This is a genomic window from Nonomuraea sp. NPDC049607, assembly GCF_040675375.1.
GTDB lineage: Bacteria > Actinomycetota > Actinomycetes > Streptosporangiales > Streptosporangiaceae > Nonomuraea.
The window spans coordinates 725,111-782,781 of the sequence record NZ_JBFAOV010000001.1; the positions used below are offsets into that span (position 1 = coordinate 725,111).

Annotated in this window: 44 protein-coding genes and 1 riboswitch (1 of these 45 cut by a window edge); of the genes, 32 read left to right on the top strand and 12 right to left on the bottom strand. The window is 70.4% G+C overall.

Features of this window, described 5'->3' with window-relative positions:
* Window positions 1–32 precede the first annotated feature (32 nt).
* Window positions 33–1,157, bottom strand: a complete 1,125-nt coding sequence (locus AB0J97_RS03630) for a helix-turn-helix domain-containing protein (protein WP_364084000.1) — start codon at window positions 1,155–1,157, stop codon at window positions 33–35.
* A 1,128-nt stretch (window positions 1,158–2,285) separates the two neighbouring features.
* Here AB0J97_RS03630 and AB0J97_RS03635 point away from each other — a divergent pair.
* Window positions 2,286–2,792 (top strand): hypothetical protein, encoded by a 507-nt coding sequence (locus AB0J97_RS03635; protein WP_364084003.1) that lies wholly within the window; start codon window positions 2,286–2,288, stop codon window positions 2,790–2,792.
* A gap of 227 nt (window positions 2,793–3,019) precedes the next feature.
* Window positions 3,020–3,529, top strand: coding sequence for an RICIN domain-containing protein (locus AB0J97_RS03640; RefSeq protein WP_364084006.1), 510 nt, complete (start codon window positions 3,020–3,022; stop codon window positions 3,527–3,529).
* Between the two features lie 87 nt (window positions 3,530–3,616).
* Here the strand turns inward: AB0J97_RS03640 and AB0J97_RS03645 are convergent, their stop codons facing one another.
* On the bottom strand, window positions 3,617–4,390 hold the full coding sequence (locus AB0J97_RS03645) for an alpha/beta hydrolase (protein WP_364084008.1): 774 nt from the start codon (window positions 4,388–4,390) through the stop codon (window positions 3,617–3,619).
* A 104-nt stretch (window positions 4,391–4,494) separates the two neighbouring features.
* Between AB0J97_RS03645 and AB0J97_RS03650 the strand changes: the two genes are divergently transcribed.
* The 11 genes from AB0J97_RS03650 (at window position 4,495) to AB0J97_RS03700 (ending at window position 29,936) form a co-directional block, all read left to right on the top strand.
* Window positions 4,495–5,343: a helix-turn-helix transcriptional regulator gene (locus tag AB0J97_RS03650; RefSeq protein ID WP_357702167.1), complete on the top strand. Its 849-nt coding sequence runs from the start codon at window positions 4,495–4,497 to the stop codon at window positions 5,341–5,343.
* Between the two features lie 132 nt (window positions 5,344–5,475).
* Complete coding sequence (locus tag AB0J97_RS03655) at window positions 5,476–6,585, top strand: serine hydrolase domain-containing protein (RefSeq protein WP_364084012.1); 1,110 nt, start codon at window positions 5,476–5,478, stop codon at window positions 6,583–6,585.
* 158 nt (window positions 6,586–6,743) lie between these two features.
* A complete protein-coding gene (locus AB0J97_RS03660; RefSeq protein WP_364084015.1) occupies window positions 6,744–19,871 on the top strand; it encodes a hemopexin repeat-containing protein in 13,128 nt (4,375 codons plus the stop codon).
* Window positions 19,872–20,009: 138 nt separating this feature from the next.
* A complete protein-coding gene (locus tag AB0J97_RS03665; protein WP_364084018.1) occupies window positions 20,010–20,561 on the top strand; it encodes a DUF305 domain-containing protein in 552 nt (183 codons plus the stop codon).
* A 60-nt stretch (window positions 20,562–20,621) separates the two neighbouring features.
* Window positions 20,622–21,317 carry a FadR/GntR family transcriptional regulator gene (locus AB0J97_RS03670; protein ID WP_364084021.1) on the top strand — a complete coding sequence of 232 codons (696 nt, stop codon included), beginning with the start codon at window positions 20,622–20,624 and terminating at the stop codon, window positions 21,315–21,317.
* A 34-nt stretch (window positions 21,318–21,351) separates the two neighbouring features.
* Window positions 21,352–22,602, top strand: coding sequence for an ABC transporter substrate-binding protein (locus tag AB0J97_RS03675; RefSeq protein WP_364084024.1), 1,251 nt, complete (start codon window positions 21,352–21,354; stop codon window positions 22,600–22,602).
* A gap of 31 nt (window positions 22,603–22,633) precedes the next feature.
* Window positions 22,634–23,479, top strand: coding sequence for a sugar ABC transporter permease (locus tag AB0J97_RS03680; protein WP_364084027.1), 846 nt, complete (start codon window positions 22,634–22,636; stop codon window positions 23,477–23,479).
* Window positions 23,476–24,285, top strand: a complete 810-nt coding sequence (locus AB0J97_RS03685) for a carbohydrate ABC transporter permease (RefSeq protein ID WP_364084029.1) — start codon at window positions 23,476–23,478, stop codon at window positions 24,283–24,285. The genes AB0J97_RS03680 and AB0J97_RS03685 overlap by 4 nt, the downstream gene beginning before the upstream one ends.
* Window positions 24,286–27,261 carry a glycoside hydrolase family 38 C-terminal domain-containing protein gene (locus tag AB0J97_RS03690; protein WP_364084032.1) on the top strand — a complete coding sequence of 992 codons (2,976 nt, stop codon included), beginning with the start codon at window positions 24,286–24,288 and terminating at the stop codon, window positions 27,259–27,261.
* On the top strand, window positions 27,258–28,490 hold the full coding sequence (locus tag AB0J97_RS03695) for an enolase C-terminal domain-like protein (protein ID WP_357702185.1): 1,233 nt from the start codon (window positions 27,258–27,260) through the stop codon (window positions 28,488–28,490). The genes AB0J97_RS03690 and AB0J97_RS03695 overlap by 4 nt, the downstream gene beginning before the upstream one ends.
* 9 nt (window positions 28,491–28,499) lie before the next feature.
* Window positions 28,500–29,936, top strand: a complete 1,437-nt coding sequence (locus AB0J97_RS03700) for a peptidase S10 (RefSeq protein WP_364084035.1) — start codon at window positions 28,500–28,502, stop codon at window positions 29,934–29,936.
* Here the strand turns inward: AB0J97_RS03700 and AB0J97_RS03705 are convergent.
* The 5 genes from AB0J97_RS03705 to AB0J97_RS03725 form a co-directional block, all read right to left on the bottom strand.
* Window positions 29,895–30,809, bottom strand: a complete 915-nt coding sequence (locus AB0J97_RS03705) for a hypothetical protein (RefSeq protein ID WP_357702189.1) — start codon at window positions 30,807–30,809, stop codon at window positions 29,895–29,897. The genes AB0J97_RS03700 and AB0J97_RS03705 overlap by 42 nt on opposite strands.
* Window positions 30,800–31,222: a peptidase inhibitor family I36 protein gene (locus AB0J97_RS03710; RefSeq protein WP_357702191.1), complete on the bottom strand. Its 423-nt coding sequence runs from the start codon at window positions 31,220–31,222 to the stop codon at window positions 30,800–30,802. The genes AB0J97_RS03705 and AB0J97_RS03710 overlap by 10 nt, the downstream gene beginning before the upstream one ends.
* Window positions 31,223–31,397: 175 nt before the next feature.
* Window positions 31,398–32,168, bottom strand: a complete 771-nt coding sequence (locus AB0J97_RS03715; RefSeq protein WP_364084040.1) for a glucose 1-dehydrogenase — start codon at window positions 32,166–32,168, stop codon at window positions 31,398–31,400.
* A complete protein-coding gene (locus tag AB0J97_RS03720; protein WP_364084043.1) occupies window positions 32,165–33,175 on the bottom strand; it encodes a DUF4432 family protein in 1,011 nt (336 codons plus the stop codon). Before AB0J97_RS03720 ends, AB0J97_RS03715 begins: the two co-directional genes overlap by 4 nt.
* Complete coding sequence (locus AB0J97_RS03725) at window positions 33,172–34,344, bottom strand: DUF4185 domain-containing protein (RefSeq protein WP_364084046.1); 1,173 nt, start codon at window positions 34,342–34,344, stop codon at window positions 33,172–33,174. Before AB0J97_RS03725 ends, AB0J97_RS03720 begins: the two co-directional genes overlap by 4 nt.
* A gap of 127 nt (window positions 34,345–34,471) precedes the next feature.
* Between AB0J97_RS03725 and AB0J97_RS03730 the strand changes: the two genes are divergently transcribed.
* From AB0J97_RS03730 to AB0J97_RS03750, 5 genes are all read left to right on the top strand, one after another.
* The gene (locus tag AB0J97_RS03730) at window positions 34,472–36,082 is read left to right on the top strand and encodes an ATP-binding cassette domain-containing protein (RefSeq protein WP_357702199.1); all 1,611 of its coding nucleotides are present in this window, start codon (window positions 34,472–34,474) and stop codon (window positions 36,080–36,082) included.
* A 64-nt stretch (window positions 36,083–36,146) separates the two neighbouring features.
* Entirely contained in the window at window positions 36,147–36,947 is an 801-nt protein-coding gene (locus AB0J97_RS03735) for a hypothetical protein (protein ID WP_357702201.1), read from the top strand.
* A 103-nt stretch (window positions 36,948–37,050) separates the two neighbouring features.
* Complete coding sequence (locus AB0J97_RS03740) at window positions 37,051–38,520, top strand: sigma-70 family RNA polymerase sigma factor (protein ID WP_364084050.1); 1,470 nt, start codon at window positions 37,051–37,053, stop codon at window positions 38,518–38,520.
* A 7-nt stretch (window positions 38,521–38,527) separates the two neighbouring features.
* On the top strand, window positions 38,528–39,184 hold the full coding sequence (locus AB0J97_RS03745; RefSeq protein ID WP_357702205.1) for a hypothetical protein: 657 nt from the start codon (window positions 38,528–38,530) through the stop codon (window positions 39,182–39,184).
* 143 nt (window positions 39,185–39,327) lie between these two features.
* Window positions 39,328–40,371, top strand: a complete 1,044-nt coding sequence (locus AB0J97_RS03750; protein WP_357702207.1) for an NlpC/P60 family protein — start codon at window positions 39,328–39,330, stop codon at window positions 40,369–40,371.
* A 3-nt stretch (window positions 40,372–40,374) separates the two neighbouring features.
* Here the strand turns inward: AB0J97_RS03750 and AB0J97_RS03755 are convergent, their stop codons facing one another.
* Window positions 40,375–40,869, bottom strand: coding sequence for an inorganic diphosphatase (locus AB0J97_RS03755; protein ID WP_357702209.1), 495 nt, complete (start codon window positions 40,867–40,869; stop codon window positions 40,375–40,377).
* Between the two features lie 86 nt (window positions 40,870–40,955).
* On the opposite strand from AB0J97_RS03755, the gene dacB reads away from it, so the two are divergent.
* The 11 genes from dacB to AB0J97_RS03810 all read left to right on the top strand — a co-directional run bounded on the left by dacB (window position 40,956) and on the right by AB0J97_RS03810 (window position 50,599).
* Window positions 40,956–42,371 carry a D-alanyl-D-alanine carboxypeptidase/D-alanyl-D-alanine-endopeptidase gene (gene dacB / locus AB0J97_RS03760; RefSeq protein ID WP_364084055.1) on the top strand — a complete coding sequence of 472 codons (1,416 nt, stop codon included), beginning with the start codon at window positions 40,956–40,958 and terminating at the stop codon, window positions 42,369–42,371.
* A gap of 47 nt (window positions 42,372–42,418) precedes the next feature.
* Window positions 42,419–43,495, top strand: a complete 1,077-nt coding sequence (locus tag AB0J97_RS03765; protein ID WP_357702213.1) for a zinc-dependent metalloprotease — start codon at window positions 42,419–42,421, stop codon at window positions 43,493–43,495.
* Window positions 43,496–43,550: 55 nt separating this feature from the next.
* A complete protein-coding gene (tilS, locus tag AB0J97_RS03770; protein ID WP_364084057.1) occupies window positions 43,551–44,555 on the top strand; it encodes a tRNA lysidine(34) synthetase TilS in 1,005 nt (334 codons plus the stop codon).
* Window positions 44,556–44,565: 10 nt separating this feature from the next.
* The gene (gene hpt, locus AB0J97_RS03775; RefSeq protein ID WP_357702217.1) at window positions 44,566–45,117 is read left to right on the top strand and encodes a hypoxanthine phosphoribosyltransferase; all 552 of its coding nucleotides are present in this window, start codon (window positions 44,566–44,568) and stop codon (window positions 45,115–45,117) included.
* A gap of 238 nt (window positions 45,118–45,355) precedes the next feature.
* Window positions 45,356–47,350, top strand: a complete 1,995-nt coding sequence (ftsH, locus tag AB0J97_RS03780; RefSeq protein WP_357702219.1) for an ATP-dependent zinc metalloprotease FtsH — start codon at window positions 45,356–45,358, stop codon at window positions 47,348–47,350.
* The gene (folE, locus tag AB0J97_RS03785) at window positions 47,347–47,925 is read left to right on the top strand and encodes a GTP cyclohydrolase I FolE (RefSeq protein ID WP_357702221.1); all 579 of its coding nucleotides are present in this window, start codon (window positions 47,347–47,349) and stop codon (window positions 47,923–47,925) included. Before ftsH ends, folE begins: the two co-directional genes overlap by 4 nt.
* Before the next feature lie 117 nt (window positions 47,926–48,042).
* Window positions 48,043–48,849, top strand: a complete 807-nt coding sequence (folP, locus tag AB0J97_RS03790) for a dihydropteroate synthase (protein ID WP_357702379.1) — start codon at window positions 48,043–48,045, stop codon at window positions 48,847–48,849.
* Window positions 48,846–49,292, top strand: coding sequence for a nuclear transport factor 2 family protein (locus AB0J97_RS03795; protein ID WP_364084062.1), 447 nt, complete (start codon window positions 48,846–48,848; stop codon window positions 49,290–49,292). The genes folP and AB0J97_RS03795 overlap by 4 nt, the downstream gene beginning before the upstream one ends.
* Window positions 49,282–49,647: a dihydroneopterin aldolase gene (folB, locus tag AB0J97_RS03800; RefSeq protein ID WP_357702223.1), complete on the top strand. Its 366-nt coding sequence runs from the start codon at window positions 49,282–49,284 to the stop codon at window positions 49,645–49,647. The genes AB0J97_RS03795 and folB overlap by 11 nt, the downstream gene beginning before the upstream one ends.
* Window positions 49,644–50,147 (top strand): 2-amino-4-hydroxy-6-hydroxymethyldihydropteridine diphosphokinase, encoded by a 504-nt coding sequence (gene folK / locus AB0J97_RS03805; RefSeq protein ID WP_364084065.1) that lies wholly within the window; start codon window positions 49,644–49,646, stop codon window positions 50,145–50,147. Before folB ends, folK begins: the two co-directional genes overlap by 4 nt.
* Complete coding sequence (locus tag AB0J97_RS03810; RefSeq protein WP_357702227.1) at window positions 50,144–50,599, top strand: DUF3180 domain-containing protein; 456 nt, start codon at window positions 50,144–50,146, stop codon at window positions 50,597–50,599. Before folK ends, AB0J97_RS03810 begins: the two co-directional genes overlap by 4 nt.
* Here the strand turns inward: AB0J97_RS03810 and AB0J97_RS03815 are convergent.
* Both AB0J97_RS03815 and AB0J97_RS03820 read right to left on the bottom strand, forming a co-directional pair.
* Window positions 50,596–51,681, bottom strand: coding sequence for an acyltransferase (locus AB0J97_RS03815; RefSeq protein WP_357702229.1), 1,086 nt, complete (start codon window positions 51,679–51,681; stop codon window positions 50,596–50,598). The genes AB0J97_RS03810 and AB0J97_RS03815 overlap by 4 nt on opposite strands.
* A complete protein-coding gene (locus AB0J97_RS03820) occupies window positions 51,678–52,823 on the bottom strand; it encodes an NADH-quinone oxidoreductase subunit D (protein WP_357702231.1) in 1,146 nt (381 codons plus the stop codon). Before AB0J97_RS03820 ends, AB0J97_RS03815 begins: the two co-directional genes overlap by 4 nt.
* Before the next feature lie 123 nt (window positions 52,824–52,946).
* Between AB0J97_RS03820 and AB0J97_RS03825 the strand changes: the two genes are divergently transcribed.
* Window positions 52,947–53,651: a DoxX family protein gene (locus AB0J97_RS03825; protein WP_364084070.1), complete on the top strand. Its 705-nt coding sequence runs from the start codon at window positions 52,947–52,949 to the stop codon at window positions 53,649–53,651.
* 2 nt (window positions 53,652–53,653) lie between these two features.
* On the opposite strand, the gene AB0J97_RS03830 is transcribed toward AB0J97_RS03825, so the two are convergent.
* Window positions 53,654–54,940 carry an aminotransferase class V-fold PLP-dependent enzyme gene (locus AB0J97_RS03830; RefSeq protein WP_364084072.1) on the bottom strand — a complete coding sequence of 429 codons (1,287 nt, stop codon included), beginning with the start codon at window positions 54,938–54,940 and terminating at the stop codon, window positions 53,654–53,656.
* 46 nt (window positions 54,941–54,986) lie between these two features.
* Window positions 54,987–55,102, bottom strand: a riboswitch (SAM riboswitch).
* A 75-nt stretch (window positions 55,103–55,177) separates the two neighbouring features.
* Between AB0J97_RS03830 and AB0J97_RS03835 the strand changes: the two genes are divergently transcribed.
* Window positions 55,178–56,377: a cytochrome P450 gene (locus AB0J97_RS03835; RefSeq protein WP_364084075.1), complete on the top strand. Its 1,200-nt coding sequence runs from the start codon at window positions 55,178–55,180 to the stop codon at window positions 56,375–56,377.
* On the opposite strand, the gene AB0J97_RS03840 is transcribed toward AB0J97_RS03835, so the two are convergent.
* Complete coding sequence (locus AB0J97_RS03840; RefSeq protein ID WP_357702239.1) at window positions 56,361–57,323, bottom strand: SAM-dependent methyltransferase; 963 nt, start codon at window positions 57,321–57,323, stop codon at window positions 56,361–56,363. The genes AB0J97_RS03835 and AB0J97_RS03840 overlap by 17 nt on opposite strands.
* Window positions 57,324–57,516: 193 nt before the next feature.
* On the opposite strand from AB0J97_RS03840, the gene AB0J97_RS03845 reads away from it, so the two are divergent.
* A protein-coding gene (locus tag AB0J97_RS03845) for a chaplin family protein (RefSeq protein WP_364084078.1) crosses the window boundary here: on the top strand, window positions 57,517–57,671 show its 5' portion. 70 nt of this gene lie beyond the right edge of the window; the window shows 155 of its 225 coding nt (coding positions 1–155); its start codon is at window positions 57,517–57,519; the stop codon falls past the right edge of the window.

Here is a 57,671-nt window from a genome sequence, read left to right on the forward strand (position 1 = left end):
GTTTCAGCTCCTTGAGGCACAATCCCCGTTGGTCAGAACGGCGGCTCGTCGGAGAAGTCGCTGCTGCTCTTTTTGGATGCTACAGAGGCCCAGGGATCCTCGGCCGCCGTTACAGACGTGGGCTGCGAAAAAAGTGCACCGCCGTTATCGGCCTTCTTGATGTTGACCTTTATGATATCTCCATTCGTTAGACGCAATGTCATGTCTGGAGACGAAAGAGCCTTAAGGAGATTAGCGGTGTACAGTCGATCTTGGGCGCTAAGTGGTCCTGCCGACTTGCGGATTACCATGGTAACCACGGCGATATTGTCGGTTCTATTGGGCTCTACCACATTGCAGTCGATGACTTGCCCCTCGGCGATCAGCTCAGCCGCCTCTTGCCCCAGATGCTCCAAGTTTTGCTCCGCGCGTGACCCGTTGACCACTGGCTTCCTCCCCTTGGCTTCAGTTGCGGCTTGATCGTGGATCGGTGCGGCAACTCTCTTATACGGCGTATATCTGAGAAGCAGAGTCTTCGGGTGGTCGGCACTCGTGAAGGAAATATCGGCCTTCCTTTTGGCGCCCTCTCCGGTCACAGATAGAACTCGTCCGAGCCCGAAGGTGGTATGAATGATATGATCACCGGGCTGTAGTTGCTCGATTTCCCGAATTGAGTTGGAGACTCGTTGCTGCTCCGCAGTTCTAAACCATGTCGCCAACGTCTGTTGAGCAGCTTCAATCGCATCGTCTTCAGCGACTGGCGCAAGAGCATCGATAATATCGGTCAGCTCGATACGCGCCTCATCGCCTAGAACGCCCTCGGCAGTTGCACCACCGATCACCATCTTGAAGCGCTCGAGCAAGTGGATAGCGTCCCTGTCGGGATAGTCTCCTTCGACTCCATCCGCGAGGACCTCGAGAACAAACGACAGCACGCTCGCCGGCAAGGCCTCACTGGGGGACTCGCCTCGTACGAGTTGAGTCAGACTGCCTGGGGCCCAGCCAAGTACTGGCTCGAGTCTCTCCCAAGTCGACTCGTTCGGGGCGACGTTCGCTGTCTCGATGTTGCGCACGGTTCCTCGGGAGATCCCGGCCAAGTTCGCGAGCGCAGCCTGCGACAGCGAGAGTGCCTTCCGGCGCTCGGCCACTGCTACCGCGATGACCTCTTTCTCTGACATCTGCGGCCCTCCAAGCTTGAACTGTCAAAGAGTACCGCACTCTTGCACACTCAGCACTGATCTACTCCAGCAGCTTGGCCGTTGACCAACAGGATGCCACTAAGCACAACCTAAGCTCCGTAGCAAGAGCAAGACACTGATCAGATTGTGCATCGGGGGGTTGCGGGTAGTAGACCGGTGAGGCATTCTGGTGATGCCGAACGTACCTTCGGTTGATGGCCAAGAGCGTGCGGGAAGTCGTGCAACCCACGACAGACCTGTGCCCTCTTCCGCATGTCCTGCGTCTCGCAGTCCCAACTCTGGCCGGGAGCACTGTCACCAGGACCTACATGACGTGAAGCTTGCCGCTTGCGGTAGACGCGTCACCTAAGTCACGTGCGTTCCGCTCCCTGAGGCCCTGGCTGGCCACACCTGATGGCCAGTCGCGGCTTGTCCCTACGCTGTACCGCTCGTTGTGCTGTACAAGAATCGGGGTAACTTGAGCACTTCCCTAGTGACCGCCTTAGCTGGCAACGCTCTGGCCTTCAGAATCTCCCTGCGAGCGGCCGTCAGTGTCGGTTCTCGGATGAAATGGTGGGAGGTTGCGCAGTGAGCTGTCTGCACCGGTGGCCTCCCGAGCTCGATCTTGCTGCGTGCGAGACGTGTGGCCTGCCGTACGCCGAATACAGTGAGCCGTCCGACGATGATCAATGCCTGGAGGGCGCGGACCTCGAGCGCGATATGGAAATCGTGTCCGAGGAAGAGCCTCCGCAGCATGATCTTGAAGCCAAGTCGGCACGTTCGGTGCAAGACCTTCGTCGACGCATCTGGGTGCCTCTTCGGCCCTCGAGCTGCGTGACCTTCTGAGTGACAATCAGCAGAACCGATCACGATCGTTGACGGACGTCCTCAGACCGTAGTCGCAGATGGCAGACGTGCCGCCTCGACGTGAGACGAGTGTTCGAGTTCGCTCGTAATGAAGGGGTCTGGGGTTCGAATCCCCAAGGCGGCTCCCAGTTCAAAGGCCCTCTGTGATCATCACAGGGGGTCTTTTGCTTGCAGGCATCTTCGGGCCGCAGAAGGCGGGCCTCGCTCATCGGTTGCAACGCTGAAGCTCCAAGCTCGCGGATCGTGTGTTTCCATGACGCCATGGAAGCGGTTGCGGCAAGCATCGTTGCAATACTGGGGACTCTTCTCGGGGCCGCGCTGAACCACCTGTTAGGGGCGCGAACGGCGAACCGGGCAGAAGGTCTCGCGCGGACCGAAAGGCTTCGAGCGGAACGTATAGACGCGTACTGCACCCTCGCGGGCTCTCTCACCAATTATCGCCGCGGGCAGATGGACCTGTGGTTCGCGAGACAAGAGAGTCCAGAGCAATCGAGCTGGATCGAGCTACGTCGTGAAGAGCAACGGCTACGGTCCGCGGCTCTGGAGGCGCTCTATCGCATGGAGCTCTTGACTGACGATGAGCAACTGATCGCCAAGGGGTGGGACGCCCTGGGCGCCGTTGATCGGATGAACGATCTGGAAAGCCGTGACGAGCTGGATCGCCAGCGAGCCGCTTCTCGGGCGCTCATCACCGACTTCATCCGTGCTTCGAAGCCGTTCGTGAGCCCTCGGATCGAAGGTTCGGCCGTCGTGGAGGAACGGGCTTAGACGCCGGCGGCTGAGCGGATTGCGTGGGCGCAGACATGAAGAGTGGTCGCGGGATCGGTGTGGCCGAGGTGAGCCGCCGCCTGCACGACCTGCGCCGGGTTTTGCCTGGTTGAAGGGGGCTTCGGGGGCTGGGGATAGAGGACTGTCAACGGAAGGTGATTGATCCAACACGGTGAGTTGCGGCATGGTGCTCTAGCCCTGTTCAACGCACCCTCGGAGGGACAATCATGCTGCTTGTTCGCCGTCTTCTGTCCGGAGCCGTTCTCGTCACCACCGTCAGTGCGGGTCTCGTCCTGCCTGCCGCGGCCTCCGCTCCGAACCCCTTGTGCATCGACGTCACCAACGATCGTGGCAACGGGGTCCGGATCTACCAGTGGGAATGTCAGTCCGGCAACAACAATCAGAAGTTCGTGATCGACGGGGGCCAGATCAAGATCAAGGACACGCTGGGGACGTCGCGGCCGATGTGTGTGGACGCCACCAACCACCGCGGCAACGGGGTCCGGATCTACCAGTGGGAGTGTCAGGCGAACAACGACAACCAGAGGTTCGTGATCGACGGGGGCCAGATCAAGATCAAGGACACGCTGGGGACGTCGCGGCCGAAGTGCATCGACGTCACCAACGACCGCGGCAACGGGGTCCGGATCTACCAGTGGGAGTGTCAGGCCGGCAACGACAACCAGAGGTTCGTGATCGACGGCGGTCAGATCAAGATCAAGGACACGCTGGCCTGAGCGAACGGGTCGGCGGCGGGGGCTGGGTCTGCGCGTGCGGACCGGCCCCCGCTGTCTTCGCCGGGGGAACCTGGGGTGGAATCGGGGTCAGGTGGTGAAGTCGCGGACGAGCTTGACGAAGTCGTCGAGGCGTTCGGCGCTGGAGACGTGGCCGGTGTCGAGTTCGAGGTAGGAGCTGCCGGGGATGGCGGCGTGGAGCTCGCGGGAGTTCTCCACCGGGATCAGGCCGTCATGGGCGGCGCCGACGACCAGCGTGCGGGCCTGGATGCGGGGGAGCAGGTGGCGCAGGTCCACGCGGCGGCCGAGGTCGATCTGGCGCAGGCGGCCGGGGTGCGGCTGGAAGTACGTCGCCCGGCTCTCCAGGTCCTCGGGGCTGAGGGAGTTGAGGTGGCGGCGGCTGAAGGCGGTCAGCATGGAGAAGCGGGCGAAGGCGTCCGGGGTGCCGGCCAGGCTCAGCCAGATCTGCAGAGCGGTGCGGAGGTAGGCGTCCTCGGTGTGGGCCCAGCCTGAGATCGGGATCAGGCGGCGGACCAGTTCGGGACGGGTGGCGGCGAGGGACAGCGCGACCACCGCGCCCAGGGAGAAGCCGAGCAGGTCCACGGGCGCCTTGCCGGAGTGCTCGATGACGGCTGCGAGCTGCCGGGTCAGGCCCTCGACGGTCAGGGGGGCGCCGTCGTCCTGGGCGAGGTCGCTGCCGCCGAGGTCCGGGAGGATCACGGTGTTGCGGTCGGTGAAGTGGCCGGCGACGCCGTCCCAGGTCACCGACCCCGGGCCGGTGCCGTGCAGGAGCACCAGGGCGGGGCCGTCGCCGAGGGTGCGGTAGGCGACGCGGGTTCCGGAGACGGTCAGGTGGTGGGTCATGGACGTCACCGTGCCAGCCGGCGTGCCGGATGAGGAGCGGACCGGACTCCCTAGGACAAGGAGTCCTAGACTGCGATATTTCGTGATGTTGCAGGATGGGGTGCATGGATCGCGAGGAGCTTGCCGATTTCCTTCGCCGCTCGCGGGAGCGGCTGCTGCCCGGCGAGGTGGGGCTGCCGTCGGGGCCGCGCCGCCGTACCCCTGGGCTGCGGCGGGAGGAGGTGGCTCAGCTCGCGGGCATGTCGGCCGACTACCTGATGCGGTTGGAGCAGGCACGCAGCCCGCAGCCGTCCACCCAGTTGCTGGGCGCGCTGGCGCGGGCGCTGCGGCTGACGGGCGACGAACGCGACCACCTCTACCTGCTGGCCGGGCACCGTCCACCGGCCGGGCCGCGGGCGGGCGAGCACGTCAAGCCGAGCCTGCTCTACCTGCTCGACCGCCTCGTCGGCACCCCGGCGCAGGTGCTGAGCGACCTCGGTGACGTGCTGGCGCAGAACGCCATGGCCGAGTCGTTGTTCGGGTGCAGTTGCACGGTCGAGCAGCCCGACCGCAACATCGTGTGGCGCTGGTTCAGCGATCCGCTCAGGCGCGAGGCGTATCCGGAGGAGGAGCACGCCGAGCGCTCCCGTGTGCACGTGGCCGACCTGCGCGCGGCGGTGGTCCGCCGCGGCAACGACGAGCCGGCCCGGGCGCTGGTCGAGCGTCTGCGCCGGGCCAGCCCGGAGTTCGTCTCGCTGTGGGAGCGTCACGAGGTCGCGGTACGCCGCAGCAGCCGCATGCGGATCCGGCATCCGGCCATCGGCGCGATGGAGTTCGACTACGAGGTGCTGCTGGCCCCGGACGAGGACCAGCGGCTGCTGATCTTCGCGCCGCCGCCGGGGTCGAAGACGTTCGAGGCGTTGGAGCTGCTGCGGGTGGTGGGTCCGGAGACCGCGCACCGGAGCCATCGCTAGCCGCCGCCCGGAAAATGCCATGTCAGCGCGCATGTCAGGGCGATGACGGTCCGGCGTCAGGGCGGTCCGGGATGGTTGGTTCATCACCGGTTCGGGGATTGCGGCCCGACAGCTCTGAAAGGCGTATAAATCATGACGAACGACAGCGTTTCCGTGAACAGCCAGGCCGAGCGCCCGGAGCTGCAGAAGATCATCCAGGAGATCGTGGACTCCGGCTTTGTCGGGATGCAGTTGCGCGTGAACGACGAGCGGGGTGAGTGGGTCGGCAGCGCGGGGGTGCGCGAGCTGGGCGATCTCGCCGAGCCGCCCACGAATGGTCGGTTCCGGGTCGGCAGCGTCACCAAGACCTTCACCGCCGCCCTCGCCCTGAGCCTCGTGGCCGACGGCACGATCGCGCTGGACGACCTCGTCGACGACCACCTGCCCGAGTACGGCCTGGACCGCCGGATCACTGTGCGGATGCTGCTCCAGCACACCAGCGGCGTGTTCAACTTCACCGGCGAGTACTACGAGGACGGGACCGTCGTGCCGGGCATCGTCTGGTCGGGCAAGGAGTGGGTGGACGACCGCTTCAGGACCTACCAGCCGGAGGAACTGGTACGGCTCGCGCTGTCCAAGCCCGCCCGCTTCGAGCCGGGGACGGACTGGAGCTACTCCAACACCAACTACGTGCTGGTCAGGCTGCTGATCGAGAAGGTCACCGGCCGGCCGTTCGCCGAGGAGATGCGGCGGCGCGTCCTGGAGCCGCTCGGGCTGAAGGACACCGTCGTGCCGGGCACCGACACGGAGATCGCCGGGCCGCACGCCCACGCCTACTACCGGTACGAGGAGGACGGCCAGGAGAAGACGGTCGACGTCACCCGCCAGAACCCCTCCTGGATCTCCACCGGCGGCGACATGATCTCGACCACCAAGGACCTGCACGCCTTCATCTCCGGCCTGCTGGGCGGCAGGCTGCTGCCGTCCCACCTGCTGGCCGAGATGCGCGACGTCCACCCCAAGGTCGGCTACGGCCTGGGGCTGTTCGTCCAGGACACGGGGACCGGAGGCGGCACCGTCATCACCCACAACGGCGGCATCGCGGGCTCCGCGGCGCTGATGTACAGCACGCCCGACGGCGGCACGACCCTGACCGCCTCGGTGACCTACGTGGACGATGCCGCGATGTCCCAGGCGGCGGCGTTCCAGACGGCCGTGCAGCGGCTGGTCGAGGAGGTCTTCGGCGGGGGAGCGGCCGACTAGACCCCCGAGGACGCCCCCAGGCCCGGGTGGCAGGTGATCGACTGTCCGGTTCCGGACACGGAGGTGGACCTGCCGCCCGGCAGGCGTATTCCTGGAGGGTCGCCTGCCTCTGAGTCCGAGGACCGGCGGGAACACAGGAGCTCCTCAGAGGAGGACACGTGGCCAGGGGCGAATCCATACCGAACTACGAGCAGCTGTTCGACGTCGAACTCGACCACCGGCAAGAGGACGAGGCCCGTACGGTGTTCTCGCCGGGCGCCTACCTCGTGGACCTGCTGGGGCTCATCGAGAACGTCTTCCGGCAGCCGTCCCTGCTCGACCGGGAGCGCCGGCCGGATCTGCGGAAGATCCTGCTCGACGCCGAGAACACGTTCACGGAGTCGCCCTACCTCGACATCGTCGTGGAGGTGCTGGAGAAGCTCGTCGGGCAGGACCCGTACGAGGTGATGCGCGGGCTGGCCTTCCCGTTCTCGATGCCGTTCTCGCTGCGGGAGGAGCGGTTCAGGAACCACCTGGGCCGGTTGCGGCTGGGCCCGGACGAGCTCTACCGCCTCTTCGCCCCGGACGCCGACCCCGGCACGGTGGCCCGGCTGTATCTCGGCCTGTCCCCGGAGGACGTCACCAACGCGACGACGGCCGCGACGAGCGAGACGCAGGTCAAACGCCTCTACGGGCTGCCGGACCAGGACCGGCTGAACGTGCTGGAGAACGTCGGGCGCTTCCGCGAGGCCACCGGGCTGACCGCGCTGGAGCTGCGGGAACTGCTCGTGCAGGCGGAGGACCCGGACCGGCCGCCGGCGAAGTTCTTCGTCAACCTCGGCGGCGCACCGGTGACGATGTCCGAGGACGGCGCCAAGCTGGGCACCGTCGTGGACGGCAGGCCGGGGCCGGTCCCGCCGTACTGGTTCGACCGGGTGAGCAGGCTCGTCCGGCTGGCCCGCAGGACCGGCCTGAGCACCACCGACCTCGACCGCGTGCTCACCTCCTGCTGCGGCGGCGTCCTGGACACGGCCGCGCTGCGGACCCTCGCGGTGGTCGTCCATCTGGCGCGCGGCCACGACCTCGCCGTCGACGACGTGTGCGGGCTCGTCGTGCCGATCCGCCCGACCGGACTGGAGGACCTGCCGCGCGTCTCGGGCGACATCATGGCCCCGCACAACAAGGAGTACCGGCGCAGACTGGCACGTTCCATCGGCACGACGGAGAGCGACCTGGCCGAGGTCGTACGGCGCTACCGGGAACGTTACGACGCGCTGGAGCCGAGCCCGTTCGACCGGGGCGAGATCGGGCTGCCCGCGATCGTGCTGCTCCAGCGGGCCGGGCGGTTCGTCTCGACGCTCGGGATCTCGGCCGGCGAGCTGTTCGACCTGATGGAGGTCCTGGAGAGCGACCCGTCGGTGCTGCGCCACTCCACGTTCTCCGTGCTGGGCACGGTCGAGCCGGGCACCGGCGACTGCCACCGCATCCTGGAGGGTGCCGATCCGGGCTCCTGCCTGTGGCTGGCGCAGACGTTGCAGGCCCTGGCCCGCTGGACGCAGGCCGCCGGGTTCGGCAGCCGCGAGCTGGTCGAGATCCTGGGCGGCCGGTCGGCGGCGCGCGACGACGCGGACCAGGTCGGCGTCCTGGAGAGCCTCAATCAGCGGTTCGGGACGGTCGCCCGCGCGCCCGCCCTGTTCGCCGGCGACCGGTTCGGGGAGCGGGCGGCGCAGGCCGTACACGACATCCTGGGCAGCCACGGGCACGGGGTCGTCTCGGCCCGGGACGATCGGCTGCTCCGGCTCGACCCGGCCGAGGCCGAGGCGGCCGCGTACGACGCGGTGACCGGGCTGGGGGTGATCGTCGCCGACGACTTCACCGGGCTCGGGCTCGGCGAGCGGACGGCCGGGAAGATCTACGCCCAGCTCGTCTTCTGCGGACGGCTGCGCGCCGACGGACGGCTGGTCACCGAGGACATGCCGGTGAGCGACCACGGGCTGCGGCTGGAGCGGGACTTCGAGTCCTTCAGGGAGCCGCTGTTCAAGCTGATCAACAGCGTGTCGAACGGCACCTCGTCGTTCTACCCGTCGGACCTGGCCACGCTCGGCGGCCTGACGGGGGAGCAGCAGGCCGAGCTGTACGACAACCTGATCCACCACGGCTACATCGACGCCGACGGCGCGGTGTCCTCGCCCGGCTTCTTCGCCGACGAGGAGAACGTCGGCCGCCTCCTGCTGAACGCCGGCCTGACCGACGTCGCCCCGGCCGTGCTCGACGAGCTGCGCGCCCGGATCGAGCAGTTCGGCCGGGAGCCGCTGGCGCTCGACCCCGAGATCTTCGCCGGGCGCCGGCTGAACGCCGTCCGGCTGGCCGAGAGCCTGCGCTTCAACGGCTACCTGGACGCGGACGGGAACTACCTGGACAAAGTGGCGCTGGCCGGGCTCAGGATCGACGACTTCGCGCTCGCGCCGGAGTTCTACCCGCACCGGCGGTTCGTCCTGGACGCGATCAGGCAGCAGATCGCGGCGCTGGAGGAGGAGCTGTACACCTTCACCGCCGACGACTTCGCCGACGTCGCGGACGAGGCCGTCGCGCAGCGGGTGCTGGACGCGCTCGACGGCGCCTACCTCCGCGACGGCCGGGTGGCCGCCGACCTGGACGGCCTGACGCTGGGCGACGGGTTCACGGCGGCGGAGACGGCCGTCGTGGCGGCCCGGATCGAGGAGTGCGTACGGGACGAGAAGCCGTACAGGCTGGACATGGAGGCGCTGGGGGAGCTCGGGTTCGACGAGGAGGAGCAGGGGCGGGTGGCCGCGATGCTGGTCGCGGCCGGGCACCTCGACGGCGCGCACGCGGTGCGCCGCGAGGCCCTGGACCGCTTCCGCAACGTCGGGAACGCGCTGGAGTTCACGCTGCCGGGCCTGGAGGACTTCGCCAAGGACGTCTTCTTCCTGCTGCACCCGGTGGCGGTGCGGACCGCGGAGGCGGTCACGGAGATCTCCGCCGCGCTGGAGCGCGGGGCGCGGGCGCAGGAGACGGCGCTGACCTCGGTGCTCGCCGACGGGTTCGGCGTGCCGGAGGCGACGGTCGCGGCGATCTGCGCCGGGGTGGCCGGCAGCCTGCCCGAGGCGCTGGAGGTGCTGGTCCCGCCGGTCCTCGCGGCCGGGGACGAGAGCGGCGAGGTCACCGCCGTGCCCGCCGACCCGCACCTGCGGGCCGTCTACCGGCGCGTCCGGCGCTTCGCGGCGCTGGCCGGGAAGCTCGGCATGGACCCCACCGAGGTCGCCGTCGCCTTCCAGGACCAGGACCTGACCGGCAAGTACCCCGAGCCGCTGGCGCTGCCGCCGAACGTCGAGACCATCGACGCCGTGCTCAGGAGCGGCGACGGGAACATCTACCTGTTCGCGCCCGGCGGCTACTGGGTGTACTCGGGGACCACGTACGAACTGGCCGACCCCCGGCCGAAGCCGCTGATCGAGCTGGCGCCCAGGTTCGCGGAGCTGACCGGCGTGGACGCCGCCTTCGCGCATCCCGGCGGCGCCGAGTGGATCATCGGCCGCGGCCTCGACGGCGCCTCCCACCTGTACGTCAAGGAGCCCGGCAGCATCCGCTGGGCCCCGCGCGACCAGGTGTGGGGCAAGGTCAGGAACAACTTCGACGCCCCGGGGCGGATCGACAGCGCCTTCGTGGACGAGGACGGCCGGACCTATTTGTTCTGCGGCGACCAGTACGTCCGCTACTCGGGCTCGGACTTCTCGGCCGTGGACGAGGGCTACCCGCGCGGCCTCGCGGAGTGGTGGTCGGCGGAGGGCCACGACACCCCGCTGCCCGCGGACTTCCGGGCCTCGCTGGACGCGGCCTTCCAGGACGTGGACGGCCGCACGCACCTGTTCACCGGCGGCCGTCACCTCGACACCGAGCGTGGCGAGCAGCCCGTCTCCGCCCGCTGGGGGCGCGTACGCAACGCCTTCGACGGCGCCGAGCGCGTGGACAGCGCGTTCGTCGGCGGCGACGGCCTGGTCCACCTGCTGCGCGGCAACCAGGTGGTCGCCTACTCCGACAGCCTGGAGAACGACGGCGTACGGGTGGACGACGGCTACCCGAGACGGATCGAGTCCCGCTTCCCCGGCCTGCCCGGCGAGTTCGAGACGGGGATCGAGGCGGCCTTCACCGACTCCGGCGGGCTCGTCCACCTGTTTAAGGACGGCCGGACGATCGCCGCCGGCGACTCCGGCGTGGGCGTGCCGGAACCGACGGCCGAGCGCTGGGGCAAGGTCGCCGATGCGCTGCCCGGCGGCGTGGTGGACTCGGGGCTGACCGGGCTCGACGGCCGGACCTACCTGTTCAGCGGCGAGCGGTACATCAGGTACTCCGGCGCGGACTACTCGGTCGTGGACCTCGGCTACCCGCGCCGCATCGCCGGCGACTGGGGCGGCCTGCGCCGGGTGAACGCCTCCTTCGTCATGGACGGCGGGACGTACCTGTTCGGCGTCGGCGGGCGGCTGTTCGACCTGCCCCTGGCCCAGGCGCCCGAGCTGGACGCCGGGCGGCTGTCGCCCGCGCTGCGCCGCCGGTTCCTGGAGCACGGCCTGTCCTTCGCCGAGGACGCGCGGGCGCGCGGCGCCGCCCCGGAGTGGCACGTGAGCACCGAGCAGGGCGTCGAGGTGACCCTCAGGAGCGACCCGCTGCACATCGAGGCGCACGCGGACGGCGGCGACTTCTACGTCCGCTACTCCACCAGGGACTACACCGTGCCCGACGCCGGCTACCCCAGGCCGGTGTCCGACAACTGGTGGAACCTGCCCGCCACGCTGGCGGCCGACCCGCGCTTCGCGGTGATCGACGCGGTGTTCACCGGGCCGGACGGGCGGACGTTCCTGTTCTCCGGTGACCGGTTCGTCGTGTTCGACAGCAGGCACCGCTGGTGGTCGGAGCCGCGCACGCTGGCCGAGCACTGGGACAGCCTCCCGTTCGGCAGGGTGGACGCGGCCTTCGTCGGCAAGGACGGCAGGACGTACGTGTTCTCCGGCGGCCGGTACGTCCGCTATACGACCGGCGACTACACCGAGATCGACGACCGTTACCCGGCGAACGTCCAGACGTTCTGGGGCAACGTGGTCAGCCGGATCGCCAGGACGGGACGTGTGGACGCCGCCCTGGTCATGGACGCGACCGAGCGCGTGGACGGCGCCGAGGTGACCAGCCGCTACACCTATCTGTTCTCCGGCGACCAGTACGTCCGCTACGCGGGCGACGACCTCACCCACGTCCAGGACGGTTACCCGCGGGCCCTGTCGGCCCTGTCGCGGGAGCCGCGGCTGGCCGGCCTCGACGTCACGCTGGACGGCGTGGACGCGGCCTTCGCCGACCGCCGCAACGTGTACCTGTTCCGCGGCACGAGCTGCCATGTCGTCTCCGACACCCTGTACCGCCGCTACGACGACCTGGCGATCGGCGGCGTGACCTGCGCGTTCGTCGAGGACGGCACGGTGCTCACGCAGGACGCGAACGGCTGGAGCAGGCGTCCGGCGCTGGAGGGGCCGCGGGCCGCCCCGGTGCGGGCCAGGCCGCGGCTGCTGCGGACGGTGCCGGAGGAGTTCAGGACGGGGCTCGACGCGGTGCTGAGCGGCGCGGACGGGCACGCGTACCTGTTCAAGGGGGCGTCCTGCTACAACACCCGGCTGAACAGGGAGTACCCGCTCGCGGACGAGTGGGGACGACCACGTAACACGATTTATCAGGACAACACGGTGGATGCGGCCTTCGTTGGCCGGGACGGGAAGACGTACCTGTTCAGCGGCGACCAGTTCGTCGCCTACACCGACGTGAACCTCGCCATCGACGGCGAGCCGCGCCCGATCGCCGCCCACTGGGGCGGCCTGGAGAACGTCACGCTCGCCTACGTGCGGGCAGGCAGGACCTACCTGTTCGAACGCCCGGACGCCGACGGCGCCCTGCGGTACGTCGTCTACTCGGGCGCCGACTACACCCGGCCCGACGACGGCTACCCGGCGACCGCCGACGAGAGCTTCTGGGACGTCCCCGAGCCCTACCGCGTGCCCGGCCGTCCCGTGCCGGACGCGGTGCTGTTCGAGGGCGACACCATGCTCCTGCTGTTCGGCGAGCGGTTCGTGCAGTTCGACGAGAGGACCCGCGAATGGTCCTACCCGCGGCCCGCCGAGCGCGTCTGGCGCGGGTTCGGCCACGGCCTGGAGCCGGGCGACGCCCTGCGCACGGCCTTCACCGCGCCGGACGGCTCCACGTACTTCTTCTTCGCCGAGCGGTACGCCAGGTACGCCGACCGGGCCTTCGGGCCGCTGGAAGCCGTCCGCGAGCGGTGGGGCAGGTCGCCCAACCCGTTCGTCGCCGACGACGCCACCGCCCGGGTGGACGCCGCCTACGTGCACCGGGGCGAGACGACGTTCCTGTTCTCGGGCGACCACTACGTGCGTTACAGCGGCCCGGAGTACCGCTACGTCGATCCCGGCTACCCCAAGAAGATCATCGGCAACCTGCGGCACGAGGAGGCGTTCGCCAACCTGCCGGAGTCGTTCGACGACGCCATGCAGGACCGGGTGGGGACGCGGATGATCGACGCCGTCGTGGGCAACGACCGGACGGTGCACGTCCTGGCCGGCGGCATCTGCCACGTCGTCTCCCGGGCGGCGGCCGGGGTCGTGGAGCTGGCGGCGCTCGGCCTGGTCAGGAACACCGTCGCCGAACGGGAGAAGGTGGACGCGACCCTGGTCAAGGGCCCGTACACGTACCTGTTCTGCGGCGACCAGTACCTGCGTTACACCGGCACCGAGTACGAGTTCGCCGACGACGGCTACCCCCGCACGATCGACGGCACGCTGGCCGACGAGCTGGGCATCCGCAGGCCCCTGCCCGACGCGTTCGCCGACGGCCTCGACGCGGCCTTCCGCACGCCGGACGGCACGACGTACCTGTTCAAGGGCGCGGAGTACCTGCGCGCCGACGGCACGGCCGCCCCCCGGCCGATCACCGAGCAGTGGGGCAAGGTGCGCAACGCCTTCGCCGAGGGCAAGGTCGTGGACGCCGCCTTCGCCGCCCCCACCGGCGAGCTGTACGCCTTCAGGTCCGGCCAGTACGTCCGCTACCGTTCCGGCGAGCTGGAACACGTCGAGGAGGGCTACCCCCGTACGGTCAAGGACGACTGGGGCGACCTGCCGGCCCGCTTCGAGACCGGCCCCGACGGCGCCTTCGTCTTCGAGGGCCGCACCTACCTGTGCCAGGGCCCGGAGTACGCGCGCTACTCCGCCGGGTACGACGCCGTGGACCGCACCTTCCCGCAGCGCTTCGCCCACCGCTGGTCGGACACGGCCGAGTACCGGCTGAGCGACGTGCACACGATCACCAGGTTCGTGGACCTCGTCCGGTCGCGGCCCGACGGCCTGGCCGCGTTCCTGCTGGACGGCCCGGCCTCGGTGGAGGACCCGTACCGCCGCCTGGCCGAGCTGTTCGGCTGGGACCCCGACGAGATCAGGTGGGCCAGGCGCAACGCGGCGCTGCTCACGCCCGTCACCCCCGAGGAGGAGCGCTTCGAGGTCGAGTTCCTGCTCAGGCTGGTCGACCTGTTCGCGGTCACCGACCGGCTGGGCGGCGCGCCGTCCACGCTGTACGCCGACGTCTGGCGCAACGCGTTCGGCGGCGACCTGGACGCGGCCGCCACGGCCCTGTACGGCCTCGTCGAGCACCTGCACGGCCCGGAGGAGTGGACGGCGCTGTCGGCGGCGATCCACGACGAGCTCAACGTGCTCAAACGCGATGCCCTGGTCACGGTCGCGGCCGGGGCCGGAACCCCGCAGGACCTCTACGACCGTTTCCTGATCGACGTGGAGACGGGTGGCCAGGGCCGCACCTCGCGGGTGCGCGAGGCCATCGCGGCGGCCCAGCTCTACCTGCACCGCTACCTGCTCGGCCTGGAACAGGTCAGCCCGCGCGACGGCGACGACCCGGACGGGCTCCGGCAACGGCTGAAGACCTGGTGGGCCTGGATGCGGAACTACCGCGTCTGGGAGGCCAACAGGAAGGTCTTCCTCTACCCCGAGAACTACCTGCGCCCCGAGCTGCGCACCGCGAAGACCCCCGCCTTCGAGGCCCTGGAGGACGACCTGCTCCAGGGCGAGATCACCCGGGACAAGGTCGAGCGCGCCTACAAGCGCTACCTCGACGAGTACACCGAGGTCTCCAGGCTGGCCGTCGCGGGCGGCTACGTCTACGCCGAGGACGGCGCGGACGCGGGCGTCCGGCGGCTGGTCCTGTTCGGCAGGACCAGGACCGAGCCGCGGCGCTACTACTGCCGAGAGGCCGAGTTCAGGGACGGCGCGAAGCTGTCGGCCACCTGGGAGCCATGGCTCAAGGCGGACGTGCAGATCGAGTCCGAGCGGGTGTACCCGGTGCACGCGTTCGGCCGGGTGTTCGTGTTCTGGCCGGTCGTCGAGACGGTCACGCCGGAGGACCCGTCCGGGACCAAGATCACTGCCAAGCGGACGGGCGAGACGCAGGAGGTCACCGCACCGCCGCCGGCGCATCGGGTGCGGATCTCCTACTCCTTCCGCAACCTCAACCACGAGTGGGTGGCCGCCCAGGTGCTCCCGGTCGAGGAGCGGCGGGACGCGCCGATCACGGACGTGCGCCTCTACGTCCAGGCGTCCGCCGTCGTGCCCGGCGAGAGCGCCGACGCGCACGACTCGATCGTGATCACCTGCTTCTACAAGGTGGACGGCAAGGAGACCCACTCCTCCTTCGCGCTCACCCCCGAGCTGTACGCCGTCCGCGTGGAGGGCGTGCCCGAGCCGCTGCGGGCGTCCCGGCTGGACCGGATCTTCGACGAGCCGGTCGAGGAGTCCAAGGTCGTGCGGCTCACGATGCCGGCGCACGAAGAGCTCGAAAGCGGCGCCTGGCTGAGCGTGGACCACAAGGGCGGCAGCTTCCTGTGCCGTCCGGTCAGCCCGCCCGGCGGCGACGTCAGACCTCAGCCGCTCAGTGCGAACACCGACAGGCTGCCCACCGGCTGGAACCCGATCGACGCCGCGTTCGAGCTGCCCGACGGCACCCGCTACTTCTTCAACAACGCCAACCGCTTCTACGTCGAGGTCGGCCCCGACCGCCCGGACGCCACCCGGCTGAGCAGGCTGCCGGTCGCCGGCCGCTGGGGCCACGTGTCCACCCAGCTGTACGAGTCGGGCGTCGTGGACGCGGCCCTGGTGCGCGGCGAGCAGACGTACCTGTTCGCCGGGCCCGTCTACTACCGCTACTCGGGCCCGCCGTTCGGCCTGCCGGACGAGGGCTACCCGAAGCAGCTCGCCACCAACGACGAGCGCCTGCCCAGCTGGCCGAAGGTGGACGCGGCCGGGACGCTGCCCGACGGCAAGGAGTACTTCTTCTCCCGCGACCTCGGCTACGTCGACTCGTCCTCGCTGGACACGCCGCGCAAGCTGCCCTGGACGCCGCCCGGCGGGGCCAGGGTGGACACGATCCTGCTGCGCGACAAGGCGTTCGTCTTCTCCGGCGACCAGTACTTCCGCTTCTCCCCGGACGGCGGCCTGGACAAGGGGTATCCGCGCCCGCTGGCCAAGAACACCGACGGCCTGCCGCAGTCCGGCCGGGTCGGGGCCGCCTTCGTGCTCGGCGAGGGCGCCTGGTTCTTCGACAACGCGGCCAGGACGTACGTCTCCATCACCTCCAAGGACCGCAAGGAGTACACGCAGAGTGGCCCGTACCCGACCAGGGACCTGGGCAAGGCCGGGACGCTGGTCACCCGGCAGGGCGTGGACGCGGCCTACGTGGCGGGCGGCCGGTTGTACCTGGCCAGGGGCCTGGAGTACGTCCGCTACACGCTGAACGGCGGCACGATCCCCGACGTGGCCGACCGCGGCCACCCCAAGCCCATGGACCAGGCGGTCCGGGCCGTCTTCACCCGCGCCGGCCGCCGGTACGTCCTGTCCGGCACCGACTACGCCGTCCTTGAGTCCGGGCGGGAGCTGGGCGACGACCTGGTCTTCTCCCCGGTCGCCGGCAACTGGGGCGGGCTGCCCGACGGCTGGCAGGCCCGGCTGACCGGCGTCCTGGACAGCCGGGACCTCTTCCTGTTCCTCGGCGCCGAGTACGTCAGGTACGCCCCCGAGCGCCCCTACGAGGTCGCCTCGCTGCCGCACGAGATCGTCCGGCTCACGTCGAGCACGGCGTACCGGCTGAACAAGGCGCTGCTGACCGGCGGGGTGGCCGAGCTGCTCGCGCCGCGCACCCAGGAGATCGACGAGCTGCCCGCCTTCAGCGAGACCGTCTCCGGGCCGACCACGATCAAGGTCGGCCCGCAGGTGGTCGCGCAGGGCTACCCGACCAGCTCGCACCTGGACTTCCAGAGCGGCAACGGCATCTACTACTGGGAGGTCTTCTTCCACGCCACCGTGCTCATCGCCCAGGCGCTCAACGGCGCCCAGCGCTTCGACGAGGCCCGCACCTGGTACGAGTACGTCTTCGACCCCACCCAGCCGCGGTACTGGCGGTTCCTGCCGTTCCTGTCGGCGGACGTCAAGGCGCTGGTCACCGGCTGCCGCGAGGACCTGCGGGAGATCGGCGCGGAGGCCGACAAGGTGGCCGGGGCGCTGAACCCGATCCTGCGCGCGCTGGAGGCGCTGGCCCCGGCGTACCAGGCGCACGACCTGTCCGCGGACGAGGAGGGCTACCTGACCGGACTCGCCTCGGACGGGCTGCGGGAGGTCGAGCGCGCGCTGGCCGCCACCGGCGTCCCGGCACGGGCCCGCCGCGCGCTGGACGGCCTCGGCGAGAAGGTCGCCATGATCGGCCGGCTGCGCCGCCAGTACGACCTGGCGGGCGACTGGGACACGATGATCCGGACGTACATGGACGACCCGTTCGACCCGCACGCCATCGCGGACCTGCGTCCGGCGGCCCACCGGCGGGCGGTCGTGATGGCCTACGTCGACAACCTGCTGGACTGGGGCGACCTGCTCTTCCGCCAGTACACCGGCGAGAGCCTGGACGAGGCCAGGATGCTCTACATCTTCGCCCACGACCTGCTCGGCCCGCGGCCGGAGGACCTCGGGCCGCGGGCGGTCACGCCGGCGCGCGGCTACGAGGAGCTGACCGCCGCCGAGCCGCCCCTGCCGGCCGGGAACGGCGTCCTCGCCGAGCTGACGGCGGGCGGGGCGCTGCTGAAGGGGCCGGGCGAGGTGCACGGCGGCATCGGCAACCCCTACTTCCACGTCCCGGGCAACAGCGTGTTCCTGGACTACTGGACCCGGGTCGAGGACCGGCTGCGCAAGATCAGGGCCTCGCTCGACATCATGGGGATCAGCCGTCCCGTGCCGTTGTTCGAGCCGCCCGCCGACGTGATGGCGCTGGTCAGGGGCGTGGCCGGCGGGGCTTCGCCCGACCAGCTCGCCCTGGCCGCCGCCGTGCCGGTGCCGCACTACCGGTTCTCCTTCACCTTCCGCAGGGCGCAGGAGCTGGTGGACAAGCTGCGGCAGTTCGCCGGCGACCTGCTCAACGTGCTGGAGCGGCGCGACGCCGAGGAGCTGGCGCTGCTGCAGAACAGGCAGGAGGGCACGATCCTCGGGCTCACCCGCGCGATCAAGGAGGCGCAGGTCCAGATCGCCACCGAGGGCCTTCTCGAACTCCAGGTGGGCCGGAAGAGCGCCGAGGAGCGGGCGCGCTACTACGAGGGCCTGATCGCCGGCGGCATGTCCCCGCTCCAGGAGGCCCAGATCGACGTCATGACCAGGGCCGCGGTCGCGCACTTCGTGGGGGCGGGGCTCAAGGTCGGCGCGGCGGTCGCCGCCGCCCTGCCGCAGGTCCTGATCGGCCCGTTCATCATCGGCACCGAGGAGGGCGGCATCCAGGTCGCCGACGCGCTGAACACCGGCGCCGACGTCGCGACGACCACGGCGGAGGGGCTCAGCGTGCTCGGCGAGCTGTTCGGCGTCCGGGCCGAGCAGGAGCGCATGGCCCAGGACTGGGCCTTCCAGTTCGCGGTCGCGCGGGCCGACGTGGCGCAGCTCGACCACCAGGTGGCCGGCGCCGAGCTCCAGGTCAAGGTGGCCCAGCGGGAGCTGGAGGTGCTCAGGCAGGAGATCGCCGACACCGAGGCGGTCGGCGCGTTCATGACGAACAAGTTCGCCAACGCGCAGCTCTACCAGTGGATGTCGGGGCGGTTGTCCGGGATGTACTTCCAGACGTACAACCTGGCCTACGAGATGGCACGTGCCGCGCAGCGGGCCTTCCAGTACGAACGCGGCGTGCCGGAGGGCGAGGCCGACCACATCCGGCCGGCGTACTGGGAGAGCCGGCGCAACGGGCTGCTGGCGGGCGAGAGCCTGTCGGTCGACCTGGAACGGCTCGGCCAGGCGTACCTGGAGAGCGACGCACGCGGCCTGGAGATCACCAAGAAGGTGTCGCTGCTGGCCCTCGACCCGCTGGCCGCGCTGAACCTGCGCACGACCGGGCGGTGCGAGTTCGCGCTCACCGAGCCGCTGTTCGACCGCGACTTCCCGGGGCACTACCGGCGGCGCATCAGGACGTTGTCGGTCACCTTCGAGGGGGCGCAGGCGCCGATCGGGCTCAACGCCACGCTCACGCAGCTCGACAGCAAGATCGTGCTCAGCCCCGACCCCAAGGCCGTCAAGTACCTGATCGACCCGAAGGGCCCGATGCCCGGCACGCTGCGGGCCAACTGGCGGGCCGGGCAGCAGATCGCGCTGTCGGACCTGGAGGAGTACAAGGACAACAACGGCCTGTTCGAGCTGCGCTTCGACGACGACCGCTACCTGCCCTTCGAGGGCACGGGCGCGGTTTCCCGGTGGCGGCTGGAGCTCCCGGCCGGCGGCGCGCCCGCCCTGCGGGACGTGACGATCACCGTCAAGTACGCCGCCGAGCAAGGGGGCGAGCTGTTCGCCAACGCGGTGAAGGGCATGCTCAAGCCGTACCCGGCGGCCCGGTTCGTGGACGTCGCCACCGAGTTCCCCGAGCGGTGGGCGGCGTTCACGGAGGGCTCCGAGGACGTCCTGACGCTGCCGTTCACGGCCGGCATGTTCCCGGGCATGATCGGGCGGCAGATCACCGGCGTCTACGCGGCGTACCCGCCGGGGACGTCCGCGCGGCTGCTGATCAACGGCGACCGGCGGCTGGCGCTCGACGACGGCAAGCTGCTGCCCACCCCCGGCCTGCTGGTGGGCGGGCCGGGGTGGCCGCTCGCCGTGGAGGGCGACCGGACGACCATCGGCGGCGTCGGCCTGGTCCTGACCTACCGCGCGGGCGTCCGGTGACCGTCCGGGGTGAGCGCTGAGGAGGGAAGGCGGGACGTCCGCGCCGGGCGTCCCGCGTCCTTGACAGGGGCCCTTGCGCGCCCCGGGGAAATCGTCTAACTCTTAGGAAGGTTTCCTTTTTAATGGAAGGCGCGCAGAGTGGCCGCTACCCCCCGATCCGGCGCCCTGAAGCTCGTCCTGGCGGCCCTGGGCCTCCTGCTGGCCACCGCCTGCGGGGCTGCCGGGGCCCAGGCACCTCCGGTGAACGCCCAGGACGTGATGTTCGTGCAGATGATGGTCCAGCACCACCGCCAGGGCATCGAGATCGCCAAGCTGGGCAGCGAACGGGCCACCACCGACCAGCTCCGCATCCTGGTGGCCGCCGTGGCCAGCACGCAGCAGGACGAGGTCGAGATGATGCTGCGCTGGCTGTACGCCTGGGAGCAGCCGCTCACCGCCGCCACCGGCGCCCACGACCACCACGGCGGCATGCCGGAGACCGACCGCAGGCAGATCAGGGCGCTGAAGAAGTCGAAGTCCTTCGAGCACGACCTGATGACCCTGCTGATCGCGCACCAGGGCGCCGCGATCAAGATGGCGGACACCGAGGTGGCCTCCGGGGCCGATCCGGCGGTCAAGGAGTGGGCGGCGCAGGTCCAGGCGTCCCGAAAGGCGCAGATCGACCTGATGAAGGACCTGCTCAACCGCTGAGCCGGGGAAATCGCCGGTCAGCATAGACGTGCGTCGGATTAAGTGATTAGATCACTTGATATGTCCGAGGTTGCGCGGCCGACGCTTTCCGACGCTCTGACCGAGCGCATGCTGGAGCTCATCCGTAGTGGGGGGCACCGGCCGGGCGACAGGCTGCCCTCCACCAGGGAGCTCTCCCAGCGTTTCGCCGTCACCACCCCGACGTTGCGCGAAGCGCTGCGCAGGCTGGAGGCCACCGGGGCCATCGAGCTGCGGCACGGCTCGGGCATCTACGTCGGCGCCGACATCGAGCGGCTCGTGCTGCCCAACCCCAACATGCGCGACATGCACGTCGCCCAGCTCCTCGAACTGCTCGGCGCGCGGATCGTGATCGAGCCGCCGCTGGCCGCCATGGCCGCCGAGCAGGCCGAGGGCGCGGAGCTGGCCGCGCTCAAGCAGGTGCTCGACCAGGCGGGCCGGCACCTGCGCGGCGAGGACGCCGAGCTGCACGAGGCCAACATGTCCTTCCACCGGGCGACCGCGCGGATGGCGGGCAACAGCGTCCTGCACGAGGTGGTCGACTCGCTGCTCACCGTCCACGGGGCGGAGCAGCGGGAGATCCTGCAGATCTTCGACGACCGGCGCCGTGACTACGAGGAGCACCTGGCCATCCTGGAGGCCATCGAAGCGCGCGACGCCGCCGAGGCGCAGGCGCGCATGCGGGCCCATCTGGTCGACGTGCGGACCGTCGTCGAGCAGAGGTTGCCCTCTAGATAGAGCAAGTCCCCCCGAAAGAGCAAGGAGGCCGGCCATGTTCCGGTCACGTGTGGCCACGCTGGGCGTGGCGGCGCTGGTCCTGACCGCCTGCGGCGGAAACAGCGCCGAGGCGCCGAAGAAGAAGACCGAACTGTCGCTCTACAACGACAAGGGCGCCTGGACGAAATACTTCGACGAGATGGGCGCCCTGTCCAAGCAGCAGATCGGCCTGGGCATGAAGCCGACGGGGTACACCGACTCCGCCCAGTACCAGGCCTTCATCAAGGCGTCCTTCCGCACGAACGTGAAGCCTGACCTGTTCACCTGGCAGACCGGGGGGATGCTGGAGGAGATCGTCAAGCAGAAGCAGGTGGCCGACACCACGGCCGTCTGGCAGGAGGCGATCAAAGCGGGAGACCTGTCGCAGGACCTCGCGCCCTACTACACGATCGGCGGCAAGCAGTACTGCGTGCCGATGAACGTCGCCTACTGGGGCATGTTCTACAACAAGAAGATCTTCGACAAGTACGGCCTGAAGCCCCCGCAGACCTGGGACGAGCTGGTGCAGGGCGCCGAGACCCTGAAGAAGAACGGCGTCAAGGCCTTCTACCACACCAGCGTGCTGTTCTCCTTCGTCTGGTTCGAGCAGCTCATGGCCGGCTCCGACCCCGACCTGTACGACCGCCTGTCCACGGGCCAGGCCAAGTACACCGACCCGGGGGTGGTCCAGGTGATGGAGAAGTGGAAGTCGCTCATCGACGCCGGATATTTCATGAACCCGGGTGACAAGACCGACCCCGGGGACGTCCTGAAGAACGGCAAGGCGGCGATGGTCTCCTTCGGCACCTGGTTCAACACCAGCATGACGCAGCGCGACCTGAAGTCCGGCACCGACTACGGATTCTTCGTCATCCCCAACGTCAACCCCGCGCTGCCGAAGACCTCGATGATCTTCGAGAGCGGGCCGCTGTGCTCACTCGCCAAGGGGGACGACCCCGACTCCAACCTGAAGTACCTCAAGTGGTGGACCACCGCCGACGCCCAGAAGAAGTGGGCCTCCACCAGGGGCGACGTGAGCGCCAACCCGAAGGTCGAGATCGCCGACGAGGCGCTCGGCACGGTCACCAAGGACGCGGGCGGCGGCAAGTACCGCCTGGTCAACCGCTACTTCGAGGCCACGCCGCCCCCGGTGCTGACCGCCGCGCTCGACGGCTTCGGCAAGTTCGTCACCGAGCCCGGGACGTACAAGGAAGTGCTGGAGACCATCCAGAAGGCCGCCGACGAGTACTGGAGCACCCACCAGTGAGCGGGGGAACGCCGTCGCGCGGAGCGAGGCCATGAGCGCGCGGACGCCGATGCTCGGCCGGTTCAGGCACGGCTACGTGGCGCCCGCGGCCGTGCTGGTCGCGGGGCTGCTCTACGCACCGTTCCTGTGGACGGCCTACCTGAGCCTCACCCGGTACGACGGCCTGGAGTCCCCGGCGTGGATCGGCCTGCGCAACTTCGTCAAGCTGCTGGACGACCCCGCGCTGCTCACCTCGACCCGCAACACCCTCATCTGGGTGGCCGGCACGATGGTGCTCCCGGTCGGGCTCGGCCTGCTGGTCGCGGTGCTGTCCTACGACATCAAGGGGGGCGCCTGGTACCGGGTGCCGTTCATGCTGCCGTACGCGCTGAGCGGCGCGGGCCTGGCCATGGTGTGGAGCCCGGTGCTGTCCCATGACGGCATCGCCAACCGGCTGCTCGGCGTGGACACCGCGTTCCTCCAGGTCGCGCCGCACAACACGCTGGCCATGCTGCTGGTGTGGACCTGGCAGCAGCTCGGCGTGAACACGCTGCTGTTCGTCGTCGGCCTCCAGTCCATCCCCAAGGAGCCGATCGAGGCCGCCCGCCTGGACGGCGCCTCCGGCTGGCGGCTGTTCCGGCACGTGATCTGGCCGCTGATGCGCCCGCTGACGGCGGTCGTGGTCGGGCTGGCGCTGGTGGCGAGCCTGAAGACGTTCGACATCGTGTGGGTGCTGACGCAGGGCGGCCCGGGACGCAACTCCGAGACGCTGGCGGTGACCATGTACCGCGACACGTTCGTGGCCAGTGACTACGGCTACGGCTCGGCCGTCGCGGTGATGCTCACCGTGGTCACCGGGCTGGCCTCCTACCTCTACCTGAGGAGGCAGGTGCGATGATCCGGCGGACCGTGCTCATCGTGCTCGGGCTGATCTGGCTCGGGCCGACCTACCTGCTCCTCGTCAACGCGTCCAGGCCGGCGGCCTCGTACGACCCGGGCAGCGCGTGGGTGCCGTCCGGCGACTTCGCGCTGCTGGACAACTTCGGCCGCGCCCTGGACAGCGCCGACCTGACCGCCAGCCTGGGCAGCACCGCCCTCTACGCGGTCGTCTCGCCGCTGCTCGGCGTGGTGATCGGGGCGCTGGCCGGCTACACGATCGTGGTGCTGCGGCTGCGCCACGGGTTCTGGTGGTTCCTGCTGATCTTCGGCGGCACGATCTTCCCGTCGCAGATGCTGCTCGTGCCGCTGTTCGTCGGCTACAGCGACGCCGGCCTGTACGACAGCAGGCTCGGCATGATCCTCATCTACACCGCCGTCAACGTGCCGCTGGCCGCGTTCGTGCTGCGCAACTTCTACACGGGCGTCGCGTTCTCGATCTTCGAGGCGGCCCGCATGGACGGCGCGTCCACGTGGCGCGTCTTCTGGCGCATCTACCTGCCGATCTCGCTCAGCGCGCTGACGGCGGTGTTCATCCTGGAGTTCACCTTCATCTGGAACGACCTCATCTTCGGCCTGACGCTGACGCAGACCGAGAGCGTCCGGCCGGTCATGACCGCACTGGCCGGACTGATGACCGACGTCTACGCCGGCACGCCGGTCCCCGTCGGCCTGGCGGCGGGCCTGGTGGTCTCGTTGCCGACGGTCGTGTTGTTCCTGGCAACCCAGCGCCTCTTCGCACGGGGCCTGTCCCTAGGGAGTGTTTAGATGACGAGCCGGTTGCTGCAGCGGAGCCTGGGTAGCCCCGACTACGACGGGATCAGGCAGGCGCTGCGCAACGACACCTCGACCCCGGTGATCAGTGTGCGCGGGCTGGAGGTGCGGGTCGCGGTGCTGCCGCTGTTCACGCACGACGGCCGCCAGGCGGTCAGGGTGTCGAGCACGCAACCCCTGACCCACGTGCTGGTGGGCGTCGACAGCGCCTCGGGCACGGACGTGACGCTGCTGGTGCCCGAGGTGGACGCGCCGCGCACGCTCACCCTGGAGTGCCGCGACGACGCCGGCGTGGTCGGCAGCGCGCAGGTCACGGTCACCCCGCAGCGCAAGTGGAGCGTGTTCGTCGTGCACCACTCGCACCTGGACATCGGCTACACCGACCCGCAGGGCACGGTGCTCCGCCACCACCTCGACTACCTCGACGCGGCCGTGCGGCTGGCCGAGGAGACCGCCTCCTGGCCGGACGACGCCAAGTTCCGCTGGACGGTCGAGTCGTCGATGCCCGCGCTCAGATGGCTCGACGCCCGGCCCGCCGGGCAGGTCGAGTCGTTCGCCGCGCTGGCCAGGGCGGGCGTGATCGAGGTGACCGCGCTGCCGTTCCAGCTCCACACCGAGGCGTGCTCGACCGAGGAGCTCTACCGCCAGCTCCGCTTCACCGCGCAGCTCCAGGACCGGTACGGCTTCGCCACCAGGTCGGCCATGCACACCGACGTGCCGGGCGCGGTCGTCGGCCTGGTGGACGCGCTCAACGCCTCCGGCGTGCGCTACCTGGCCGCCGCGCACAACTGGGCCGGGCGGTCGGTGCCGTACCTGCACGGGGGCGACAAGCTGACCAGGCCGTTCCGGTGGCGGGCGCCCAGCGGGAACGAGCTGCTCGTGTGGTTCACCGACACGCCGCACGGGATGGCGTACATGGAGGGCAACACGGTCGGGCTGACCGACTCCTACGAGCTGGCCGACGACCTGCTGCCGCGCTACCTGTCGGCGCTGGCCACGCGGGGCTACCCGTACGGGCCCGGCACGTTCGGCTGGCAGGGGCCGGACGCGCCGCGCGAGCCGTACGAGCTGGACGTGCTGCACCTGCGGGTCCAGGGCGCGCACGCCGACAACGCCGGGCCGTCGATCGTGCCCGCCTCGATCGCCCGCAAGTGGAACGAGACGTGGGCCTGGCCGCGCCTGCGCTCGGCGGTCAACAGCGACTTCTTCGAGCACGTCGAGGAGCGCTACCACGACCGCCTGGCCGTGCACGAGGGCGACTGGACCGACTGGTGGGCCGACGGGCTCGGCTCGGGCGCCCGCCCGCTCGGCTACGTCCGCCGCGCGCAGTCGGCCCTGCGCGTCGCCGAGACCCTGCACACGATCGCCGGCGCGGACGCCACGGACCAGATCGACGAGGCGTACGACAAGGTCGCCCTGTTCAACGAGCACACCTGGGGCGCGGCCAACCCGTGGGAGGACGCCGAGGAGGCCGGCGACTCCGGCGGCCTGCAGTGGACCCGCAAGTCGTCGGGCGCCTACCAGGCCCAGGACGACGCCTCCGACCTGCTGCATGCCGCCACCCGCCGCTTCGCCGCCGCCCTCTCGACCCCGGACGCGGAAGGCGCCGCCCTGCCTGACGCGGACGCGGAAGGCGCGGCCCTGGCCGCCTTCGCCGTCTTCAACCCCGGCACCCGGGCGCGGACCGACGTGGTCCGCGCGTTCCTGCCGCGTGACGTGGTGGCCGTGGACGTGCCGATCGCGCTGGTCGACTCCCGGACCGGGCAGACCGTGCCGCACCACGAGGAGTACGTCGATCCCGACGACTGGCCGACCCGCCCGATCGGCCGGCACGTCCACGCGGTCGTGGCCGACGTACCCGGCTTCGGCTACGCGCGGCTCGACGTCGTGCGGGGCCGGAGCCAGGCCCCCGAGCCGGTCGAGCCGGACCTGGACGGCGTCATCGAGAACGAGTTCTACCGGGTCGCCTACGACGTCCGTGAGGGCCACATCAGCTCGATCTTCGACAAGTCCGCCGGCCGCGAGCTGGTCAACGGTGACGCCGCCGCCGGTTTCGGCCAGTACGTCTACGACCGCTACGCCACCGCCCCGCACTTCAACCACCTGTCGGGACACGTCGGGGCGCACGACAGGACGCTCCTCGGCGACCGGGCCGTCGCCCGCCACGCCACGATCGTCAAGGCCCAGCGCACGGCGGTCGGCGAGAGGCTGGTCGTCGAGCTCCAGGGCAAGGGCGTCGACTGGCTGCGCACCACGATCGAGCTGCACCGGGGCGTCCCGAGGCTCGACCTGACCTACCAGCTCGCCAAGCAGGGCACCCCGGCCAAGGAAGCGGTCTTCCTGGCCTTCCCGTTCGCCACGGGCCCGGCCACCGCCTGGGAGCTGACCGGCGGCGTCGGCGGCCCCGACGTGCCGCGCGTCCCGGGGTCGGCCGAATACATGCTGCCGATCAGGCACTGGATCGCCTTCGAGGACCCCGAGCTGACCGTCGCCTGGGCCACCCTGGAAGCGCCGCTGGTGCAGCTCGGCACCATCCACATGCCGTACGCGCCGTTCCCGCCCACGCTCGACCAGGAGGACGGCACGGTCTACTCCTGGGCGCTCAACAACATCTGGGACACCAATTTCCCGGCCCAGCAGCAGGGCGAGACCACCTTCCGGTACGCCGTCACGTCGGCGGCCGGCGTCAAGGGCAGCAGGCTGGGCGCGGCGGCGGCCTCGGGGCTGACCGAGCCGTTCGTCGGCGCGCTGATCACCGGCCAACCCGGCGCCACCGAGACCTACGCCTCGGTGGACCACCCCGACGTGCTGATCACCTCGATCGGCCGGCTGGACGGGGAGCAAGTGGTCCGGCTGCAGTCGCTGGCCGCCGAGCCGGTGACGGCGACGGTCACGATGCCGGGACGGGACGCGGTCGAGGTCCGGCTGCCCGCCTGCGGGGTCGCCGTCGTCGGAGGGAAGCGCGCGTGAAGATCGTTGACATCCGGGCCACGACGGTCGCCGTCCCGCTGGAGGCGCCGCTGCGGCACAGCAACGGCGCCCACTGGGGGCGGTTCGTCCGCACGATCGTCGAGGTCGAGGCCGACAACGGGCTGGTCGGCCTGGGGGAGATGGGCGGCGGCGGCGAGAGCGCCGAGTCGGCCTTCCGCGCGCTCGTCCCGTACCTGAAGGGGCACAACCCCTTCGAGCTGGAGGCGCTCCGCTTCAAGATCGCCAACCCGACCGCCTCGCTCTACAACAACCGCACCCAGCTCCTGGCCGCCGTCGAGTTCGCCTGCCTCGACCTCGTCGGGCAGCACCTCGGCGTGCCCGCCCACGACCTGCTGGGCGGGCGGCTGCGGGACGCCGTCCCGTTCGCCTCCTACCTGTTCTTCCGGTACGCCGCCGAAGGCCACCCGGAGATCCGCACCCCCGGCCAGCTCGTCGAGCACGCCGCCCACCTGAAGGAGGCGCACGGGTTCACCGTGCACAAGCTCAAGGGCGGCGTGTTCCCGCCGGACCACGAGCTGGAGTGCTACCGGGCGCTGGCCGAGGCGTTCCCCGCCGACCGGCTCAGGTACGACCCCAACGCCGTGCTGTCGGTGGCCGAGGGGCTGCGCTTCGGCCGGGCCATCGAGGGGCTGAACAACGACTACCTGGAGGACCCCGTCTGGGGGCTGGAAGGGCTCAGGGCCGTTCGGGAGCAGGTCAGGGTGCCCCTCGCCACCAACACGGTGGTCGTCAACTTCGAGCAGCTCGCCTCCAACGTGCTGCGCAGGGCCGCCGACGTGGTGCTGCTGGACACGACGTTCTGGGGCGGGGTGCGGCCGTGCGTGAAGGCGGCGGGGGTGTGCGACACGTTCCAGGTCGGGGTGGCCGTGCACTCCTCGGGTGAGCTGGGCATCCAGCTCGCGACCATGCTGCACCTCGGCGCGGTGCTGCCGAACCTCACCTACGCCGCCGACGCCCACTACCACCAGCTGCGCGACGACGTGATCGAGGGCGGCAAGCTGCCGTACGCGGACGGCGCCATCGCCGTGCCCTCCGGCCCGGGGCTCGGGGTGCGCCTCGACCCCGATCGTGTGGCCCGCTACGCCGAGTTCTACCGGGAGACCGGCGGCTACCCCTACGACCGCGACCCGGGCCGGCCGGGCTGGTACGCCACCGTCCCGAACGAACGTTTCGCCGACCCCGCGATCTCCGTGGACGTTGCCCCATAATTGGCCGCTATGTCCGACGAAGTACAGACAAAGACGCCCGCTGACAACCTCGTCACCACCCGGCACACCCTGCCGACCGGCCAGGGGTACACCGCCACCACCGGAACCATGGTGGTGCGCGAGGAGGTGTTCACGGACGGGACGTTCGACGGCCACCGCCCGAAGGCCGAGGTGTTCCTCACCTCCTACACGCTCGACGACGCCGACCCGCTGACCAGACCGGTCACGTTCGCCTTCAACGGCGGGCCCGGGTCGTCGAGCGTGTGGCTGCACCTCGGCATCCTCGGCCCGCGCCGGGTCGTGATGGGGGACGCGGGCGCGCTCCTGCCTCCCCCGTACGCGTTGGCCGACAACGACGAGACCCTGCTCAAGGTGAGCGACCTGGTCGTCATCGACCCGATGTCCACCGGCTACTCGCGGGCGGCCGAGGGCGAGAAGGCCGGCCCGTACCACGGGTTCAGCGGCGACCTGGAGTCGGTCGGCGAGGTGATCCGGCTCTGGACGACCAGGAACGCGCGGTGGATGTCGCCGAAGTTCCTGGCCGGCGAGTCGTACGGCACGGTCAGGGCGGCCGGCCTGGCCGACCACCTCCAGTCGCGGTACGGCATGTACCTCAACGGCGTGATGCTGATCTCCTCGGTGCTCGACTACGCGACCGTGGAGTTCAACGAGGGCAACGACACGGCCTACGCCCTCTATCTACCGACTTATGCCGCAATTGCGCACTATCACGGCCTGCACGGCGACCGCCCGCTGGCCGACGTGCTGCGCGAGGCCGAGGAGTACGCCGCCCGCGACTACCCGTGGGCCCTGGCCCGCGGCAGCCGCCTCACCGCCGACGAGCGCGCCGCCGCCGTCTCCAGGGTCGCCGCGCTGTCCGGCCTCTCCGAGGACTACGTCGACCGCGTGGACCTGCGCATCGAGCACATCCGCTTCTTCACCGAGCTGCTGCGCGAGCGCCGGCTGACCGTCGGCAGGCTCGACGGCCGCTTCACCGGCTGGGACCCCGACGGCGGGCGCGAGCACTTCGTCTCCGACCCGAGCATGAACGCCATCACCGGCCCCTACAGCGCCGCGCTCAACCACTACCTGCGGACCGAGCTGGAGTACGCCAACGACCTGCCCTACGAGATCCTCAGCTCGCGGGTGCACCCGTGGTCGTACAAGGAGTTCGAGGGCGTGCACGTCAACGTGATCGACCGGCTCGGCGCCGCCATGCGGACCAACCCGCACCTGCGCGTGCACGTGGCCTGCGGGTACCACGACGGCGCCACGCCCTACTACGCGGCCGAGCACGCCTTCGCCCACCTGCCCGTGCCCGCCGAGCTGGCCGCCAACGTGGAGTTCACGTACTACGAGGCCGGCCACATGATGTACGCGCACGAGCCCAGCAGACTCGCCCAGTCAGCCGACCTGGCGGCCTTCGTCCTCGGACAGCAGGCGTGAGGCGCGCTCCAGCCGCTGTCGCAGGTTCGCGGCCAGCGCGTCGAAGCGTTCCTTGTTGTCCCGGATGACCGCGCGCTGCACCTCGGCGTCGGCGTTGAACCAGGCGGCGACCAGGCCCGACGACCACTTGCAGGTCGTGTCGGCCACGGCCGTCTGCTTCTCCTCCTCGCTCACGTCGGGCTTGTCCAGGTTCCAGCGGGAGTCGGCGATGGCCGCCTCGGGCGCCGGGTAGGGATGTCCGGCCTGGGTCATGCACGACTGCCAGCGCCTGTTCGCCGCGGTCACGCCGCCGTACTTGGCGGCCTGTTCCAGGGCGAGCGAGTCCTGCAGGCCCAGCCACGGCCAGTCCGCCTTGCGGGTGCCGCTCTCCAGCGCCGCGGAGGCCCGGTCGAGGCAGCCGCGGTCGGCCGCGGTGCCGTACAGGCGGTGGCGGGTGCGCTTGGGCAGCTTGTTGACCCAGGAGGCCGTGGTGTCCGGGGACGGTGGCCTGGCCAGGTGGTAGCCGTACCGCTGGGCGGCCGCGGTGTCCACGACGCCGTAGCGGCGGGAGTTGCCGGGATCGACCACCGCCAGCTCGGCGGCGTCCTCGGCGGGTGGGGTGACGGTGAGGCCGCGGCGGCTCATGCACTGCGCGACCAGGTGGTTGTGGGCATTGCCCAGGACGGCCCGTTGCTCGGGAGTCGGCTTGTAGGCGTCGAACGGCAACACGAGCTGCGACACCGAGGTCACGCCCGCCGGAGGCCGCTCGCGTACGGGCTCGGCGGTGGCGCAGGCCGCGACGGACAGCAGCAGCGCGCCCGCGAGGAGGCCGCGACAGCCGGTTTCCGGCGGCCAAGCCCGGAAACCGGCACTCCCGTTATTTCTCAGCGGCACCAGATGTCGATCGAGCTGGTGCGGTTGTTGCCGATCGCGTTGTTCGACAGGTAACCGTCGTTGGAGTTGTGGGTGAAGGTGCTGTGGGCACCGGTGTAGTCGGCGTGCTGCCACAGGGTGGCGCTGCAGCCGATGCGGTTCCTGACGGAGCTGGTCTCGTTGTCCATGCTGTGCCAGGTGTTGCTGAAGTCCCAGTTCAGCCAGTTGTTGTCGGCCAGATCGGAGTCGTCGGCCGTGAAGTCGCGCCAGTGGTCGCTCTGGCCGCGGTTGTAGTCGAAACCGGCGTACAGGCAGACGCGGCCGCCGTAGCACGTGGAACGTGGGCTGGCCTCTGCCGCGGCGGCCGGGACGACCACGGTGAACAGCGCGGCCGCGGCGGCGACGAAGCCGGCGGCCTTCTTGGTGAGCCTCACAGGTCTCTCCTAGATCGGTGAGCGTTTCGGAACCCGTACCTACGTGCGTGAGGGGGCTCGGGACCCACCCTCGGATTACACGCAGAGACTCTGGTTACCAGGCTCACCACCTGGCACTTCGTCGCGTTGACGCAACGATTGCCAGGATTGGGAGGCGACTGGGGACTTACTCGACCTAGTCGGGGAGCGCCGCGGGGTTTCGGGCCAGCAGACCGCCGTCCACGCGGTGCTCGGCGCCGGTGATGAACGACGAGCGCGGCCCCGCCAGGAACGCCACCAGCTCGGCCACCTCCTCGGGGCGGCCGACGCGGCCCAGCGGATGGGCTTTGCCCCACTGCTGGACCTGCTCCTCCTGCGACAGCCCGCCCCGCCACAGGTCGGCCGCCCAGCGCAGCATGGGGGTGTCCACCGAGCCGGGGCAGACCACGTTGACCCTGATCCCGTCGGACGCGTGGTCGAGCGCCATGGCCCTGGTCAGGCCGTTCAGGGCGGCCTTGCTCGCGGTGTAGGCGGCCACCTGCGCCTGCGAGGAGAACGCCTGCACCGACGACATGACCACGATCGAGCCGCCGCCGCGCTCCCTGAGCCTCGGCACGGCGGCTTTGCACGTGAGGTAGACGCCCTTGAGGTTGACGTCCATGACCTCGTCCCACACCTCCTCGGGGGTGTCCTCGACCGTGCCGTAGCGCTGGACGCCGGCGCAGGTGACGACGACGTCGAGGCCGCCGTACCTGGTCACGGCCAGGTCCACCAGGTCGCGCATGTCGCCGGCCCGACGCACGTCGGCGACGACACCGGTGACGTGCTCGCTGTCGAGCACCGCGTCCTTGTCCACGCCGCAGAACACCACGTTCGCGCCGCCGTCGGCCAGCCGGTCGACCACCGCCCGTCCAATGCCCATCGAGCCGCCGGTGACCAGCGCCACCTTGCCGGAAAACTCACTCACGCCAGCACCTCCGCGCGCCACCTCAACACCTTGGTCTCCTGCGGTCCGAGCGGCAGGGCGCTCCCGTTGGCCACGGCGGCGGCCAGGCCGTCGGTCGGCATGCCGGCGAACGGTTCGAGCCCCAGTGTGTAGGCCCGTCCCCACCAGGGATAGCCGGTGGACGCGCCGAGCTCCTGCCACATCCACAGGTAGGGGAGGAGCGCCGCATCCCACTCCACCCGCATACCGATATCCCCCGAAATTTCGTACCAACCCTGAGGGAAGCCTGTGAGGTAGACGATTTCGCTCGGCCCGCCCCGCCCGGGCACCACGCTCAGATCCGTCTCCCCGCCCCCGTCGGCGGGCACCACCGGCCACCGCCACGGCCCGCCGGGACGCACCCGGCGCCCGGCCGGGTCGATCGGGCCGGCGTGCGGGATCACCCGCACCCCCTCGGGCAGCCGGATCCGCGCGCCCGCCCGCAGGAACGGCCTGCCGAAGACGATGTGCTGCCCCCACATCGCGTGCAGCGCGAGGTCCGACTCGTTGGTCACCCGGCCCTCGACCTCCAGCGCGGCCGTCCCCGCCCGGAGCCGGAACACCTTCTCCACCCGGTACGGCAGCCGCCGCGTGCGCACGCCGAGCCGCACCGCGACCTCCTCCTCGGAGTCGGCCACCACCTCGCACGACCACGGCAACCCGGCGACCTCGCCGTGCTGGGCCAGGCGCGCGCCCCGGTACTCGCTGGGCGCGCCGCCGTTGGGGAAGACCTCCTGCCAGCCGCCCTCGTAGTGGTCGACGAACTGGGCGACGTCGTCGGCCGCGCCGTGACGGTGGTCGCGCGGATCGCGCAGGCCCTGCGGGGAGAGCCAGACGAAGTCGGTGTCGGTGGGCTTGTGCAGGAACTCCACCACGTCGCCGCCCTTGTCCGGCACGACGGTCACGCGCAGCCGCTCGTTCTCCAGCGTGACCGCCCGCAGCCCGTCGAGGGTGAGCCGCCGCAGGCGCGCCGCCCAGTTGCGCCTCACTCGAACGTCACGTCCAGGAACCTGGGCCGGTAGATGGACACGTCCCGGTAGTGGTCGGTGTTGACGAAGCTGTTGACGTTGTAGGAGACCACCAGGCCGTTCCCGGCGACGTCGGGGTGGGCGTGGGCGTTGTAGGTGAAGACGTTCCCGCTGGTCTCGGGGGTGGTGTAGACGTGCTGCTTGCCGGTGAAGGGGCCGGTGGGGGAGCACGAGGAGTAGGCCACGATGTTGGGGCTGAGCACCTCGGTCGTGTCATGTGTGATCAGGACATATCCGGATCCGACCCGGGTGACGCTGTACTCGTTCGCCACCCCGCCCATGATCCGGGCCGAGTCGGTCTCGTCCGGCGACCACGAGCCGTCGGCCGTGCGGAACTCCCACGTGCCCAGCAGGCTCTGGCCCCTGACCCGGGCCAGGTGCATGTACTTGGCCGAGCCGAGGTCCTCGACGCCGTACACGTAGGTGTAGCCGCCGTCCTTCAGCAGGCCGGAGGCCCAGGAGACGCCGTGGCCCGAGGGCAGGTCGTGCACGCTGATCGGCTGGTCGAGCCGGCCGGGCGCGAACCTGGCCACCACGTTCCGGTGCCAGCGCCAGTCCCACGCGCCGGAGCCGAACCGCTCGTACTCCTGGTACGTGACCTCCACCAGGCCACCCGCCAGCGTGGCGTCCCCGGCCCAGTACCAGTGCTTGTCGTCGCGTGGCGGCATCACGGCCTCGGGCTCGGCGGCCGTGCCGTCGTGGACCGTGGACAGCCGCCCGTCCCGCTCGACGGCGAAGGAGTTGTTCAGGAAGACGGTGCTGCCGCCCTCCTCGACGACCGGCGGCCGGGAGCCGTCGGGGTTGACCCGGCCGAGGAAGGTGTCGGAGAACACCCACAGCTCACGGCCGTTCGGCAGTTTGACCGAGTAGGTGCCGTCGGCTCCCGTCCAGTCGTCCAGGCGGTTGTTGTCGTTGCCGTACGAGGTGAACAGGCTGGTCAGCCGGGCGTCCACGGACGCGCCGCGCACGGTGGGCGCGCAGGCCGAGACCGGGCCGGACTGCTGTTGCTGGGTCGCGCCGACCGACGGCGGCACGGGCGTGGGCGGCGCGGCCCACGCCTGCTGCGGCACGGCGATCAGACCGAGCACCGCGACGGCGAGGGGGGCGAGGGAGGAGCGGAATCGCGTCATCACCGGTTCCTAGGGCTGGGGGTCCCGTACAGTTCTAGTCATTAGATCACTTGCTGTCCAGAGTCCTCCGGTATCGCCGCACGAAAATCGGGTGCCGGTGGTGCAGAACGGCCGGTAGCCTGCCCGGATGGGCCACGTTGAAGTAGGACATCTGACGTACGTGCTGCCCGACGGCCGGCCCTTGCTCAACGACGTCTCCTTCCGGATCGGCGACGGTGTCAAGGCGGCGCTCGTCGGGCCCAACGGCGCGGGCAAGACCACGCTCATGCGCCTGGTCGCCGGCGATCTGGAACCCGTCGAGGGCAACGTGACCAGCTCCGGCGGGCTGGGCGTGATGCGCCAGTTCATCGGCAGCGTGCGCGACGGCAGCAACGTCCGCGACCTGCTGCTGGGCGTGGCCCCGCCGGCCGTGCGGCAGGCGGCCGAGCGGCTCGACGCGGCCGAGCTGGTCATGATGGAGCGCGACGACGAGAAGGCGCAGATGCGCTACGCGCAGGCCATCAGCGACTACACCGACGCGGGCGGCTACGAGATCGAGGTGCTCTGGGACACCTGCACGGTCGCCGCCCTCGGCGTCCCGTACGACCGGGTCAAGTACCGCGACGTGGCCACCCTGTCCGGCGGCGAGCAGAAGCGGCTCGTCCTGGAGGCGCTGCTGCGCGGCCCCGACCAGACCCTGCTGCTCGACGAGCCCGACAACTACCTCGACGTGCCCGGCAAGGAGTGGCTGGAGCAGCAGCTCCGCGAGACGTCCAAGACCGTCCTGCTGGTCAGCCACGACCGCCAGCTCCTGGCCAACGCCGCCGACCGCATCATCACGGTCGAGGGCGGCAACATCTGGATCCACGGCGGCGGCTTCGCCGGCTACGGCGAGGCCCGCAAGGCCCGCAACGAGCGGCTCGACGAGCTGCGCAGGCGCTGGGACGAAGAGCACGCCAAGCTCAAGGCCCTGGTCAACATGTTGAAGAACAAGGCCAGGTACAACGACGGCATGGCCGCCCCCTACCACGCGGCCCAGACGCGGCTGCGCAGGTTCGTCGAGGCGGGCCCGCCCGAGCAGGCCCCCGGCGACCAGAACATCAAGATGCGGCTGCGCGGCGGCCGCACCGGCAAGCGCGCGGTCATCTGCGAGGGCCTTGAGCTGACCGGCCTCATGCGCCCGTTCGACCTGGAGATCTGGTACGGCGAGCGCGTCGCCGTCCTCGGCTCCAACGGCTCGGGCAAGTCCCACTTCCTGCGCCTGCTGGCCGGCGAGCCCGTCACGCACGACGGCGTGGCCAGGCTCGGCGCCCGGGTCGTCGCAGGGCACTTCGCCCAGACCCACTCCAGGCCCGACCTGCTCGGCCGCACGCCGGTCGAGATCGTGATGAACGAGCACGCCAGGCTCAAGAACGAGGCCATGAAGACGCTGGCCCGCTACGAGCTGGCCGGGCTGATCGCCGAGCAGCGGTTCGACACGCTGTCCGGGGGCCAGCAGGCGCGGCTGCAGATCCTGCTGCTGGAGCTGTCGGGCGCCACGCTGCTCCTGCTCGACGAGCCGACCGACAACCTCGACCTGGCCAGCGCCGAAGCGCTCCAGGTGGGCCTCGACGCGTTCGACGGCACGGTCATGGCGGTCACCCACGACCGCTGGTTCGCCGCCGACTTCGACCGTTTCCTGGTCTTCGGCTCCGACGGCATGGTCTACGAGTCGTCCGAGCCGGTATGGGACGAGTCCAGGGTCGTCCGGCGGCGTTAAAGAGTTGGTACGCCCGGCGCGTGTCATCTGACAGCCGTGCCCATGCACGGGTTATCACGGCAAAGTGATCCTGCGTAGCCGAACCGTCAGCCTCCTCGCACTCGGGGCGATCTGCCTCGCCGGTTGTTCAAGTGAGGACCAGCCAGCCCAATCGCTCAAGCCGCTCGTTCTCAAGGAGCAGGTCTCGAACATCGCCAAGTCCTCCGACGGCTACGCCGTCAACTGGGCGGGCGTGCTCAGCAACGCCAACCCGTGGCACTTCGGCGAGCACGTGGTGGCCACCATCGTGGGCCGCGACGCCGCCGGCACCGAGGTGGTGCGCATGGACCAGCCGCTCGACGCCGTGCCGCCGGGCGGCTCCCTGGCCTTCACCGGCCAGGCGTCCACCGCCGAGAAGCCGGTCAAGGTGACCATCCAGTACCGTCCGGCGCAGTGGCGGACCGCCGCGCGCATCCCGTCGTCGTTCCAGTCGTTCCCGATCAGCCGCGTCCAGACAATGCGCCAAAAAGACGGCTCTTACCTAATTACCGGCTATGTCGGGAATCCGTATCAATTGCCGGCTAGCAGCCTGGTGGTGAACGCGTTGTTGCGCGACGGGGCCGGCAAACTGCTCGGCGGCGGCAGCACGTTCGTGGACGACGTCAAGGCCGGCAGTCCGCCCAGGTTCATCCTCACCGTGGCCGGACTGCCCAAGGACAGCAAGGTCGCCAAGACCGACGTCACCGCCAGGACCTGGGGCTCCACCGGCCGTCCCTACGAGGATCTGGCCATGGGCGGCGCGATCCCGGAGCACACGGTCAAGCCCACCTCCGAGCCGTTCGCGGTCGACCGGGGGAGCCAGGTCATGGGACAGGTAAAGCAGTAATCGGTATTAGTCCGAACAAATAGGTCGAGGAATGACGGGGTCGCGGTAGACAAGCGGCGGAACCGGTAGAACTACTAGTTACCGATCCATTACCTTCGGTCACATGAATGACCGCGTCCTGGTGGAGGCACTCCGCACCCGTGACCCGGGAGCCCTCGCCGCGCTCTACGACACCTACGCGGAGAGCGTCTACCGCTACTGCTGGTCCCTCCTCCTCGACACCGACAGCGCCCAGGTGGCGCTGCGCGACACGCTGATCGCCGCCGAGGCGCACGCGGGCGCGCTGTCCCAGCCCGACAGGTTCCGGGTCTGGCTGCTCGCCCTGGCCCGGCTCGAATGCCTGCGCCGCCGGATGGCCGCGCCGCCCGGCGCCGACGAGGCGCTGGCCGAGGCGCCGCCTCTCGACGACCCGGCCGACGCCGACCTGCGGCTCATGGCCTGGAACGCCGTCGTCAGCCTGCCCGTCGCCGACCGCGAGGTGCTGGAGCTCGCGACCAGGCACGAGCTGGACACCGCCGACCTGTCCCAGGTGCTCGCGATGTCGCCGCGCCAGGTCGAGCAGGCCAGGGAGCAGGCGCGCGAGCACCTCACCGACGCCGTCACCGCCGAGATCCTGGCGCGCAAGGGCCCCTACGACTGCCCGCGCCGGGCCCGGATCCTCGACGGCTTCTCCGGCGAGCTCACCAGGGAGATGCGCGAGCACCTGGTCGGGCACGTCGCCCGCTGCGAGGTCTGCGCCCCCCACCGCACCCGTCAGGCCTCGGCCGCCAAGGTCTTCGCCCTGCTGCCTGCCGCCGCGCTCCCCGACGCGCTGCGCATCAGGGTCATGAGCTGCTTCGCCGACCCCGAGCTGCTGCCCTACCGCCGCTACGTCGCCCGGCGCACGGCCTCCCTGGACGCCGCCGGGTTTCCCGTTCCCACCCAGACGGCGGCTCGAAGGTGGCCTCAAGCGGTGGCGGGCGCGCTGGCGGCGGTCGCGACCGTGGTGGCGATAGCAGTGATCTTCAACCAGTTCGGCAAGGAAAACGGCGGTCTCGCCGGGGTGGCGACGGCCGCGTTCCCCGCCACCGGCGAGCCGCCCGGCATCAGACTGCCCTGGCAACCCGACCCGCAGGACGTCCAGTTGACCGTAGAGCCCATCCTCGACAGCGCGGCGCCCGAGCCGTTCGGCATGCTCGGCTCGACGACGCCGGTGCCGCCGGCCGTGCTCGTGCCCACGCACGCGACCGCGCCGACCACCGAACCCGAGCCCGGCGACCCGCAGCCGACGCCCGACGATCCGCCACAGGCCGATCCGCCGGACCAGAACCCCGGCGACCCGACGTACGGCCAGCCCGGCCAGCCCGGAGGTCCCGGATGGCCGAGCCGCCCGCCCGGCCGTCCGCCGCACGGTGAGCCGGGCACGCGTCCGCCGACCCGCACGCCGCCGGTGCCGACCCCCACCCCCGCCCCGACGCCCACCGAGACGCCCGCGCCGACCACCACGCCCACGGAGACGGCCACGCCCACCCACACGCCCCCTCCCACGCACACGCCCACCGAGGAGCCCGCCACGCCCGTCGAGAGCGGCTGAACGGGCCGTGGAGGCGTTCGAGCTGCGCCAGGACCCGCACCTGGGCCGCCGGGTCTGCCCGCTGCCCGTCCCCCGGCGGGTGGCCGAACTGGTGCCCAGAGGTCATCGCGTCGACTGGCCGACCTGGCTCGACCGCGGCCCCCGCATGCTGCGCCACGTGCTCGACCTGTCCCGTCTGCGCACCGCGCGCGGCCTGGCCGTGCTGTCCTGGCTGGCCGGCGGCCCGCAGCCGGACGAGCTCGACTGGCTGTGGGACGCCCGCCGCCTGACCGGCCCGCGCCAGGAACGCATGTACGGCGCCGCCGCCGACGTCCCCGATCCGGTGCTCGGGCTGGTGACGGCCAACTGGACCTGGGTGCTCGACACCTGCCACGGCGGCCGGGTCACCGCCCCCTACCTGGCGGGCACCGCCTACCCGGGCGACGGTCACGCCGCCGCCGACGCCACCATGACCCTCTACCAGACCTACGACCGCCATCCGGAGGCCAGGCCGGCCATCGCGGCGGCATGGGCCACGGCCCGGGTGACCGCAGACTGGTGCAAGGCCGCCGAACTGCACGCCGCGTACGGTGGCCAAACCCCCGTTTTCACCTATCCGAGAGCCGCCCAGCCGGTGGTGGCCGGCATCCGTCCCTGGATAGAGCGCCTCTTCCGCCTGCGGTGATGACGTTACGTGCATGAGAGCGCTGGGAACTGTGTGCATAGAGTAACCATCTGTTTTCAGGGGGACCTATGCGCTCAATTCGGGCCGGGCTCCTGGCGTGCGCCCTGCTAGTCGCTCTGTGTCCGCTCACTCCGTGCCCGCCGGTGGCGGCCGACCCCATGCCGTCGGCCAAGGACGTGAAGAAGGCGCGAGAGACCGCCCGCCACCGCTCGAAGGAGCTGGGGGTGGCCAGCGCCGGGCTGGCGGCGGCCCAGTCCAGGCTCGACGAGCTCGCGTCCGGCGTGGAACGGCAGGTGGAGGCGTACAACGGCGAGCTGGTCCGGCTCCGGCAGGCCGAGCAGGCGTACGGGCAGGCCCGGGAACGTCAGGCGGCGGCCGACGTCGAGGCCGAGCGCGCCCGGCAGGCCGTCGCGCTGCTCGCGGCGGAGAGCTACAGCGGCATGACGCCCATGGACCCCGTCATCGGCATGCTCATCGACGAGGGCGGCGTGGACGGCTTCCTGCACCGGGCGAGCTTGCTCAGCCAGCTCGGCGACGAGCGGGCCCGCATCCTGCGCAGGATGAGCGACGCCCAGGAGGTCGCCGCCATCCTCGGGGAGCAGGCGCAGAACGCCTACGACGCCCAGCAGGCGGCCTCGGAGCGCGCCCGGCAGGCGAAGCTCGCCGCGGAGGCGGCCGTCGCCCGGCAGCGCCGCGAGACGCACACCCTCCGGGTGGAGAGGCGGCAGCTCCAACGCCGGGTGAACGCCGCCCGCAGCCACGCCGAGCTGCTGGCCAGGCGTCGGGCCCTGGCCCTGTCGGCGGCCGGGGCGGCAGGGTCGGCGGGCGGCAACCTGGCCGCCAACTGGGCACTGACCCAGCTCGGCAAGCCGTACGTGTGGGCCGCCGCCGGCCCCGACACCTATGACTGCTCGGGCCTGGTGATGCGCGCCTGGGAACAGGTGGGCGTGCATCTGGACCACTGGACCGGAACCCAGTGGACGTCCGGCCCGCACGTGCCGCTGGACCAGCTCCGCCGCGGCGACCTGCTGTTCTTCGGCCGCATCACCGACGACCCCGGGACGATCCACCACGTGGGCATCTACGTCGGCCAGGGTCAGATGGTGCACGCGCCGCAGACCGGCGACGTGGTGCGCGTGGCCCCGATCTGGCGAGGGGACCTGGTGGGCGCCACCAGGCCCCAGTGAGGATCAGTGGTGGTGACCCGCGTCCTTCGCCCGGTTGAACGAGCGCTCGATCTCGGCCTCGGCCTCGATGCGCCCCACCCAGTTGGCGCCCTCGACGGACTTGCCGGGCTCAAGGTCCTTGTAGACCTCGAAGAAGTGCTGGATCTCCAGCCGGTCGAACTCCGACACGTGGTGGATGTCCTGGATGTGGTGCATCCGGGGGTCGGTCGAGGGGACGCACAGGACCTTGTCGTCGCCGCCCTTCTCGTCGGTCATCCGGAACATGCCGACCGCGCGGCAGGTGATGTAGCAGCCCGGGAACGTCGGCTCCTGGAGCAGCACCAGGGCGTCGAGCGGGTCGCCGTCCTCGCCGAGGGTGTGCTCGATGAAGCCGTAGTCTGCGGGGTACTGCGTGGAGGTGAACAGGAGCCGGTCAAGCCTGATCTTCCCGGTCTCGTGGTCCACTTCATACTTGTTCCGTTGCCCCTTGGGAATCTCAACGACAACGTCGAACTCCACCGCGGTTCCTCCGCTCAAGGCCCCCGGGAAGTCCCGGCTGGGCGTTAATGTCTCGTAGGCGAACACCAGGAGAGAGGTCAGGCGACGTGGCGCGGCACGAGCGTACGGTGATGCTGGCCACTCTCGCCGTGCTCCAGATCGTCACGATCGTCATCGGCGTTTACGCCATGACCAGCGACTACAACCTGAGCGCGCTGACGAGGCAGCCGTCACCGATCGGGCCGACGGCGTCTCCCCGGGGAATCCCCCCCGCCCCCGTGGTCACCTCGGGGCCTGTGCTGGCCCAGCTTTCGGCGACGTCAGGAGACGGACCTCTCCCGACTAAGAGTACTTTGACCCGCCAGCTCACCGACGCGCTGGGTGACGAAGCGCTCGGCGGCCGGGTCGGCGCGGTCGTGCTCGACGCCAGGACGGGGGCCCAGATCTTCGCCTCCAACCCCGACCTGGGCATCACCCCGGCCTCCACGAACAAGGTCGTCACGACCGCCGCGGCGCTCGCCTCGCTGGGCCCCGACACGCGCTTCTCCACCCGCGTCGTCCAGGGCCGCGCGCCCGGCGCGATCGTCCTGGTGGGCGGGGGCGACCCGCTGCTCGCCGGGCCGACGGCCAAGCCCGGCTACCCCAAGCAGGCGTCCCTCGCGACCCTGGCCGCCCGCACCGCCGCGACGCTGAAGGCGAAGGGCGTCAGGAAGGTCACGCTCGCCTACGACGACAGCCTGTTCACCGGGCCGACCCTCGCGCCCGGCTGGAAGCCGAACTACGTGCCCGACGGCGAGGCGGCTCCCGTCCACGCCCTGGCCATCGACGAGGGACGCCAGCGCCCCGGCGCCCGGCCCCGCGTGGCCGACCCGGCCGCGACCGCCGCCGCCGCCTTCGCCCGGCTCCTCCCCAAGTACGGCGTCACCGTCTCCAAGGACGTCCGCCAGGAGAAGGCCGCGGCGGGCGCCGCCGAGCTGGGCAAGGTCGACTCCGCCCCCCTCTACGCCCTGGTCGAGCACACCCTGACCCATAGCGACAACGACATGGCCGAGGCCCTGGCCAGGCACGTCGCCATCAAGGAGGGCAAGGAGGCGTCGTTCGCGGGGGCCGCGCAGGCGGTGGTCGGCGTGATGCGGCGGCTCGGCGTCACGAAGGGCGTCAGCGTCGCCGACGGCAGCGGACTGTCCATCCGCAACCGGGTCAGCGCCGACGCCATGGCCAGGGTCATCGCCATCGCCGGCTCCGCCCAGCACCCCGAGCTGCGGGCCGTCGACTCGGGCATGCCGATCGCCGGCTTCTCCGGCACGCTGGGCAACGGCCGGCGCTTCACCCGCGCCGACAGCAAGGGCCAGGTCGGCCTCGTACGCGCCAAGACCGGCACGCTCAACAACGTCAACACCCTGGCGGGCCTGGCCACCACCAAGGACGGCCGGCTGGTCACCTTCGCCTTCCTCGCCGACGACGTGCCGGTGAACGCCGAACCCGTGCTCGACAAGCTCGCCGCGATCGTCGCGCGATCCTGAACGCCGCTTCTTCGCAGGCGTGACGAGAACAACGTACGGTGGACGCTATGCAGGTGATCGACTGGGATCTGGCCGTCACGACCGGCACGCGCCTGGTGCGCCCCGGTCCTCAGGTGAGCAAGGAGGAGGCCAGGCAGGCCGTCGCCGAGCTCCGCACGCTGTCACGTGAGGCCGAGGGCCACGTGCGCGAGTTCACGAAGATCCACACCGAGACCGCGCCGCAGCCCGCGACCATCGTCGACCGTCCGGGCTGGATCAAGGCCAACGTCGAGGGCTTCCGCGTGGTCCTCGAACCGCTGACCCAGCGCATGAGCGGCGGCTCCAACCCGCCGCCCGCCATCGTCACCGCCGTGGGCTCCCGCATCACCGGCGTGGAGGTCGGGGCCGTCCTCGCCTTCCTCGCCTCCCGGGTGCTCGGCCAGTACGAGCTGTTCCTGCCGCCCGACCCGACCGGCCAGGAGGCGACCGGCCGCCTGACGCTCGTGGCGCCCAACATCGTCCACGCCGAGCGCGAGATGAACGTCGTGCCGCGCGACTTCCGCCTGTGGGTGTGCCTCCATGAGGAGACCCACCGGGTGCAGTTCACCGGCGTGACCTGGCTGCGCGAGTACGTCCGGTCGCAGATGACCGAGTTCCTGCTCGCCTCCGACCTCGACCTGCCCACGCTGCTCGACCGTCTGCGCAACGCCGCCGACACGGTGGCCGACGTCGTCAGGGGCGGCGAGGGCAACCTGATCGACGCCATCCAGTCGCCCGCCCAGAAGGAGATCCTCGACCGGCTGACGGCCGTGATGACCCTGGTCGAGGGCCATGGCGACTTCGTCATGGACGCCGTGGGCCCGTCGGTGGTCCCGTCCGTCTCGGAGATCCGCGCCAAGTTCGCCCAGCGCCGCGAGGGCGGCTCCCGGGTCGACCGCACGGTGCGGCGCCTGCTGGGCATAGAGGTCAAGATGAAGCAGTACGCCGAAGGCTCGGCGTTCGTCCGCAAGGTGGTCGACCAGGTCGGCATGGACGGCTTCAACAAGGTCTGGACGTCCCCTGAGACCCTGCCCACGATCGCCGAGATCGCCGACCCCGACGCCTGGATCCACCGCGTCATCGGCACCCCCGCCCTGCCCGCCTGACCTCGACCCCCACCGGACCCGCCGCGGCGTGCGGCGGGTTCCGGCAGCCGGGACAATGGCTCTCGTGGGTCCCCATCCAGCCGTAGCCGACGTGCGCAGGGCCGTGCGCGAGGCGCTGGCCGACCTCGGCGGCACCGGCGCGCTGGTGCTGGCCGCGTGCAGCGGCGGCGCCGACTCCCTCGCCCTGGCGGCGGCGCTGGCCTTCGTCGCCCCCCGCGCCGGTCTGCGCGCGGGCCTGGTCACGGTCGACCACCAGCTCCAGCCGGGCTCGGCCGACCGGGCCCGGCAGGTCACCGGGATCGCCGCCGGGCTCGGCCTGGCCCCGGCGGAGGTGCTCACCGTCACCGTCGGCGCCGAGGGCGGCCCTGAGGCCGCCGCCCGCGACGCCAGGTACACCGCGCTGGCCGAGGCGGCCAACCGCCTCCAGGCCGCCGCCGTCCTGCTCGGCCACACCCGCGACGACCAGGCCGAGACCGTGCTGCTGGGCCTGGCCAGGGGGAGCGGCCTGCGCTCGATCTCCGGCATGGCCGCCCGGGCGGGCCGCTACCGCCGGCCCTTCCTCGACCTGTCCAGGGCCACGACGGTCGCCGCCTGCCGTGCGATGTCCCTCGACCCTTGGGACGACCCCCACAACGACGACCCCCGTTACACCCGCGTCCGCGTCAGGAAGCGCATCCTGCCGATGCTCGACGAAGAGCTCGGCCCGGGGGTGGCCGAAGCGCTCGCGCGGACCGCCAGAATGGCTCGGGAGGACGCCGACGCCCTCGATCAGTGGGCCGAAACGGCGTTCCCGAATTGCGCTCTAAGCGATATCGGGCCGTCCGTCACACTGTCCGTACCGGAGTTGGAGAAACTGCCCGACGCCGTACGACGGAGGGTGCTGAGGCGCGCGGCCATCGCGGCGGGCACGCCGTCCGGAGCGCTTTCCGCCACCCACGTGCTGGCGGTCGATCGGCTGGTCACACAATGGCGCGGCCAGAAGGCGGTCGATCTACCCGGAGGTCTGTCCGCAGTTCGGCGGTATGGCACCCTGATAGTCGCCATCAGTCCCATCGTTTAAGGAACCACAGGTGGACGCTGCCGACATGGGCAAAGACCTGGAGAAGGTCCTCATCCCCGAGGACGACCTCCAGGCCAAGATCAAAGAGCTTGCCGGGCGCATCGACGAGGACTACGCGGGCAAGGACGTCCTGCTCGTGGGCGTGCTGAAGGGCGCGGTCATGGTGATGGCCGACCTGGCCAGGGCGCTGCACGTGCCCGTGCAGATGGACTGGATGGCGGTGTCGTCCTACGGCGCGGGCACCAAGTCCTCCGGCGTCGTACGGGTGCTGAAAGACCTCGACACCGACATCTTGAACCGCCACGTCCTGATCGTCGAGGACATCATCGACTCCGGCCTCACCCTTCACTGGCTGCTGGAAAACCTGAAGTCGCGCAACCCGGCCTCGTTGGAGATCTGCGCGGCGCTGCGCAAGCCCGACGCGGTGAAGGTGCCGATGGACGTGAAATACGTCGGCTTCGACATTCCCAACGAGTTCGTCATCGGCTACGGGCTCGACTACGCGGAGCGCTACCGCAATTTGCCGTTCATCGGAACGCTCGCGCCGCACGTTTATAAGTAGTAATCCCGGCCATGGCCGGGAACATCGCGCAACGTGACGTACGTTGATAGGGCAAGACCGGTGTAGCGGGCGGGTCCCTCCGCGCGCCGTGCCGGTGTACCTTCAGACTCCGGAAGGGTGACCGCAAGTCCCCTTCGGGTAGTCAGAAGTCGCGGTGTCGGATGCCGCGGCCCCGGGCCAGCCCGGGGTTCCAGGCCATGGTCAGGAAGGGACGGGCCCGCAAGGGGTTCCGCATCGGATGGATCTCAAGCGATTTACACGTGGGCCACTGCTGTGGATCCTGGGCATCGTCGTGCTGCTCCTGCTCGTCACCCAGCTCTGGAGCGGCGGGGGCAATTTCAAGCAGGCCGACACGTCCACGGTTCTCCAACAGATTCGCGCCGGCAATTTCACCAGCGCCAAGGTCGTCGACAAGGACAATCGGGTCGAGCTCACCCTCGCCAAGCCGATCGTCGTCCGGCCGGGTGACGCCCCGGCGAAGCTGATCCAGTCCAACTGGGTCAGCGGTTACGGCGCGAAGCTGACCGACGAGCTGCAGGCTCAGGTCGACGCCGACAAGACGAAGAGCTTCACCACCGAGGTGCCCCAGGAGAACTTCCTGCTCAGCATCCTGGTGAGCTTCCTGCCGATCGTCATCATCGTGCTGATCTTCCTGTTCATCATGAACCAGATGCAGGGCGGCGGCTCCCGGGTGATGAACTTCGGCAAGTCGAAGGCCAAGCTCATCACCAAAGACACCCCCAAGACGACGTTCGCCGACGTCGCCGGCGCCGACGAGGCCATCGAGGAGCTCCAGGAGATCAAGGAGTTCCTGCAGGCCCCGGCCAAGTTCCAGGCGATCGGCGCGAAGATCCCCAAGGGCGTGCTGCTCTACGGCCCGCCCGGCACCGGCAAGACCCTGCTGGCCCGCGCGGTCGCGGGCGAGGCGGGCGTGCCCTTCTACTCGATCTCCGGTTCCGACTTCGTCGAGATGTTCGTCGGCGTCGGCGCCTCCCGAGTGCGTGACCTGTTCGAGCAGGCCAAGGCCAACGCCCCCGCGATCATCTTCATCGACGAGATCGACGCCGTCGGCCGCCACCGCGGCGCCGGCCTGGGCGGCGGTCACGACGAGCGCGAGCAGACCCTCAACCAGCTGCTCGTCGAGATGGACGGCTTCGACGTCAAGGGCGGCGTGATCCTCATCGCCGCGACCAACCGGCCCGACATCCTCGACCCGGCGCTGCTGCGTCCCGGCCGGTTCGACCGGCAGGTCACCGTCGACCGCCCCGACCTGGAGGGCCGTAAGGGCATCCTCAAGGTCCACGGTCGTGGCAAGCCGTTCGCGCCCGACGTCGACCTCGACGTCATCGCGCGCCGCACCCCCGGGTTCACCGGCGCCGACCTGGCCAACGTGATCAACGAGGCGGCCCTGCTCACCGCGCGGGCCGACCAGAAGCTGATCACGATGGAGGTCCTGGAGGAGTCGATCGACCGTGTCATGGCAGGGCCCGAGCGCAAGTCGCGGGTCATGTCCGACAAGGAGAAGAAGATGATCGCCTACCACGAAGGCGGTCACGCGTTGGTGGCGCACGCGCTGCCCAACTCCGACCCGGTCCACAAGATCACCATCCTGTCCCGCGGTCGCGCCCTCGGTTACACGATGACGCTGCCGATGGAGGACAAGTTCCTGGCCACCAGGTCCGAGATGATGGACCAGCTCGCGATGCTGCTCGGCGGCCGCGCGGCGGAGGAGCTCGTCTTCCACGAGCCCACCACCGGCGCCTCCAACGACATCGAGAAGGCCACGGCGGTCGCCCGCCGCATGGTGACCGAGTACGGCATGAGCGAGCAGCTCGGCGCCCGTAAGTTCGGCACCGGCCAGGCCGAGGTCTTCCTCGGCCGCGAGATGGGCCACGAGCGCGACTACTCCGAGAAGATCGCCTCCTCCATCGACGAGGAGGTCCGCCGGATGATCGAGACGGCGCACGACCAGGCCTGGGACATCCTGGTCGAATACCGCGACGTGCTCGACAACCTGGTGCTGGAGCTCATGGAGAAGGAGACCCTCTCCCGCGAGCAGGTCCTGCAGATCTTCGCCCCGGTGGTCGTCAAGGAGCACAGGCCCTCGTACGCGGGCTACGGCAAGCGGCTCCCGTCCGACCGCCCGCCGATCCTGACCCCGAAGGAGCAGTCGGCCAACGGCTCGCTCACCTCCGGCCACCAGGACGCCTTCCAGTCCGGGGACAGTGCGTGACCCAGCACGAGGTCGACCTGGGGCGGATCGAGAAGGCCGTCCGCGAGATCCTCTACGGCATCGGTGAGGATCCCGACCGCGACGGCCTGCTCGATACGCCCGCCAGGGTCGCCCGCGCGATGGCCGAGCAGTTCTCCGGGCTCGGCCAGACGCCCGAGGACGTGCTCAACAAGGTCTTCGACGTCGACCACGACGAGATGGTGCTGGTCAGGGACATCGAGGTCTACTCGACCTGCGAGCACCATCTGGTCCCGTTCCACGGCGTGGCCCACGTGGGCTACATCCCCAACGAGCGTGGCCAGGTGACCGGGCTGTCCAAGCTGGCCCGGCTGGTCGACGTCTTCGCCCGCCGTCCGCAGGTGCAGGAGCGCATGACCTCGCAGATCGCCGACGCCCTCATGCGGGTGCTGGAGCCGCGCGGGGTCATCGTCGTGGTCGAGGCCGAGCACCTGTGCATGACGATGCGCGGCGTGCGCAAGCCGGGGGCCAAGACGGTCACGTCGGCGGTCCGCGGCGACTTCCGTACCAGCGACAAGACCCGCTCCGAGGCGATGGCGCTGATCCTCGGCAGGTGACGATCGTTATCCACAACTGGGGACCCGAGATGTCGGCAGGTGTGGGGGAACGCCTAGGCTTGCCCCATGACTAGCGTGCCCATCAACGTGCCGGGCGGTACGGAGCGGTGCCTCGTCATGGGCGTGGTCAACGTGACCCCCGACTCCTTCTCCGACGGCGGCCTGTGGTTCGACGAGGAGGCCGCCGTCCAGCACGGTCTCGACCTGGTGCGGGAGGGGGCCGACATCGTCGACGTGGGCGGTGAGTCCACCCGTCCCGGTGCCGCCCGGGTGTCGCTGGAGGAGGAGCTGGCCAGGGTCGTCCCGGTGATCCGGGCGCTCGACGCCGAGGGCGTCGCGGTGAGCGTCGACACGATGCGCGCCGAGGTGGCCAGGGCCGCGGTCGAGGCGGGCGCCAGGCTCGTCAACGACGTGAGCGGCGGCCTGGCCGATCCCGCGATGCCGCGCGTGGTCGCCGCCACGGGGGCGCGCTACGTGGTGATGCACTGGCGTGGCCACAGCCATGACATGGACAGCCGCGCCGTCTACGCCGACGTCGTGACAGAGGTGCGCGAGGAGCTGAGCAAGCGGGTCGACCTGGTGCTGGCCGAGGGGGTGTCGCCGGAGCAGATCGTGCTCGACCCGGGCCTCGGCTTCGCCAAGAACGCCGAGCACAACTGGGCGTTGCTGGCCGGCATCCCGCAGCTCGCCGAGCTGGGCTACCCGCTGCTGATCGGGGCCTCCCGCAAGCGCTTCCTCGGGCGGCTGCTGGCCGGCCCCGACGGCGCACCCCGCCCGTTCAGCAGGAGCGACGACGCAACGCTGGCGGTGACCGCGCTGGCGGCGCAGGCGGGGGCCTGGTGCGTGCGCGTGCACGAGGTAGGTCCCAATGCCGATGCCGTGCGCGTGGCGGCCGCATGGAAGAGAGCCGGAGCAGGCACATGAGTGTCGACACTGCCGCCATCGAGACGGTCAACCAGGAGTTCTACACCGCGATCGAGAGCGCCGATCTCGACAAGATGACCGAGATCTGGGCCGAGGACACCGCCGACGACCAGGTGAGCTGCGTCCACCCGGGCTGGACGTTGCTGGCCGGCCGGTCGGAGGTGCTGCGGTCGTGGGCGCTGATCATGGCCAACACCACCTACATCCAGTTCGTGCTGACCGACGTCAACACGACCGTGCTGGGCGACGTGGCCGTGCTCACCTGCGTGGAGAACATCCTGACGGCGGGCGAGGAGGGTGAGTCCAGCTTCGCCGCGGGCAAGGTGGTGGCCAGTAACGTCTACATCCGCACCTCACAGGGCTGGCGGTTGTGGATGCACCACGGCTCCCCGGTGCTCCAGGGAGACGACGACGAGGACGAGGAGGGCGAGCTTGAGGTCTGACCGCATCGCTCTCAAGGGCCTGCGGGCCAGGGGCAGGCACGGCGTCCTGCCCGCCGAGCGGGAGCTCGGCCAGGAGTTCGTGGTCGACGCGACGTTGTTCCTCGACACCGCCCCGGCGGCGGCCGGCGACGATCTCACCAAGACCGTCCACTACGGCGAGCTGGCTCAGGCGCTGGTCGAGGTGGTCGAGGGTGAGCCGGTCGAGCTGATCGAGACGCTGGCGCAGCGGCTGGCCGACGTCTGCCTGGCCAGTGAGCTGGTCGACAAGGTCGAGGTGAGTGTGCACAAACCGGCGGCGCCGATCCCGCTGCCGTTCGACGATGTGATCGTGACGATCGAGAGGAGCCGCACATGAAGGCCGTCCTCGCGCTCGGCAGCAACCTGGGCGAGCGGTTCCAGACGTTGCAGGGGGCCATCGACACGATGTTCGACGCCCCGGGCCTGGAGTTCGTCAAGGTGTCCCCGGTCTACGAGACCGATCCGGTCGGAGGGCCCGCCGGGCAGGAGCCATATCTCAACGCGGTCGTGGTCGCCGAGACCGAGCTGCCGCCGCGTACGCTGCTCGAACGGGCGCTGGGCGTGGAGAACGCCTACGGGCGGGTGCGTGAGGAGCGGTGGGGGCCGCGCACGCTCGACGTCGACCTGATCGTCGTCGGCGAGACCATGTCCGACGACCCCGAATTGACGCTGCCGCATCCCCGGGTGCACGAGCGCGCGTTCGTGCTGGTGCCCTGGTCGGTGGTCGACCCCGAGGCCACGGTGCCGGGCAGGGGCCGGGTGGCCGACCTGCTGGCCGGGCTCGACCGGCACGGCGTGCACCTGCGCGACGACCTGAAGCTGCAGAGGCCCGATTGAGGCCGACGCATCCCGGCCGGCTGGCCGCTCTCCTCCTCGTCGTCGCCCTGGTCGTCTGGGCGGCGGTCCGGCACTTCTACTCCGACCTGCCCATCATGCCCTGGACGGCCATCCCGACCGTGCTGCTGCTGGCCCTCGGCGAGGGCTACAGCGGGTGGGTGACCAAGGCCAGGATCGCCAGGAAGCCGGACACCAAGCCGGTCGAGCCGCTGGCGGTGGCCCGGCTGGCGGCGCTGGCCAAGGCGTCGGCGTACGCGGGGGCGGTGTTCGCGGGCATGTTCGCCGGGTTCGCCGCGTACACGCTGCAGATCTTCGACCGGGAGACGCCGCGTTCGGAGTTCTTCGTGGCGGCCGGGTCGTTCGTGGCCTGCGTGGTGCTCGTCTGCGCGGCCCTCTACCTCGAACACTGCTGCCGCATCCCCAAGGACTCCGACGAGCGCAAGTCCGACTAGCGCGTCTTGGCGGAGGGGCGGCGGCGGCCGAAGAGGTAGATGACCGGAAGCGTGCAGATCAGCGGCCCGACGATGGCGATCGGCCGCTCCAGCCACCATTTCAGGTCCGGCGGGATCTTCGTGCCGAGGTTGCCGAACAGCCACCACGACAGCCCTAAGGCGATCGCCATGCCGGTCGTGTGGAAGAGGAACAGCGGCAGGGCGTAGCGGTTGATGAAGGAGTTCGCGCGCGCCCAGCGGGGGCGTTCGAGCACCCGTTCCATGGCCGGGCGCAGCACCTCGACCAGGCCGATCTGGAAGATCAGCAGGGCGACGATGACGAACGTGGGCGGCGCCATGTTCGACCACTTGTCGCCGGGCACGCCGACCATCGAGCCCGGGTAGATGCCCGAGTAGACCAGGCCGATCAGGGCGAACAGGCCGGTCCACAGGATGCCGACGTCGTACCGCCTCGGCAGGACGACGATCCGGTCGTAGAAGAAGCCCGCCTGGTGGGCCAGGCCCCAGACGATGATCATGTTGAGCCAGCCGGCCCACTCGTAGCCGTAACGGAAGCGAACGACGTCCACGACCAGGGCCGAGCCGCCGAGCCAGATGAGGGCCAGCACGTCGTAGCGTCTGTGCAGGTACAGGGCCACCGGCAGCAGCGCGATCAGCACCAGGTAGACGCCGAGGAACCACAGCGGGCTGAGCACGAGCAGCACCACCCGCCACATCCACTCCACGTGGAAGGCCCAGGTGACGACCGCGCCGACGGAGATCCACACGCCGCACAGGAACAACGCGGGCAGGGACAGCGCGCGGATGCGCCGCCACACGAACGCGCCGATGCCGACGCCGCGCGCCTGGGCCCGGTTCCAGGACAGCAGGTGCACGTGGCCGCCGACGTAGAAGAACAGCGGCAGCACCTGGAGCAGCCAGGTCAGGATCCACAACCCGGAGGTGAAGCCGAGCGGACTGGTGGGCTCGGGGCCGGTGGGCTTCCACTCCAGGATCGTGAACGCCCAGTGCCAGACCACCACGACGATGAGGCTGAGGGCGCGCAGCCAGTCGACGTACTTGTCGCGTTCGGGGGTGCTCACTTGTCGATGTCACCCACGACGAAGAACATCGAGCCGAGAATGGCGATCATGTCGGCCACCAGGGTCCCGGGCAGCAGCTCGCGCAGTGCCTGGACGTTGCCGAACGACGCCGAGCGCAGCTTGAGCCGCCACGGCGTCTTGTCGCCCTTGGAGACGAGGTAGTAGCCGTTGATGCCGAGCGGGTTCTCCGTCCACGCGTACGTGTGGCCCTCCGGCACCTTGAGCACCTTCGGCAGGCGCTGGTTGACCGGCCCGGGAGGCAGCTCGCGCAGCCGGGCGACGCACGCGTCGGCGAGGTCGAGCGAGACCTTGAGCTGCTCGAACAGCACCTCGAACCGGGCATGGCAGTCGCCGTCGCGCCGGGTGACGACCTTGACCGGCAGCTCCCCGTACGCCAGGTACGGGTCGTCGCGCCGCAGGTCGAGATCGACGCCGGAGGCGCGGGCGATGGGCCCGCTGACGCCGTACTGGAGGATCTGCTCGCGGGTCAGCACGCCGACGCCCTTGGTGCGGGCGAGGAAGATCTCGTTGTTCAGGATGAGGTTCTCGATGTCGGGCACCCGGCGGCGGGTCTCGGCCACGGCCTCGGCGACCCGGTCGAGCCAGCCGAGCGGCAGGTCCTCCTTCAGGCCGCCGACCCGGTTGAACATGTAGTGCATGCGCCCGCCGGAGATCTCCTCCATGACGGCCTGGATGCGTTCGCGCTCGTTGAAGGCGTAGAAGACGGGGGTGATCGCGCCCAGTTCGAGAGGGTAGGAGCCGAGGAACATCAGGTGGTTGAGCACCCGGTTGAGCTCGGCCAGCAGCGTACGCGCCCACACGGCCCTGACCGGCACCTCCATGCCGAGCAGCCGCTCGGCGGCCAGCACGACGCCCAGCTCGTTGGCGAACCCCGACAGCCAGTCGTGCCGGTTGGCGAGCATGATGATCTGGCGGTAGTCGCGGACCTCGAACAGCTTCTCCGCGCCCCGGTGCATGTAGCCGATGATCGGCTCGGCCGCCGTGATGCGCTCGCCGTCGAGGGTGAGCCGGAGCCTGAGCACGCCGTGCGTGGAGGGGTGCTGGGGACCGATGTTGAGGATCATGTCCTCGGTCGCCAGCTCCTTCGCGCCGGCGCCGATCCCGACCACGCGTTCCGTCATAGGGCCCATGCTGCCACCGTCCCGCAAGGTGAGCCAGCGTGGGGGATGGTCAAGGAATCGTATGGCAACGCATCCCGAAGCCAGACATGGGGATCAATACCGGGAACGGGGGGAGAAAGCACTGTGAGAAGAGTTCTGTTTGATGTGGCGGCCCTGATCTCCCGGGTGGTACTCGGCGTGATCTTCGTGGTCCACGGCTGGCAGAAGTGGCAGGGCGGGCTGGGTGCCGCGGCGGGACAGTTCCGGGAGATGGGCATTCCCATGCCTGGGTTGTCCGCCGGATTCGCCGCCATTGTGGAGCTGATCGGCGGCGTCCTGTTGATCCTCGGCCTGCTGGTCCGGCCGGTGGCGTTGTTGCTGCTCATCGACATGATCGGCGCGATCGTCTTCGTGCACGCAGGACACGGGGTGTTGTCGCAGAACGGGGGATGGGAGCTGCCAGGCGCGCTCGGCGCGCTCTCGCTGATGCTCGCCGCGCTGGGTGGCGGCCGCATCGGCCTCGACGGCATCGTCCACTCGATGTTCCGCCGCCGCAAGGAACGCCGGATCGCCGAGGACGACCTCGCCGCGCACCGGCCGGCCCGGCGTGCCGAGCCGACGACGGTCGTCACCGAGGGGCCCGTGACACAGCCCGGCCCGGAGAGCGGCCCGACGCGACCCGAGGGCGGCCCGACGACGCCGGTCCGGCCCGAGGGCGAGGTCGAGCACCCCAACGTGCCGAGGCAGCCCAACGCGCCGCGCCCCGGGCACCTCAACGACGAGGACATGAGGGACATCGACGCCCTGGTGTCCGACGAGCCGCCCCACCCGAAGCCGCCCAACCGCTGAGCTCAGCGGCCGACCAGGTCCCGCAGGGCCTCGACCAGGCGGTCGACGTGCTCCTGCGTGCTGCCGATGCCGATGGAGGCGCGTACCGCGGAGGCGGTCCCGTCCTCGCAGCCGCCGTCCGAGGTGCCCAGCAGGTGCCGGACGAACGGGTGCGCGCAGAACTTCCCGTCACGCACGCCGATGCCGTACTCGCCGGACAGCGCCTCGGCCACCTCCCGGGCCGAGTAGCCGTCCACGACGAACGACACGATCCCCACCCGGGGGTGGTCCTCGCCCCACAGCGACAGCTCGCGCACCCCCTCGATCGACGACAGACCGGTACGCAGCCGGGCGATCAGGCGCTCCTCCTCGCGCACCAGCTCCGTCCACCCGGTGGCGGTGAGCGCGTCGCAGGCGGCGGCCAGGGCGATGGCGCCGAGCACGTTGGGGGTGCCGGCCTCGTGGCGGGGCTCGGGGTCATCGTGCCACTCGGTGGTCTCGCCGACCGAGCGCACCGCGCCGCCGCCCTTCAGGTACGGCTCGCCCTCGGCCAGCCAGTCACGGCGTCCGATCAGCACGCCGGCGCCGAAGGGCGCGTACAGCTTGTGGCCGGAGAAGGCCACGTAGTCCAGGTCGAGCGCGGTCAGGTTGAGCCTGCGGTGCGGGACGAGCTGGGCGGCGTCCACCAGGATGCGGGCGCCGTGCCGGTGGGCGATGTGGGCCAGGGCGGCGATGGGCCACAGTTCGCCGGTGACGTTGGAGGCGGCGGTGACCACGAGCAGCTTGGGGCCCTCGATCCCGGCCAGCGCCTCGTCGGCGGCGCGGACGGCCTCACCGGGGAAGGCGGGCGGCGCCAGGCGCACGGACCGCGCCCAGGGCAGCAGCGAGGCGTGGTGCTCGGAGTCGAAGACGACGGCGGTCGCGTCCTCGGGCAGGCAGCGGGCCAGCAGGTTGGTGGCGTCGGTGGTGTTGCGGGTGAAGATGACGGCGTCGTCGGCACGGGCGCCGACGAAGGCCCTGACCGTGTGGCGGGCCTGCTCGTACCGGGCGGTGGTGAGCTGGGAGGCGTAGCCCGCGCCGCGGTGGACGCTGGAGTAGGCCGGGAGCGCGGCGGCGACGGCGGCGCTGACCGGCTCAAGACAGGGGGCGCTGGCGGCGTAGTCGAGGTTGGCGTAGCTGACCAGGCGGCCGCCCTTGACCGGCACCTCCAGGTCGGCGCCGAGCACGGCGGGGATCGGCCGTCCGGAGGCGGCGACGGGGGTCTCGGCGGCCTGGGCGGGCACGGAGTTGAAGATCGTCAAAGTGGACATGGCACGGCTCCTCACGGGTCGGTCGGACCCCTGGGAACAGCCACGGAGCCCGCGCTTGCCCGCCACACCTCGTGACGGACCAGGTCTTCACCCGGGGCACCCCGCCGCGGACGCGAGGGTTGCCGGCCAGCTAGCCGGGGCTTGTCGCTGGCACTCATGACCTACGACGGCACTATAACCGACACCGGGGCACGATTCGCAAGCCCAGCAGGTCAACCCGTCTCATAAGATGAAATAGTGCGCTTTGATCCCTGGAATCCGGATTTCGTCGTCGACCCCTATCCGGCGTACGACGAGCTGAGGCGCGAGGCGCCCGTACGCTACTTCGAGCCGTCCAACCAGTGGCTGATCTCCCGGCACGCGGACGTGAACGCGCTGCTCAGAGACCGCCGGCTGGGCCGCGACTACACCCACGTCGCCACGCACGAGGAGTTCGGCCGGCAGCCCGAGCCGGAGTTCCAGGAAGCCTTCTGGCGCGTCAGCAGGAACGGCATGCTGGAGGTCGAGCCGCCGGACCACACGAGGCTGCGCCGGCTGGTGTCCAAGGCGTTCACGCCGCGCATGGTCGAGTCGCTGCGCCCGCGCGTCCGGGCCATCGCCGAGAGCCTGATCGACGCGTACGTCGAGAAGGGCGGCGGCGACCTGATCGCCGAGGTCGCCGAGCCGCTGCCGGTCACCGTCATCGCCGAGATGCTCGGCGTGCCCGAGCAGGACCGTCACCTGCTGCGCCCGTGGTCGGCCGACATGTGCGGCATGTACGAGCTCAACCCCAGCCTGGAGACCCAGCACCAGGCGGTGCGCGCGGCCGAGGAGTTCGAGTCCTACCTCAAGGACCTGGCCCGCGAACGCATCGCCAACCCCGGCGAGGACCTGGTCAGCGCCCTGGCCGCGATCCCCGAGCTGACCCTCGACGAGCTGGCCGGCACCTGCGTCCTGCTGCTGAACGCGGGCCACGAGGCCACGGTCAACGTCTCCGGCAACGGCTGGCGGGCCCTGCTGAAGAACCCCGGCGAGCTGGCCCGGCTGCGCGCCGACCGTTCGCTGCTGCCGACCGCCATCGAGGAGCTGCTGCGCTACGACACCCCGCTCCAGCTCTTCGAGCGCTGGGTGCTGGAGGACATCGAGGTCCACGGCGTGCGGATCCCGCGCGGCTCGGAGGTGGCCTGCCTGTTCGGCTCGGCCAACAGGGACCCCGAGGTGTTCGAGGACCCGGACCGGCTCGACCTGGGCCGCCCGGACAACCCGCACATCTCCTTCGGCGCGGGCATCCACTTCTGCCTGGGCGCGCCGCTGGCCAGGATCGAGCTGACGGAGTCGTTCACCGCGCTGCTGGACCGGGTCGGGACGATCGAGCTGCGCGCGGAGCCGGTCTACAAGCCCGGTTTCGTCATCCGCGGCCTGCGCTCGCTCGACCTCGACGTCACCGGCTCTGGCTGAGCCAGCCGAACCCGCCCAGCCCGGCCGGATCGATCAGCTCTGCCTCCTCCGACGCCCGCGACAGCGCCCGTACGTAGGCGCGCGGATCGGCGGCGGCGAGGTCGACCGGCGGCCGGGCGCCGGTGAGGCCCAGCGCCCGCAGCATGTCGCGCTGTGTGGACAAGGTTGTGGATATCGCGCCGGCCCGCCGCCCGGCCTCGGCGCACGCGTCGAGGGCGACGTGGGCGGTGATGTCGCAGGTCCCGTCGGGGACGGGGGCCACGACCGCGCCGCCGCGGTAACCGGTCAGCGTGCCACAGAGCGGTCGGTTATCCACAGGGTGTGCATAATCCACGGCTATCGCCCGGCCGTGGGTGAGACGTACCAGAACGGAGGCCCAGGCGTCGTCGCGGGGGCGGCCGATCTCGGCGCGGGTGCCCACGTGCGGCAGCGGCCACCAGCGTTCGAGCCATTCGCGGTCGGCGGGCCGCAGCGGGCCGCCGAGGCGCTCCTCGCCGGTCCTGGTGTTGACCATGACCAGACGGGGGCCGCCGGAGGTCTGCTCGGCCACGTCGAGCGGGATGTTGTCGAGCCACTCGTTGGCGACGGCCAGCCCGGTGATGCTGGACGGCAGGCAGCGGCTCCATTCCACCTGCTCGGGCAGCCCGGCGGGCCGGGGCGACAGGTCGACGCAGGTGACCCGCAGCCGGTCGCGCAGAGCGGGCTCGGCCGCCGCGAGGATGCGGCTGACCAGCACCCCCTCGCCCGCGCCGACGTCGACCAGGTCGAGCCGCTCGGGGGAGCCGAGCTCGGAGTCCACCTCCACCAGCAGGGCCAGGACCGCCTCCGCGAACACGGCCGAGGCTCCGACCGAGGTGCGGAAGTGGCCCGAGGGGCGTTCGCGGAGGTAAAAGCCCTCCTCGCCGTAGAGCGCGCGTTCCGTGGCGGCGCGCCAGGTGAGCCACATGAGGGTGACTATCTCATGACCGAAGGGTTCGACACGCAGAGTCGTCCATTGACTACTCTTGGTCGCTACATTGCGCTAACGTTTACGCACTGTCACAGAGCGACTGCGTTTCGCCCATCCGCGGTAAGCGGCGAGCCGGATCGCTCCACCGAAGCATTGCGGCCCTGAGGCCGCAGACTGAGAGGAGCCCCCCGTGAAGAAGGTTCTGGTCATGGCAGGTGCCATCGCCCTCCTGGCCCTGGCGGCCCCCGCGCACGCCGACGACGTCACCCACGGCAACAACGGCATCCTGAGCGGCAGCCCGATCCACCTGCCCATCACCGCCGTCGTGCCCGTCTGCGGCAACAA

Bases quoted from the DNA above. Each gene is read 5' to 3' on its own strand.
- AB0J97_RS03650 (WP_357702167.1), top strand. From the start codon at position 4,495: ATGGATCGCGAGGAGCTTGCCGATTTCCTTCGCCGCTCGCGGGAGCGG.
- AB0J97_RS03630 (WP_364084000.1), bottom strand. From the start codon at position 1,157: ATGTCAGAGAAAGAGGTCATCGCGGTAGCAGTGGCCGAGCGCCGGAAG.
- AB0J97_RS03675 (WP_364084024.1), top strand. From the start codon at position 21,352: ATGTTCCGGTCACGTGTGGCCACGCTGGGCGTGGCGGCGCTGGTCCTG.
- AB0J97_RS03640 (WP_364084006.1), top strand. From the start codon at position 3,020: ATGCTGCTTGTTCGCCGTCTTCTGTCCGGAGCCGTTCTCGTCACCACC.
- AB0J97_RS03795 (WP_364084062.1), top strand. From the start codon at position 48,846: ATGAGTGTCGACACTGCCGCCATCGAGACGGTCAACCAGGAGTTCTAC.
- AB0J97_RS03690 (WP_364084032.1), top strand. From the start codon at position 24,286: ATGACGAGCCGGTTGCTGCAGCGGAGCCTGGGTAGCCCCGACTACGAC.
- AB0J97_RS03670 (WP_364084021.1), top strand. From the start codon at position 20,622: ATGTCCGAGGTTGCGCGGCCGACGCTTTCCGACGCTCTGACCGAGCGC.
- AB0J97_RS03700 (WP_364084035.1), top strand. From the start codon at position 28,500: ATGTCCGACGAAGTACAGACAAAGACGCCCGCTGACAACCTCGTCACC.
- AB0J97_RS03730 (WP_357702199.1), top strand. From the start codon at position 34,472: ATGGGCCACGTTGAAGTAGGACATCTGACGTACGTGCTGCCCGACGGC.
- AB0J97_RS03685 (WP_364084029.1), top strand. From the start codon at position 23,476: ATGATCCGGCGGACCGTGCTCATCGTGCTCGGGCTGATCTGGCTCGGG.
- folP (WP_357702379.1), top strand. From the start codon at position 48,043: ATGGGCGTGGTCAACGTGACCCCCGACTCCTTCTCCGACGGCGGCCTG.
- AB0J97_RS03765 (WP_357702213.1), top strand. From the start codon at position 42,419: ATGCAGGTGATCGACTGGGATCTGGCCGTCACGACCGGCACGCGCCTG.
- AB0J97_RS03725 (WP_364084046.1), bottom strand. From the start codon at position 34,344: ATGACGCGATTCCGCTCCTCCCTCGCCCCCCTCGCCGTCGCGGTGCTC.
- AB0J97_RS03820 (WP_357702231.1), bottom strand. From the start codon at position 52,823: ATGACGGAACGCGTGGTCGGGATCGGCGCCGGCGCGAAGGAGCTGGCG.
- AB0J97_RS03840 (WP_357702239.1), bottom strand. From the start codon at position 57,323: ATGTGGCTCACCTGGCGCGCCGCCACGGAACGCGCGCTCTACGGCGAG.
- AB0J97_RS03645 (WP_364084008.1), bottom strand. From the start codon at position 4,390: ATGACCCACCACCTGACCGTCTCCGGAACCCGCGTCGCCTACCGCACC.
- AB0J97_RS03655 (WP_364084012.1), top strand. From the start codon at position 5,476: ATGACGAACGACAGCGTTTCCGTGAACAGCCAGGCCGAGCGCCCGGAG.
- AB0J97_RS03680 (WP_364084027.1), top strand. From the start codon at position 22,634: ATGAGCGCGCGGACGCCGATGCTCGGCCGGTTCAGGCACGGCTACGTG.
- AB0J97_RS03635 (WP_364084003.1), top strand. From the start codon at position 2,286: ATGGAAGCGGTTGCGGCAAGCATCGTTGCAATACTGGGGACTCTTCTC.
- AB0J97_RS03830 (WP_364084072.1), bottom strand. From the start codon at position 54,940: ATGTCCACTTTGACGATCTTCAACTCCGTGCCCGCCCAGGCCGCCGAG.
- tilS (WP_364084057.1), top strand. From the start codon at position 43,551: ATGGCTCTCGTGGGTCCCCATCCAGCCGTAGCCGACGTGCGCAGGGCC.
- folK (WP_364084065.1), top strand. From the start codon at position 49,644: ATGAAGGCCGTCCTCGCGCTCGGCAGCAACCTGGGCGAGCGGTTCCAG.
- ftsH (WP_357702219.1), top strand. From the start codon at position 45,356: ATGGATCTCAAGCGATTTACACGTGGGCCACTGCTGTGGATCCTGGGC.
- AB0J97_RS03740 (WP_364084050.1), top strand. From the start codon at position 37,051: ATGAATGACCGCGTCCTGGTGGAGGCACTCCGCACCCGTGACCCGGGA.